The organism is Collinsella aerofaciens (assembly GCF_040926265.1).
Classification (GTDB): Bacteria; Actinomycetota; Coriobacteriia; order Coriobacteriales; family Coriobacteriaceae; genus Collinsella; species Collinsella aerofaciens_BB.
Window position 1 is genome coordinate 10,997 of sequence record NZ_JBCOIL010000018.1, and the last position, 41,618, is coordinate 52,614.

Sequence of the window (41,618 nt, forward strand, 5' to 3'; positions counted from 1 at the left end):
CTTGTGGTGTTGGGGCTGAAAGGGTTAGGCTCGGGGGTTATTTGGTTGTTAGGGTTAGTAGGTCGTTGGGGGTTTTGAGGTTGTAGGTGGCGTTTGGGATGTCTTGGTGTGATCCCCATGCCGCTCTGGCAAAACTGACCCCTGCCGAAGTTGCGCATTGTTCGTCGTAGACGGTGTCGCCAACGTAGACGACGTTGCCAGGATTCGCGCCCGTACGCCGGAGATATTCGAGCATGGGTGCGGGTGCGGGTTTATGTTCGGTTGTGTCTTCGACAAGGATGATGCGCTCAAAATATTTATCGAAACCAAGGGGTGCAATTTCTTTTGCGTATTCGTCGCGCGCACGTGAGGAGACGATGCCAAGTTTGCAGCCGCTATCGGCGAGTGTTGCGATGACTTCAAGCAAACCTGGAAACACGCTGATGGTGCTTTTAAAGCTGGCGGCAACTTGGCACCAGCGATCCAACGTTGCCTGCGAGTAGATTCCGAGTTTCTCAAGGGCATCCTTGCCGGGTATGCCGAGGGCAAATTCAAGCTCGTGTCGGGGGGGGCGTTTTGCCGGTCTCTTCTTGGACAATCTGGACAAGCGATGATAGAACGCTTTCTTCTGTATCTGCCAATGTCCCATCAACGTCAAATACGATATGGTCAAAGTGCTTCATATGATTGCTCCTCTCTGTTGTTTGCCTGCAAGTTTGATGCGGTGACAGAAGAAAGGCTAGCGGGATTTCTGCCTGGTGCTATCGAGATTCTGCCTCGCTGCTCGATAGCTCGAGGGAGTGCATCCCATTTGTTCTTTAAATACCTGGCCAAGATGGCTTGCTGTCGCAAAGCCGCATTGGCGCGCGACTGTCTGGACCGTTCGCGTGGTGTGTGCCAAAAGTTCGCAAGCACGGTTTACGCGGTATGCGCGCAGATATGCCGCCGGGGTCGTTCCTGCGCAAGCTTCGATAATGCGGTAACACTCTCTTTCGCTTACGCCGGCTGCAGATGCCATCTGGGGCACATCTATAGCGGCTGCATAGTTTGCGCGGATATAGTCCAGGATTGCCTTGAACTGTACGTCGCGGTTGGTCATCCAAGAGGCGTTGTCGGAGGAAAAGAGCGGTTCGGCCTTGGCGTAAATCTGAATCCAGAGCTCTGACAAACTATTTCGAAGCGCCATCTCGTTCTGCGGCCGTTGAAGGTCGTGGTTAAAGGAACTCTTTAGCAAATCGATAAAGGGCATATCGTCGGGGTTGGTGGGCGACCATTTGAGCACATCGACGCCTCGACATTGCAGCAAAGGATTGATATAGCGCTTTTGAAGGCGTCCCGCGGGATCGCCGAGCATCGACGGCTGAAAGATATGCAACATTTGAATGGCTGGTGCCGAATTGGGTGATTGCAGCGTGCTGTGCAAAACGCCGCCGTTGATAAAGCCGGCGGACCCTTCCTCAAAGCGTACGTGCTCATGAGCCGCGCGCGTTCGATAGTCAATCGCTCCCTGCTCCATGTAGAAAAGCTCAACTTCGGAATGCCAGTGCCAGGGGACGGAATTGCCCGGATAGCGAGCGAATTCTGCGCGTTCGGCAATATAGGGCCAGTCTTCGGCGGTCTCGGGAAACGCTTCCTCGCGTCCTCCGCGGTGCAATTCTATGTGATCCATGTTTCGCATGGCATCAGTATAAAGCGCGATGGGCTTAGATTGCTCTTGCCTGTTCGGGGAACGCCTTGTCTAGGGATGCTTGGAGCTTTTCGAAGGATGCTCGCAAGTTGTGGCTCTGGTCGGTTGACCGTTTGGCTTTTGTGGTGGGGGAGTCGAGGAGGCCGTTTCTCTGTGTCGGGGGGAAGGAGAAAAGGTTTGCATGATTTAGGGATGGCTGCTGTGCTGCGTCATTGGAAGAATGCATGCTTATGCGGCCTCCTCGATGTCCACCAAAAGGTTGCGCGCGGGGTGTGCTGCTAGGTCCCGTGCGTTGGCTACATTATGCCGCGGGTGCAGATAAGGAAGTGCTAAAGAAAGGCTTAATGAGGTTTGACGTTGCGATGAAACCGCAGGTAAAAGCTATCGAGTAACACTCTTGAAAGGTTTTGAGCTTAAGGGCTTTCTAAGGTTTGTGACGTGGATGTGGCGCGGACGTGCGGAGCGTGTGAATGCTCGCTGTTAGCGCTGCGGCTCTGCGGCGCGCACCTGCTCGATGACCTTTTCCATCGTGGTGTCGATGCGGTCTTTTTTGAGCTCGCATTCCCAGATGGTTATGGGCGTCCAGCCCATTTGAGTGAGTGCTGCCACGGCAGCGTGGTCGCGCTCGACGTTGCGACGGAACTTTGCCTCCCAAAACTCAACGTTGCGCTTGGGCTGGCTGGGGTTGCACTTGGGGCAGCGATGCCAAAAGCAGCCGTTGACGAAGATGGCGATCTTGCGCCCGGGAAAGGCGATATCGGGTTTGCCGGGAACCTTCCATTCCAAGCGATAGCCCGTAAGACCTGCTGCCCGCAGGCGCTGGCGTACGAGCAGCTCGGGCTTGGTGTTGGCGCGCTTGTTACCCTTCATGGACTTTTTTATAGCGGCGCGACGGCGCACGAGTTCACGTTCGTCGGCGGAAAGGTCCGAGGTGTCGATGCCGTCCAGCAGGCCAGGCTTGGGACGCTTTTTGCTGCGGCGCTTCGGTGCGCGCTTGGGTTTGGTGGCGGGCTCGTCGGTCGTGGTGGCCTCGGCGTCGTTGGCAGTGCCGTTGGCCTCAAGCCGATCTTCCTTCAGCTCAATCAGAGCATCGATGAGCCCCTTGTCTGCGGGCATCCATTCCACCGTGGCAAGCGAGGTGCGCGGAATCCAGCGGATATCAAGCTGGCGGTCGTGCTTCTGAGGCTTATCGGATTCATCGGCGAGCGAGCAGTAGTAGCACTCCATGGAGAGATGAAAATCGGGGTAGTCATACTCAACGGTGTAGAAATCGCGCAGGTTGGTGACTTTTACCTGCAGCTCCTCCATAAGCTCGCGGCGTACGGCGTCCTCGGGCGTCTCGCCGCGCATGAGCTTGCCGCCGGGGAATTCCCAAAGTCCCTGCATGTCGCCATAGCCGCGCTGCACGGCCAGTAGCTCGTCGGATCCTTCCTTGCGAATGATCCCAGCGGCAACATGAACAGTCTTCAACAGGAGTCCTCTCTCAACATCAACACGTGACAGGCTAGCTACCCGTACCTTACACAACGGTAAGGCAAGCGTAAGCCATATCGATGGTAGCCGACTCGTCTTCTTGCGACTATAGATGCCGTAGACTAATTGCAAGAAAGGACTCGGTATGCAAACCACGCACATGGCGACCCCGGTACTGGAGGTCGCGCATCTCGAAAAGGTATATGGAGCGCTGGGCAACGTGACCCGCGCGCTCAACGACGTCAGCTTTACCGTCAACCGCGCCGAATTCGTTGGCATCATGGGCGCCTCGGGCTCGGGCAAGTCGACGTTGCTCAACTGCGTCTCGACCATCGATAGCGCCACGAGCGGCACCATCCGCATCAACGGGCAGGACGTAACACGCATGAAGCAGGCTAAGCTTTCGCAGTTCCGCCGCGAGGAGCTCGGCTTTATCTTCCAGGATTCCAACCTGCTCGATACGCTCACGGCGCGCGAGAACATCGCCCTGCCGCTCACCATCGCCCGCACAAACTCGGCAGAGATTTCGACTCGCGTGCAGGATGTGGCCGCGCGCCTGTCCATCAGCCAGGTGCTCGACAAGTATCCCTACCAGATGTCCGGCGGTCAGCAGCAGCGCGTTGCCGCGGCTCGCGCGCTCGTCACCGACCCCACCATGATCATGGCCGACGAGCCCACCGGCGCCCTCGATTCCAAGAGCGCTCGCCTGCTGCTCGAGAGCCTGGAGGCCCTTAACCGCCGCCTGCGCGCCACAGTGCTCATGGTCACGCACGACAGCTTTGCCGCCAGCTACACGAGCCGTGTGCTGTTCATTCGCGACGGCAAGATCTTCACCGAGCTGCGCCGCGGCGACACCGACCGCCGAGAGTTCTTCGACCGCATTATGGAGGTCGTTGCCATGATGGGCGGTGAGGGCTCCGATGCTCTGTAAACTCGCTTGGGGCAACGTCCGCCGCGCCGGCCGCGACTACCTCGTCTACCTTTTGACGCTCACCCTGGGCGCCACGGTCTTCTATGCCTTTAACACCATCTCGATGCAGGTCGACATCGCCGGAATCGATGAAGAGGGCTTGGCGCAGGTTATGGGCAGCATACTCGGCGACCTGACGTACTTTTTGGCCGGTGTCATGGCCTTTTTGATGGTGTACGCCAATAACTTCATCATGAAACGTCGCAAGAAGGAGTTTGGCCTGTACCAGGTGCTCGGCATGGGGCGCGGGCGCGTCGCCACGATCATGGCGCTCGAGACCGTGATAGTATCGGTCGTGGCCTTTGTCGCCGGCATTGTGCTGGGTGTGGGACTCTCCCAGCTCATGACGTTCTTTACGGCCTCGCTCCTTAAGACACAGATCGCCAATTTCCACTTCTTTTTCTCGGTGCATGCGTTCAATCTGACCCTTGCCTGCATGCTCGTAATGTTTGTGCTCACGCTACTGTTGAACCTTCGCGCCGTGCGTCGTACCAAACTCATCGAGCTTATGGGTGCCGAGCGTCGCAACGAGAGCATCAAGACACGCAACCCCTGGATCGCGATTGCCATCTTTGCCGTGGGCGTGGTGCTTGTGGGCGTGGCCTATTACCGTCTGCTACGTGATGGGTTCCCGCTAACCGCGACGGACAGCAAGCTGCAAGAGGCCATGAACCAGTTTGGTATTACGACCGCTATGGTTACCGTGGGCACCTTTGCCCTGTTCTGGGGACTCTCGGGCATGCTCATCAAGCTGCTGCAGAGCCTGCGCAGCGTGTATTGGCGCGGCCTCAATATGTTTACCGTGCGTCAGCTTTCGGCCAAGGTCAATACGGTGTGCTTTTCGATGGGCGTCATCGCGATGATTCTGTTCCTCGCCATCACCTCGGTGACCTGCGGTATGTCGATCGCCAACGTGATGAATGAGAATCTGGAGCGCTATAACCCTGTTGACGTGTCTCAGACGTATGCCTATTACACGCCCGATACGCTCGACTACTACAAAGAGTACATCAATCCGTCTGAAGCCGATCGCATGGTGCTGGCCGATAGTACGGTCGATTTGTACCCCGCACGGCACGGTAAGGGCAAGTCGGCGGGCAACAACGACGAGACCGGCAAGAAGGTCAATATCGCCGATGTTGCCGGTGAGCATGTGCAGATCGATTCGTATCTGAGTTACCCAGTTGGCGGCTCGAATCCTTCGGTGACCCCAAGTGAGATGTGCAAGATCATGGGCGAAAAGCTTCCCAAGGCGTTCGGGGGTAGCAATGCCGATGCGATGGGTCTGTATGTGACGCCGGCGAGTCAGTACAACAAACTGCGTCAGATGATGGGCGAGGAGCCGGTGCACATCGGTCACGACCAGTATCTGCTCACGTGTGATATGGGCGGCGAGCTGGTCGACCTGTACACCAAGTATATGGCTGGCGGCCATGCCCTTACCTTGGGCGGGCATACGCTCAAGCCCGCAACCGATAAGTCGGACGAAGATACGGCGGCCATCGCCAACTCGGCGATGGGCAGTAATGGGGGTACCGTCGTCGTTGCCGACGAGCTGTTGTCCCAACTTAATCTGCAGCCGTATTCCAGTAGCCTGCTCGTTAACTACAAACAGGGGATGGATACGACCGAGGCAGACGAGAGCATTAAATACACTGTGCTCGACAATCTGCTCGTTGACGGCAAGGAGCCGGGGGCGTGGAGAACCTTCAACACGCGCTCCGAGATGTACACGCAAGCAGCGCAAATGAACGGCTTGATTAGCTACCTAGCCATCTACATCGGCTTTGTATTGGTCGTTGCATGCGCGGCGATTCTGTCGATTCAGCAACTCTCCAACGTGGCCGACGGCAGCCGCAGCTATCGTGTGCTGGCACAGATCGGCTGCGACGACCGCCAGATTCGCCATTCGGTGATGGCACAGCAAGCGGTATTCTTCCTGTTCCCGCTGGCAGTGGGCCTGGCGCACTCCTTTGTGGCACTTAAGGTGATCATCGAGTTGGTGAGCATTTTCGGAAATATGAGCATCGGTGGCACCGTGGGCCTCACCTGTGCAATCTTCCTGGCAGCATACGGTGGCTACTTCCTGGTGACCTACCTCATGAGCACCGGCATGGTGCGAGCCGCCATCGCCACCCGCTATAGCGAGTAACTCGTTCAGCTTGGAATTATCGTAGGTTGAGCATAGGTCAGCGAAAACGCCCCTAAGCGAGCAAGGTGACGTGAAAGAGGAGGGAAGCGTACTTCGGTACGCGACCGACGATTGAACGTCAGATTGCCGCTTAGGGGCGTTTGCAGCGTCGAGCCGTTACGCGGTTTGGTAAAACCGCGTAACCCTTCCTCCGCGGCGGTTTTTGCCAATCTGGTGCGTCTCAGATACAAGTGAGTAGACTTTTTTGAACCTGCCGAGCACATCGCGACAAATGATCTATAAAACTGCAGGTCAGAACTGTGGCGTTTTGGGGCGTGCTTGCCCTCCTGCAAAAAGCCTACTCACTTGGTTTTTCTGCTAGAAGACCGCCACGAGGGAAGGCAACTCCCCCGGGTAGTCGTTGGGGACGTTCTTAAACGGCTACCCAAGGAGTGTCCCAAACTGCCGGCAGAAAAGGAGTGTCCCTAACTGCCGCATCAAACGAAAGGGCGCTGACCTTCTGGTCGCGCCCTTGAAGTTGAACGTCAGATTGTCCAAATGCGGCCCGCGCAGCGTCGAGCCGTTACGGCGTTTGGTAAAACGCCGTAACCTACACCCGCTCCGCGATCTCGTGGATGAGGTAGTCGGTCTTTTCCCAGCCCAGGCACGGGTCGGTGATCGATTTACCAAAGACGCCGCCGTCGACCGGCTGGTTGCCGTCTTCCAGGTAGGACTCGATCATAAAGCCCTTGACCAGCTTAGAGATGGACTCGTTGCGGCGGCAGCTGTCGAGCACCTCCTTGCAAATGCGATACTGCTCCAGCGGACGCTTGCCCGAGTTGTCGTGGTTGCAGTCGATGACCGCTGCCGGATTGGCGTAGCCGGCATGCTCGGTATAGCGCTCGGCCAGGCGCTCCAGGTGCTCGTAGTGGTAATTGGGGTAGGTGCGCCCATCGAGACCGATGTAGCCACGCATAACGGCGTGCGCGAGCGGATTGCCGTCGCACTCGACCTCCCAGTTGCGGAAGATAAAGCTCTGGTGCGCCTGCGCGGCGTAAATGGAGTTGAGCATAACGGTGGTAGAGCCGGCAGTGGGATTCTTCATGCCGACGGGTACCGAAATGCCGCTCGACACCAGGCGATGCTCCTGGTTTTCGACCGAGCGCGCGCCGACGGCAACGTAACTCAGCAGGTCAACGAGGTATTGGTAGTTGGACGGATAGAGCATCTCGTCGGCGGTGAAGAAGCCCGTTTCCTCAATAACGCGCAGGTGCATATGGCGGATAGCCTTGACGCCCTCGAGCAGGTCGTCGGGGGCCTCGGGATCGGGGTTATGCAGCAGGCCCTTGTAACCGGTGCCCTTGGTACGCGGCTTGTTGGTGTAGACGCGCGGAATGATGATGAGCTTGTCCTTGACCTCTTCGGCGGTCTTGGCCAGGCGGTTCATGTATTCGAGGACCGAATCCTCGCGGTCGGCAGAGCACGGGCCGATGATGAGCACCTTGCGTGCGTCCTCGCCGGTAAAGACTTTGGCGACCTCGGCGTCAAATGCCTGCTTTTTGGCGGTAAGCTCGGCAGAAAGCGGCATTTCCTCGCGGATCTCCATGGGGATCGGCAGCCTGCGTTTGAATTCCATGGCCATAGGGGCCTCCTCAATCTATAGAAAGAGCAATAAGCGTATTGTCGAGTGCTCGGCATTATCCGCTGTCGCACGCTAAAGTGCAAGCCCTTGCCACCCCGAAACCTGCCAAAAAGGGACAGGTTTATTTTGGCAGGTTTTATCTGGGTAAACGTCGGCGGATGTCGGGAGGGAGTGGCGTCGCGCGGGACCCTAAGGCTATTGTCGGTTCCCCAGGAAACACCCTGCGGGCAAAAAATGCCAAATATGAGTAATGTTGCTAACCTAATAACATATCCGTCTAGCGAGATAATAGACAAAGTGATAAATATGTTCATTAACGTTGGCACGCAGAAGCCTGCTAACGGGCGTTTTGATTAATTTGAAGGCGTATAGAGCCCGCAAAGAGGTCGTTTGAGGCGGTTTTGGCTGTTACTAAAAAGGTAACAGTACTCATATTTGCCCTTTTTTGCCCACGGGGCCTCGAAGGGGCTGTCAATCAGGTCCCAGGGGAGGCGGCTCAAGGGCCGCAGAACAAAAACGGGGGCGCAGGTTGTCCTGCGCCCCCCGTTCTCGGGCGTTATTCGTTCCCTGCGGCAGAATTTACGCCGCCTCGTCGAACTGCGAGTTGTACAGGTCGGCGTAGAAGCCGCCCTGGGCGAGCAACTCGTCGTGCGTGCCCTTCTCGACGATGTCGCCGTCGCGAATTACCAAGATCACGTCGGCGTTGCGGATCGTGGACAGGCGGTGCGCGATAACAAAGCTGGTACGGCCCTGCATCAGCGCATCCATGGCACGCTGAATAAGCTCCTCGGTACGGGTATCGACGTTGGAGGTCGCCTCGTCCAGAATCAGCGCCGGGCGGTCGGCCAAAATGGCACGGGCGATGGTCACGAGCTGGCGCTGACCCTGCGACAGGTTAGTGCCCTCCTCGTTGATCATAAAGTCGTAGCCGCCGGCGAGCCTATGGATAAAGTGGTCGCAACGCGCGGCACGCGCAGCGGCCTCGACCTCGGCATCGCTCGCATCGGGGCGTCCGTAGCGGATGTTCTCGCGGATGGTGCCGTTAAACAGCCAGGTATCCTGCAGTACCATGGCAAACTCGCCGCGCAGTGCCGCACGGTCCCAGTCGCGCACGTCGATGCCCTCGACGCGCAGCGAACCGCCGTCCACGTCGTAAAAGCGCTGCAGCAGCTTAATGAGCGTGGTCTTGCCGGCGCCGGTGGGGCCGACGATGGCGATGGTCTGGCCGGGCTGCGCCTCGCAGCTAAAGTCGTGGATGATGGTCTTGTCGGGCGTGTAGCCAAACTTCACATGGTCAAACTCCACGTGGCCGGGGCGCTTCTCGGGAATCTGCGCGTCGGCCTTCTGCTCCTCCTCGGGCGCGGCCAGGAACTCAAACACACGCTCGGTGGCAGCTGCCATCGACTGCATCGTGTTGCTCACGTTGCCCAGCTGCTGCACGGGTTGCGTAAAGTTGCGCACGTACTGGATAAAGCTCTGGATGTCGCCGGGCGTGGCATTGCCGGTCAGCGCGAGCTGCGCGCCCACCACGACAACGCCCACGTAACCCATGTTGCCCACCAGGCTCATAAGCGGCATCATCAGGCCCGACAGGAACTGCGAACGCCAGCCACTAATAAACAGGCGGTCGTTTTGACGGTCGAACTCCTCGATTGAGGCCTCGGCGCGGTCGAACACCTGAATGACGTTTTGACCGGCAAAGTCCTCCTCGATAATGCCGTTGACGGCGCCCAGGACCTGCTGCTGCTCGCGGAAGTACGGCTGCGAGAAGTGAATCATCACCATCAAGATAATTGCGGCTGCCGGCAGCGTGAGCACGGTGACGCCGGTGAGCGGCAGGCTGATCGACAGCATCATGACGAGCACGCCGATAATCTGCGTGACGGACGTAATAAGCTGCGTCACGCTCTGGTTGAGCGACTGGCCGAGTGTATCGACGTCGTTGGTGATGCGGCTGAGCACATCGCCCTTGCTGTGGCCGTTGAAGTAGCTCATCGGCACGACGGCAATCTTGGCGGCAATCTCCTTGCGCATGCGGTAGCAGATCTTTTGCGTGACACCGGTCATGAGCCAGCCCTGGATCAGGCTGCAGGCAGAGCTCGCCAGATACAGGCAGAGCAAAAAGCCGAGCGTCTTGGCAATCCAGTCAAAGTCGACATCGCCGGTGCCGTTGACCTTGGCAACCAGGCCCTCGAACAGCTTGGTCGTAACCTGACCGAGCACCTTGGGTCCCACAATGTTAAAGATGACCGAGCACACGGCAAAGGCGACGGCGGCAAACACGGCAATCTTGTGCTGGCCGATATAGCCGAGCAGCTGCCTCATGGTGCCCTTAAAGTCCTTGGCCTTTTCGCCGCGACGCATGCCGCCCATGCGGCCCATGGGACCACGCTGGCGGGTGGGTTTGGGAATCTGAGTCTTGGTCTCGTCTGCCATTAGCGCTCGCCTCCTTCCATGACGGCTGCAATTTCTTCTTGGGTAAGCCCCAGCTCCTCGGCGGAAAGCTGCGACTGTGCGATCTCCAGGTACGCCGGGCAGCTGCGCAGCAGCTCCTCGTGCGTGCCGGTGCCCACTACGTGGCCGTCGTCGAGCACGATGATCTGGTCGGCGTGCATGATGGTCGCGATGCGCTGGGCCACGACCACGAGCGCGGCGTCGGTAACGTTTTTGGCCAGCTCCTCGCGTAGGCGCGCGTCGGTCTTGTAGTCGAGGGCACTAAACGAGTCATCGAACACCACGACCTCGGGCTTTTTGGCCAACGCGCGGGCGATGGCCAGACGCTGGCGCTGACCACCCGAAACATTGGAGCCGCCCTGGCTGATAGGGGAGTCGTACCCGTCCTCGCGCTCGGCGATAAAGTCCTCCGCCTGGGCGACGCGTGCTGCCTGGCGCATATCCTCGTCACTCACCATGTCGCCGGCAAACTTGAGGTTGCTCTCGACGGTACCCGAGAATAGACGACCCTGCTGCGGAATATAACCGATGCGGCGGCGCAGCTCGGAAAGTGTCATGTCGCGCACATCGATGCCGTCGAGCGAAATGCTGCCGCCCGTGACGTCGTACAGGCGCGGAATCAGCTGCACGAGCGTGGACTTGCCCGAGCCCGTGGAGCCAATAATGCCGAGCATCTGACCGGCATGCGTGGTGAAGTTCACGCCGCTGATGACGTCGGCGCGGGCATCGGGATACTGGAAGCTCACGTCGCGGAAGGTGAGCTCGCCGCGCGGCGCGCTGGCCGCGGGCAGTTTGGGCGAGACGGGGTCGTTGATGCTGGTGGGGCAAGTGATGACCTCTTCCACGCGCTCGGCTGCGACCTCGGCACGGGGCAGGATAACCGAAACCATGGTGAGGATCATAAACGCCATGACGATCTGCATGGTGTAGGAGATAAACGCCATCATGTTGCCGACCTGCATCACGCCGTCGGACACGCCCTGCGCGCCAAACCAGACGATAAGCACGGTGATGCAGTTCATGACGAGCATCATGAGCGGCATCATAAAGCTCATGGCGCGGTTGGTGTAGAGCTGCGTGGTCATCAGGTCGAGCGAAGCCTTGTCAAAACGCTCGAGCTCATGTTCCTCGCGGTTGAACGAGCGGATGGGCATAAGGCCGTCGAGCAGCTCGCGGGCGGTAAGGTTCACGCGGTCCACAAAGCTCTGCATCTTTTTGAACTTGGGCATGGTGAGGCCCATGAGCACGCCGACGACGGCCGAGACCGCGATGATGGCTACGGCGATGGTCCACTCCAGGCCGGTGTGGTTGGCCAGGACGCGCATGACAGCGACGATGCCCATGACGGGGGCCATCAGGCACATGCGGATAAACAGGGTTGCGGCCATCTGGATCTGCTGAATGTCGTTGGTGCAGCGGGTAATGAGCGAGGCCTGGCTAAACTTGCCCACCTCGGCCGGCGAGAAGTGCATAACCTTGTCGAAGGTCTCGCGGCGCAGGTCGCGGGCGATGGAGCAGGCGGTGCGCGACGCCACGGCACCGGTCAGAATGGTGGCGACGAGCGACACCAGGCACAGCCCAAACATCGTGGTCGCCATGTGGCTCAGGTAGGCGTTCTGCACGTCGGCGGGGTCGATGCCCTGTGCCTTGTACTCGTCCTGTACATAGCTCACGGCGCGCTGGGTGACGATGGAGCCAGACATGGAGCCCATTTTGTCCGCCATTTGGTTGGCGCCCTCGACGAGCTTGCTTTGGTCTACCAGACCGCCCTCGACACCCAGGCGCAGGCTCTTCATGGTGATCTTACCGCCGTCGGCGTCGATCTGCTTTTGCATGCTCTGCGCGGCTGCGGCCTTCTGCTGCATCTCGGCGAGCTGCTCGGGCGTCATCGCTGCCATCTGCTCGGGGGTGGGCATGGCCTGAGCGGCGCCGCCATCGCTTGCCTCGGTGGATGCGCCGGTCATGTCGCCCATGGAGTCGGCGTCAATGCCCTGGTCGAGCGAAAGGACGACAGTCTCGGGCAGGCTCATAATGTCGGCAATCTTGCCTCCATCGGCACGCTCTTCCTCGGTATCCTTATACGTTCGAATGCCATTTTTGTCAGCCTTGCTAAACACGGCCTCCACAGCTTTGGCGTCCTTGGTGCTCATAAAGAGTTCAAGGTCGTCGAGCGATTCGGCGCGGATGGTGTCGGGTACGGGCGAGGCGATGCCGCCTTGCTGCACACCCACGTCGACGATGTCGCTCATATAGGTAGGCAGCGCCAGATCGGCGTTGCAGCTGATTACGATAAGCACGATAGCTGCGAACAGTGCCAGGATATGCTTTTTAAAGAGCTTGAGAATCCTCACTCGGCATCTCTCCTTTCTTGATTGCGGTCGATAATTTCGTTGGCACGCCTAAGAAGGCGCACCATCTCTTGGGTATCTGTTTCGCCGAGCTGCTCGAGGAAAGCCGCGGTGCGGGCCTCGAATTCCCGACGTTTGATTTCGAGATCCTGGAATCCCTTGTCGGTCACTATGACGTGTACGCGACGACGGTCAGTCTTTGAGTGCTCGCGCTCGACCCAGCCCTTGGCTTCGAGGGCGCGCAGAATATTGGCGATGCGGGCGCTCGAGACCCAGGCGCGATCAGCGAGTTCGCTCGGCGTGAGCGAGCCGCCAGCGAGCATGAGGGCGCGCATGACAGCCATCTCGCCGCTGAGGGCTTTGTCCACAAAGCGCGAAACGCGCTGGTGAATGCCGCCAAACTCGGTAAGGAGCTGACGCCCAAGCTCATGGAAATCGGTATCTTCCACCGAAAACCCCTAACACTAGAAACTATTTTCGGTGAAAGATGATACCCTTGCACGCGTGCCCTATGCGGTAGATTTTGGGACATGTCTAGAAAACTACCTTTAGGCGACCTCCGTACACCGTCGGTGCCAGCAAAGTTAGGGGCAGATCGTTAGGCATGTCCTAAAGCCTACTCAGAGGCACTTTACCCTGCTAAAGCTGGCATAACAGCTAGAGCGAACGTCGTACAAAGGCAAGGAAAAATAACATACAAATCGGTGAACGGTAGTTGTTCGCGCTCGCATTTCCTGCGGGTTTGTAAAAAACGCCTTTATGATATAAAAAAAGAAACATATAACAGCCCAGATGGAGAGGGTCGCTATGTTATCCTTCTCAAACGGATGAAATCTTGGGTTTTGGGTTGTAGTTCCAAGGTGGACAAACGTTTTTCCTGCACCAACGTGTGGTGAAGAACGGAAGAAACCGGTAGTGCAAGCCGAAAATTCAAGAATTCAATAAGCAGCGGTGTGAGAGAGCGCCGCATTACACGTAACTAGGAGCGTGGTTACACAATGCAGGAGGCATGGGAAGGCTTCAAGGAAGGTATCTGGACGGGAGAGGTTGACGTCCGAGACTTCATCCAGAAGAACTACACCCCCTACGAGGGCGATGAGTCGTTCCTCGTAGGTCCGACCGAGCGTACCAAGGAGCTGTGGGGCGAGGTTCTCGACCTGCTGCTTAAGGAGCGCGAGCAGGGTGGTGTCCTCGATATGGACACCAAGACCGTCACGGGTATCGTGAGCCACCCCGCTGGCTACATCGATAATGCCCATCGCGACAAGGAGACCATTGTTGGCCTCCAGACCGACAAGCCGCTCAAGCGCGCGCTGCACGTCAACGGTGGTATCCGCATCGCTTGCCAGGCTGCCAGCCAGCACGGCTACAAGGTCGACGAGAACGTTGTCGAGCGCTACACCTTCGAGCGCAAGACCCACAACGCCGGCGTCTTCGATGTTTACACCCCCGAGATGCGTGCTTGCCGCTCGGCTCACATCATCACCGGTCTGCCCGATGGCTATGGCCGCGGCCGCATCATCGGCGACTACCGTCGTGTCGCCCTGTACGGTGTCGACTACCTGATCAAGGACAAGGAGGCCCAGAAGGCTTCCACCCCGACGGTCATGACCGCCGACAACATCCGCGACCGCGAGGAGCTGCAGGAGCAGATCCGCGCCCTCGGCGAGCTCAAAATGATGGCCGAGACCTATGGTTTCGATATTTCCAACCCTGCCACCAACACGCAGGAGGCCATCCAGTGGATGTACTTCGCCTATCTCGCTGCCGTCAAGGAGCAGAACGGCGCCGCTATGTCCATCGGCCGTACCTCTACGTTCATCGACATCTATGCTGAGCGCGACCTTGCCAACGGTACCTTCACCGAGGAGCAGATCCAGGAGTTCGTGGATCACTTCATCATGAAGCTCCGCATGGTCAAGTTTGCCCGTACCCCCGAGTACCAGGCCCTGTTCACCGGCGACCCGCAGTGGGTCACCGAGTCCATCGGCGGCATGGGTGTCGACGGCCGTACGCTCGTTACCAAGATGAGCTACCGCTACCTGCACACGCTCGAGAACATGGGCACCAGCCCCGAGCCCAACATGACCGTTCTGTGGTCGACCCGTCTGCCCGAGAACTTCAAGAAGTTCTGCGCCAAGACTTCCGTCGCCAGCTCCTCGATCCAGTACGAGAACGACGACCTCATGCGCGTCTATCACGGCGACGACTACGGCATTGCCTGCTGCGTGTCCTCCATGCGCATCGGCAAGGAGATGCAGTTCTTCGGCGCTCGCGCCAACCTGGCCAAGTGCCTGCTGTACGCACTCAACGGCGGTGTTGACGAGGTCTCCAAGAAGCAGGTCGGCCCCAAGTATCGCGCCGTCGAGGGCGATACGCTCGATTACGACGACGTTGTGGCCAAGTACAACGACATGATGAAGTGGCTTGCTGGCGTGTACGTCAACTCGCTGAACATCATTCACTACATGCACGACAAGTATTGCTACGAGCGCATCCAGATGGCTCTGCACGACAAGCACGTGCACCGCTGGTTCGCTACGGGCATCGCTGGCCTTTCCGTCGTGGCTGACTCCCTGTCCGCTATCAAGTACGCCAAGGTCCACCCCGTCCGTGACGAGAACGGCATCATCGTCGACTTTGAGACCGAGGGCGAGTTCCCCAAGTACGGTAACGACGACGACCGCGTCGACCAGATCGCTCACGACGTTGTGCACCAGTTCATGGAGTACATCCGCATGAACGACACCTACCGCAACTCCGTGCCCACGACCTCGGTTCTGACCATTACCTCCAACGTCGTGTACGGTAAGAAGACCGGCTCCACGCCCGACGGCCGCAAGGCTGGCCAGCCGTTCGCCCCGGGTGCTAACCCCATGCACAAGCGCGATAGCCATGGCGCCATCGCTTCGCTGTCTTCGGTTTCCAAGCTCCCGTTCCGCGATGCTCAGGACGGCATCTCCAACACCTTCTCCATCATCCCGAGTGCGCTCGGCAAGGAGGACCAGGTGTTCTTTGGCGATATCGACCTTGATCAGCTGGGCGAGTAACTATTGTTAGTGCTATACTAACAATAACGATTACTGATTAGTGCGCCGGTTTCGGCCGGCGCCTATCGATCGAAGGAGACACATTATGAAGGTTTCTGAAGTTTCCGAGACTCAGGCCGATAACCTGGTCCACATGCTCGACGCTTACGCCGAGAAGGGTGGCCACCACCTGAACATCAACGTCTTCAACCGTGAGACGTTGCTCGACGCTCAGGCTCACCCCGAGAAGTACCCGCAGCTGACCATCCGCGTTTCCGGCTATGCCGTGAACTTCCACACGCTCACCAAGGAGCAGCAGGACGAGGTCATTGCGCGTACCTTCCACAACAAGTTCTAAAGGGGTTTAACTCCCGCAGGATCGCCGGGGCTGTTTGGGCCACCTCCCAAAACGTCCTCGGACATGCAAAGGGCTCCGCTGCGCGCTTCGCGCGGCGGAGCCCTTTGCGTCCTGCGGAAATGTTTTGGAAAGTAACCCAAAGCGGCCCGGCGGGGGTCCTGTGTAGTCACCCTTTAGGCGGAACTCTCCTAATTAGTTGGATGAGTCGTTTACTTACTTGTGCTGTTACCGTCTTCCCGCTGTTGTTGGGGTATGCTTTGTTCGTATGTAAACGTATGACATGTTGATGGGGGAGGGTGCTATGGCTCGCGAGAGTGCTCGTTCTAAGGATACGGCTAAGCCTGGCATCAAGGAAGTTGCGGCGGTGGCGGGGGTTTCGCCTACTACGGTATCTCGCGTGCTTAATAATCGCGGCTATATTAGCCAAGAGACCCGCGATAAGGTCCATGCCGCGATGGAGCGCATCAACTATACGCCCAACGATATCGCCCGTGCCATGCTCAACGGTCGCCTGAATCTTATCGGTATGATCGTTCCCTTTGTGAGCAGCCCGTTCCATGCTCAGGTTGTGCAGGCGGTCGAGCGCACGTTAGCGGAAAACGGCTTTAAGATGTTGCTGTGCAACAGCGCCAATCGACCCGATCTTGAGCGTTCCTATATTGACATGCTCCGCCGCAATATGGTCGACGGTGTCATCGTCAACTCCCTCAATATCGGTGCCGAGGCATATGCCGAGATGGGCTTGAGCCTGGTTGGCATCGACTGCGATCTTGGCGAGGGCTCTGTCCAGATTGCAAGTGACAGCTATGGCATCGGCGAGCTCGCCACGCGCCGTCTGATTGATGACGGCTGCAGGCGTATCCTGTGCCTGCGCAGCAATAGCCGCATGCGCATGCCTGCCAATAAGCGTACCGATGCCTACCTCGATGTTGTTGAGCAGGCCGGTTTGTCCGCGCTTGTCCGTGAGGTTGAGTTCGTTAAGCCCGACGACGAAAAGGGCGCGGTCGTTGCGAAGATCCTCGATGAGAACCCCGATATTGACGGCATCTTTGCGGGAGACGATACGATGGCGGCCATCTGTCTCAACGTGATGAAGCAGCGCGGCTTGAGCGCTCCGGACGATATTAAGGTCGTGGGCGCGGATGGTGCCCGCCGAACTATGACGTTTATGCCTGACTTAACAACCGTACGTCAAGATATCGATCGCATCGGAGAGCTCGCGGCGCAATCCATCATCGCTCTTATTAACGGCGATAATCCCGAATCGAATATCAAGCTCCCCGTTGAACTCATTGAGGGCAAAACCGCGTAGTTCATCCCGTGCCAAAAGAAATCCTCAAACGCCTCTGATGACCGTTCACCGGCATATGTCAACCGTTTGCCGACGACTGGAACTGCGAAAAGACGTATTGGTGTGAAAACGTTTGACATATGAAAACGATTGACATATCTTGCCATTGTACCGAGTTAGTATGTCGTGGAAAGGAAGTCTCGGATGCACAAGGTGTATTACCAGCCTGAGGGAATTTGGGTAGGCGACATCATGCCGTACGGCGAGGACGGCACGTTCTATCTCTATCATCAGCGTGACACGCGTAACCCCGAACCTTTCGGAGAGCCGTTTGGCTGGGCACTCGCTACGACCAAGGATTTCGTCAACTACAAGGACTTTGGCGAGAGCCTTGAGCGTGGCGGCGACGAGGAAGTCGACCAGTACATTTATGCCGGCACGGTGTTTAAGGTGGGCGACAAGTACCATGCGCTCTACACTGGTTGCAATCGCGATAAGGTCCGCGCACGTTTGATGAAGCAGGTTCTTCTTCACGCAACGAGCGACGACGCCGTCAAGTGGGAGAAGAACATCGCCGAGACGCTGCTTCCGCCCCAGGAGGGTTACGATGACCGCAACTGGCGCGATCCCTTTGTGCTTTGGGATGAGGAGAACGAAGAGTACATGCTCATCCTCGGCACGCGTGTGGGCGAGGACAAGCGTCTGATGACCGGCCGCCTGGTCAAGTTCACCTCCAAGGATCTGACCAACTGGGAGTTCCAGGGCGACTGGTGGAATCCGGGCCTGTACACCATGTTTGAGATGCCTGATCTCTTTAAGATGGGCGACTGGTGGTACCTCGTCTTTTCCGAGTACAGCGACGGCAACAAGACCCGTTACCGCATGTCCAAGTCCATCAACGGTCCTTGGATTACCCCCGCTGACGACTCCTTCGACGGCCGCGCGTACTACGCCGCTCGCACCGCATTCGATGGCGAGCGTCGCGTTCTCTTTGGTTGGGTTCCTACGCGTGACGAGGGCGGCGACCCCAGCTCTTACCTATGGGGTGGCACCTTTATGCCCCTCGAGATCGTTCAGCGTGCCGACGGAACGCTCGGCACCAAGCTCCCCGACAGCATGCTTGGCGCCTTTGGCGAGGCTAAGGCAGTCGAGACCTTTGAGCTTTCCTGCGAGTCGGGCAAGGTCGAGCAGGTGCTCGCCGCAGATGCCGGCTCCACCTACTTGCTCGATGCCGACATTGAGCTCGGCGGTAACGCTGCCGGCTTCTCGGTCAAGTTCGCCGAGGACGCCGAGACCGGTCTTGCCTATGAGTTCCGCGCCAACCTGCGCGAGGGCAAGCTCGAGTTCGCGCCGGCTCCCCAGTACCCGTGGTTCCAGGTCAACAACATGGGCCTCGAGCGTCCGTTGTTCTTTAAGGGCGAGGGCACTCACCATGTGCGTCTGGTCGTCGACGACGACATCGCGACCATCTTTGTCGATGACGTTGCGCTCAACGCTCGCTTCTGCAACAAGCAGGGCCAGGGTGTGGCGCTTACCGTCACCGACGGTGCGCTCAAGTGCGCAAACGCAACGATCGCGTCTCTGTAGCGGCAACGAACCGTTTTATGATTTAGAAAAGGAATGGAGAGGAACATGGACTACAAGGCAGTGTCCCAGCAAGTCGTCGACAACGTCGGCGGACTGGAGAACATCGAGGGCGCCACGCATTGCGTGACCCGTCTGCGTCTGGTGCTCAAGGATACGAGCAAATACAACAAGGCCGAGCTCGAGAACATCGATGGCGTCAAGGGCGTGCTGTACAACAGCGGCCAGCTCATGATCATCTTCGGTACCGGTACCGTCAACAAGGTTTACGATGAGTTTATGGCTCTGACGGGCGTTAAGGAGATCAGCGCTTCCGAGGTCAAGGGCGCCGAGGCGGACAAGAAGGGCAAGTTCTTCTCGGTCCTCAAGGTATTCTCGGACATCTTTATCCCCATCATTTCCGCCTTCGTCGGCGCTGCAATCATCATCGGCCTTAAGTCGCTGATCGTTGCCAACGGCCTCTTTGGCATGGAAGGCAGCCTCGCCGATCACAGCGAGTTCCTCAAGAACCTCGCAAGCTTCTTTGCCATTATCGCCACCACGTTCGACTACCTGCCTGTCCTGGTTATGTACAGCGCGGTCAAGCGTTTTGGCGGTAACCCGATCCTGGGCATCCTCGTCGGTATCGTCATGGTTCACCCGAGCCTTATGAACCGCAATACGTTCGTTATGGACCCGACGGGTGCTGAGTACTGGAACTTCGGTCCGCTATCCATTCCCATGGTTGCTTTCCAGGGCGGTGTGTTCCCCGCAATCCTGACTGCCTGGTTTATGGCCAAGGTCGAGAAGATTGCCCAGAAGTACATCCCCGAGGTCGTTTCGTTCGTCTTTGTCCCGACCGTTACCCTGATTCTTGCTAACGTTGCCCTGTTCACCGTGTTCGGCCCGCTCGGCAACCTGATCGGTGACGTCCTCGCCGGCGTAATCGATATCCTGTACAACAGGATGGGTGTCTTTGGTGCCTTTGTCTTCGCCGCGTTCCTGCAGCCGCTCGTCGTTACCGGTACGCATCAGTTCATCCAGGGTATCGAGGCAAACCTTGTTGCCACGACTGGCTTCAACTACATCCAGGCCATCTGGTCGGTTTCCATCATCGCCCAGGGCGGCGGCGCCATCGGCATGTACCTCATTCATAAGAAGCATTCCAAAGAGCGCAACATCTGCATGTCGTCCTTTATCCCGACGCTGGTCGGTATCTCCGAGCCCGCTATCTTTGCTGCAAACATGCGCTACTCGATTATTCCGTTCATCTGCGCATGCATCGGTGCAGGCTGCGGCGGTGCCTTCGTGAAACTCTTTGAGGTGCGCGCTATCGGTCAGGGTCTGACCGGCGTTCTCGGCCTGCTCATCGTCACGCCCGAGACCCTCGTGTGGTATGTGGCTGGTAATCTTATCGCCTTTATCGTGCCGATCGTCTTGATCTTTGCCTACAACAAGGCAAAGGGCGTTCCGACCACCGATGAAGAGGGCGCTGGTGCTGGCTTCGATGTCAGCTTCTAGTTGAGCCGTTCAGCGTAATGTGCGGATAAGTCCATTTGAGGAAGGGCGCTCGGCTCGTGCGAGTCGAGCGTCCTTCCCTATAGACGAGAAAGTCAATGGCGATGTTTAATCAAAAAAATAAGGTGACACGCGCGGACTATGAGCAGTGGCGTGCCGGACAGGATGAGACGGCTGGTCGCATCGCGTCCGACCCCGATAGGCTCCTGTTCCATGTGGAGCCTGAGCTTGGCTGGCTCAACGACCCCAACGGTTTGGTTCAGATTGGTGATACGTATCACATCTATCATCAATACGATCCGTTCGATGCTGCGCATGGCGGTCCAGTGCTTTGGAACCATCTGACGACAAAGGATTTTGTGACGTACGAGAATCACGGCCCTGTGCTGTTCCCCGATTCCGATTTGGATTCGAACGGAGCGTATTCTGGTTCTGCCTTTGTACGCGATGGCAAGATTCACTACTTCTATACCGGCAACGTCAAGCATTTTGACCGCGATGATTACGACTACGTGTTGACGGGCCGTGAGCAAAACCAGATTCATATGGTTGCCGAGAATCCCGACGAATTGGGCGAGAAGTGCATAGCTGTTGGACCGGTCAATTACCCCGACGATATCGGTACGCACGTGCGCGACCCCAAGATCCTTGAGCACGATGGTATCTACTACATGGTTCTGGGCGCTCGTATGAAAGACGACCGTGGCTGCGTGCTTGTCTATACCTCGCGCAATCTTGAGGACTGGAGCTATGCGACGCGCATTGAGTTGGGCGAGAAGTTTGGCTTTATGTGGGAGTGCCCCGATCTGTTTGAGCTCGATGGCGAGCTTATTCTCGTTTGCTGTCCGCAGGGTGTGCCTGTCGATGGTTGGCGTTACCGCAATCCGCATCAGTGCGTGTGGTTCCCCATCGAGGCCGATTGGGAGGCGCCGAGCTTTAAAATCGTCGGGCAGGGCATGCCCCCGATGGTCGATGCCGGTTTTGATTTCTATGCTCCGCAGTCCTTTGAGGATGCTGCAGGCCGGCGTTTGATGATCGGATGGTCGGGTTGCCCCGATGCGACGGCAGAAAACCCGACGGTGGCGCGCGGGTGGCAGTGCGCGTTGACGGTGCCGCGAGAGCTGAGCATGCGCGATGGTAAGCTCTGCCAGCAGCCGGCGCACGAGATTGAGAGGATGCGCGGCGACTGCGTTCGCGCGACAGGCGGTGAAACCGTTGAGGAGCCGGGACGCCTGTTTGATCTTGTGGTTTCCTGTGAGGGCGCCAAGATGGTCGAGCTCGAAATCCGCAAGGGTGTCTTTGTACGTTATGCGGACGGGATGCTTACCCTCGACATGGGTGACGAAGGCTATGGGCGCGACCAAAGGTCGATCGAGCTCAGCGAGCTTCGCGACCTGCGCGTGCTTTCGGACACTACGATGGTCGAGATTTTTGCCAACAGCGGCGAGGCGGCACTTACGAGCCGTACCTATTCGCCGGCGGTTTCGGCGATGGGGTTGCATGCCGAGGGTGCGGCGTCGATGGATTTCTACCGCCTCGCGCATTAACCGTGCGTGGAGCACGATTGGACTTGCCGGGTGGAATGTGTCGCAGTTGCCGCAGCGAACTACCGTTTATCGTGTATAGCTACCGTTTGCGGAGTAAGTAACACTCATTTATAAACCGTGTAAAATCTCAGTTAAGCACGGAGTTTTCCAGGGAGACGCTGTCCTTTGCTATGTGCAAGGGACGGCGTCTCTTTGGCGCTTGGAGGCCGTTCTGCAGCAGGACGGCGGACGTGCGTCACATATTAAAAAGCCAATTTCGAGATGGGTCGTGATAAGAATGGGCAAGTACGTAATCGTGGTTGAATCTGGGTCGGATGTGACGCCGGAGCTCTGCGAGCGCTACGGCATCGTGCGCGTGCCCATGCATGTCACGATTGGTGACGAGACCGTCGAGGACGGTTCGATCGATCCGCTCGAGATTTATTCACGCTGCAACGAGTTTGGCGTAATGCCCAAGACCAGCGGCTGCGCGCCTGCGGATTTTGCTCACGTGTACGACCGTATCCACGCCGAGCAGCCCGATGCGACCATTCTGCATCTTGCGTATTCCGAGGCCACGACCTGCTCGCATCAATCATCGAAGATCGCCGCCAAGGGCCGCGACTACGTCTACTCCATGGACACGCGTTTTGTCTCGGTGGGCCAGTCGCTCGTTGTCGTCGAGACCGCCAAGTATATCGAAGCCCATCCAGATGCTACCGTCGACGAGATCTTTGCTTTTACGAATTCCGTCATGGACCGCGTGCTGCTGGGCTTTGTTCCTACCGACCTAGTCTTCCTTAAGGCGGGCGGTCGTCTGTCCAACGTGGCATTCCTTGGCGCCCACCTGCTCAAGATTAAGCCCTGCATTGAGGTGACGGGCGGTAAGTTTGTGGCGACCAAGAAGTTTCGCGGCTCTATGCTCAAGTGCGCCCGTGCCTTTATTGACCACATGGTTGCGAAAGGCGAGATCGACTACTCGCACATTGGCCTGGCGTATTCGGTGGGCCTTTCCCAGGAGCTGCGCGACGACATGGAAGTCTATGCGCACGACCTGGGCTTTAAGGACGTTGCCTGGACTCAGGTCGGCGGTGTCATCTCGAGCCATTGCGGCCCGACCGCCTTCGGTGCGGTGCTCACGCTTAAAGCGTAAGGCCTGGCGTCTATCGATTTCTATTGCCTCGGCGGCGGGCGGGTTGCGACAACCTTCCCGCCGCTCTTGCGTGGGGCCAAATAGAACAACCCAATTGACCGCTATACCGTTTCGCCATCATGCATATGGGCTAGAATGACTCTGGCATTTATGTAGCTAAAACCAATGAGAGGCAAGGTAGCGGGAATGGCTGAGATGACGCTCGAGGGTGTGGACGCTCGTCCCGAGGACTCTGCGTTTGCCCTGGGCCGCGTGCATTCGATTGAGACGATGGGAACGGTCGATGGACCCGGCATCCGCTTTGTGGTGTTTGTTCAGGGCTGCCCCATGCGCTGTGCGTATTGCCACAACCCCGATACCTGGTCGGTGAACGGCGGCACCATGGTGACCGTCGAGCACCTGATGGACGAGTTCCAGAGCAACCATGAGTTTTACCGCAGCGGTGGTATTACGGTATCCGGCGGCGAGCCGCTCCTGCAGCCCGCGTTTTTAGCCGACCTGTTCCGCGCCATGCACAACAACCCCGATGGTCGCGTGCACACCTGCTTGGATAGCTGCGGCTATGCGTTCGACCCCGCGCATCCCGAGAAGTTCGATGCCGTACTCAACGAGACCGATATGGTGCTGCTCGACATTAAACACGCCGATCCCGTCGAGCATAAAAAGCTGACCGGTTGCGATCCCGCACGCATTCTGGCGTTTGGTGATGAGCTCGCGCGTCGCAAGATTAAGGTCGTTATCCGCCACGTGGTGGTGCCGGGCATTACCGATACGGTTGAGGAGTGCGAGGCACTCGGTCGTCTAATCGCCCCGTGGCATAACGTGGTCGGTCTGGAAATGCTGCCGTATCACACGATGGGTGTCGTCAAGTACGAGCAGCTGGGGATTCCCTATAAGCTCGAGGGCGTTCCACAGATGGATACCGCGCGCATGCCCGAGCTGCGCAGCGCCGTCATGACGGGCATGAAAAAGCGCCGCGCGGAACTCAAAAACGCCATCGGCTAGCGAGTCATTTTCGCCCCCAAGGGCACTCATTGGGGACAGACTTAAATGAGTGCCCCCGGGCACCTAGTTGATTGCTAAAGAGCCCCGTCAAGTTGCGGTGGAATAGCTCTTGTTTTTCGGCTTATGCCGCCCAAACAGGAACTATTTCACCGTAAGTGCAATTTGGGTAGAGATGCGCAACAGAATCGTGCCATTTGGATAAATACGCTTGTGGTTTCTTTAAAGACACCTTAAACGCCGCTGAATATCTTTGGAAAGAAATGCCTGCTCGGTATTATGCTGCTCGTATATAAACGGTAGCAGTCAGGAGACCACGTGCGAAGCAACGCATCGCGGGACGAGTATGTGCCGCAGCATGGCAGCAGATATGAGACGAAGGGCACGCCTTCGCGTGGCCTCGCTGACGTTCGCATCCGCGTGATGAAGATTGCCGCCGTTGGGATGCTAACGTTGGCGGTTATTATCCTCGGAATTACCGCCAAAACCTACGCGTCGGAGCGAATGGCACACTCAGATGCGTCAACGGTACAGACGCAAAACAAAAAGGTCTCTGAATCTAAAGCCACCGCAAGTCAAACCCTGTCGACAGCGAGCCTTAAGACGAGGCTTTCGAAGGCGGACTTTAACGATATCCCCTCAGGCGATACCGTGCAGACCTTCTCACTGGTTGATGACCAGATCACCGCCCTGGAGGATGGGAGCCTCGCCGCGCTCCAAGATGTCCTTGATCAGGCCCAGGAATTGGGCGATGTGGGCGTGGTGTTTTACGATCTGTCGAGCGGCAAGGGCGTGACGTATAACGCCGATGTCGAGGTTTACGGCGCGAGTAGCTACAAGGCACTCTATGCGTTGTACATCTGCGAATCCCTGGTCGAGACGGGTCAGGTCTCACTCGATGATTCCCTTGGCACCTATGGTGGCTATAACATGGGCTGGCAGACGGTGCGCGACCTAATCGAGGCCGCGGTCGTTAATTCGGATAACGATTCGTTTATTGCGTTACGCGCGGCGTTTGACCATGCCGGTTACGAGGATTGGATTGTCAGTCTTGGCATCGATTACGATACCGCGCTCGATCCGATGAGTGATTTTCCCACTTATTGCCCGCGCACTTCTGCTAGGTTATGGCGTGAGATGAGCGAGTATCTGAGCACGGATACCGAGACTTCACAGTGGTTGTCGGGCCTTCTGGCATCAACATCGCGCTCGTTTATTCGCGATGGCATTGCGGACGATCAGGTCTCGGTGCGCAACAAGGCAGGCTGGATCAGCGAGGACGGTTGCTATTCGACATGTGATGCCGGACTGATCGACGTCGACGGCCATAGCTATGTCATGAGCATCATGACATCGATGCCGTGGAGCGACCGCTCGAGCGAGGTTACGGCTGCGATTGCAAAGGCTCTGTTTGATACGCGAGCTGCGCTGGCCTAGCGTGTTCGTTTGACGAGGTCAAACAAAATGCTGGTACCATACCGTGGTTGAGAATTTCGTATAGGTTTGGGGAATGGCATGGCTACCATCGCGATTATCGGTGCGCTCGAAAAAGAGATCATGCAGATTAAGGAAGAGTTGAGTAACGTTTGCATGGTACAGGAGGCGGGCTTGAACGTTGTGACCGGCGGGCTCGACGGTCTGTCGATTGTCGCCACGACGGCAGGTATGGGCACGGTAAACGCTGCTGCCGCAACACAGCACCTCATTAGCAAGTATGCTCCACAGGCAGTTGTGCTTTCGGGTATCGCGGGCGGTTTGAACCCTAAGCTCCATATCGACGACGTGGTCATCGGCAAATGCCTGCGCTATCTGGATACCGATACCGCGCTTATCGCCGAGTCTGCGCCGGGGCTCGAGGAGTTTGGCTCGACGCCTGCGCTGGTCGATATTGCTGCCGATGTGCTTGCTGAGCGTGGCTTTGTCAACGCTTCGACAAATGCAGCCGCCTCGAACGAGGGCACAAAGCAGTTCCTGGTCGGCACGATTGCCACGGGTAACCGCTTTGTGACGGGCGCCGCCATGCGCAACGACGCTATCGAGGCGACGCATGCCGATTGTGTCGGCATGGAGGGCGCGGCAATTGCCCATGTCGCAACCAAAAATGGTGTCGATTGCCTGGTGCTGCGCGCTATCAGCGATAATTGTGACGAGGCGTACGATGCGATTTGCGACCGCGAGTTCGATCTGTTCGAGTATGCTCGTACCGCGAGTGGCATTACGCTCGATATCGTTCGCCGTATCGCTGCTACCTATTAGCGCGCTCTTTTGTAAGAACCTACGACCAAGGAGTGTCCATGGCCGATTCAATTAACTACCAGCTTGCCAAGTTCGTTGCCAGCTATGGCAAGGTTTCGCAGATTCCCGAGTCCACCTGCCCCGAGGTGAGCTTCGTCGGCCGCTCCAACGTGGGCAAGTCGTCGATCATGAACAAGCTTTTTGGCCGCAAGAATCTCGTCAAGGTTTCGAGCACGCCGGGCAAGACGAGCAACATCAACTTCTTTGAGGCTGACGACGTGTACTTCGTCGACCTGCCGGGCTATGGTTTCGCCCGTCGTTCCAAGGCCGAGCGCGACCGTTGGGCAGAACTTATCGGCGACTTCTTCGACTCGGAGCGCAGCTTTAACCTGGTTGTATCGCTGGTGGACATTCGCCACGATCCCAGTAAGCTCGACCATGACATGATTGACTACCTGCAGGGCAACGAGTTCAACTTTATCGTCTGCCTCACCAAGGCCGACAAGCTCAGCCGCACCCAGCAGGCCCGCCAGGCAGCGGCCATCAAAAAGCAACTCAACGTTCCGGCCGAGAACGTGATCATCACAAGCTCCCAGACCGGCACCGGCATCGACGAACTCAAAAAGCGCATCGCCGAGGCTTGCCTCTAGTAAGGGCTCTTGGCAGGCAATAGTTTGCATCTATCTATATCACCCCAGTGATAGTTATTGGTACACTATCGCTGGGGTGATATTTTTGTTTGGAGGTCGATATGGAGCTTTGGCACGGGTCGGAGGTTGTTGTCGAGCATCCGTCGTTGGGTAAATGCAGACAATTCAATGACTATGGGTGTGGGTTTTATTGCACGCCACATGAGGAAATGGCAATGGAGTGGGCATGTCGGACCGAGTCCGATGGTATCGCGAATCGATATGAGCTCGATATGGATGGCCTTGCGGTCTTAGACTTGGAGTCCGGGGAGTTTTCAATTCTCAATTGGCTTGCGATTTTGGCTAACAATAGGGAGTTCAATGTTTCGACACCGCTGGCGCGCGAAGGACTTCGCTATCTGCTGGATAACTGCCTGATTGATATTTCTCCCTATGACGTAATTCGAGGTTATCGCGCCGACGATTCCTATTTCTCGTTTGCAAGACAGTTTGTCAACGGCATGATCTCGCTCAGGCAATTGCAGCGCATTATGTTTTTGGGGGATTTGGGCATTCAATACGCTCTTATGAGTGAGCGTGCGTTTTCAGCAATCAGATTCCGCGAATGGAGGCAGGCGTTGGGATCTGAGTATTATCCCAAGCGCTTTAAGCGAGAGCAGAACGCGCGGCGCAAGTACCTGGAAACTGTGAATGGATTCGACTCTAAGGGTGTCTACATTAGGGATTTAATGACAGGGAGGATTGATTTAAATGATCCAAGAGTTAACGGATTGTGGGCCGAGTAGGACATACCCCGTCTACTACCTCGAGGATGCAATGAACAACCTCGGCGACTGCTTCGACTATGCCGTGAACGACTATGGAGCGGAAGGGTCTGAGGTCGCTGAACTCTTTTGCCTGAGCGGCGTAGCCCGTGAGTTTGAGCGTGGCAACGCATGGGTCGTATCGGGAAAATCGGGCGTTGAGCTATTCGCGCTTATCGCCGAAAGGTCGGGCTATCAGAGCGGGTCTATACCGGATCGCACCTATCGTTTTGAGAAGACGCCAGAGTATTGGACAGGCTGGATACTGGCATATCTGCAGTGGCGTTTAGGGGAGTCTTTCGAAGACCTGCTGCATGTCGTTCCGTTTGACGCACTGCGCAGTCTGTACTATCCCTGGCACGAAGCCTCGGAGGAACGCGTGGCTCGCCTCGTCTGCGATATGGCGAAAAAAGCGTCCAGGCAAACCAAACTTGCGTTAGCAAGAAAGAAGCTTAAGAAAACCCAACAAGACCTAGCATACGAATCGGGTGTGTCACTCCGCTCAATCCAAATGTACGAGCAGCGCCAGAGAAACATCAATGAAGCTTCGGTAACAAGCGTAAGAGCCATAGCAAAAGCCCTCCACTGCAACATCGAAGATCTCCTAGAGCCAGTCTTCGAATACAAAGAAACAAACGCAGCGTAAACCAAGCACACAGCCGATGCCCGCCTCTAGGAAGTGCTCCAGCCTAGCAAGAGCCCCTACCAATAAAAAGCCAGATTATCAGCCCGGCGACTTTCCAGAGCGTAGGTCTCTGTAGCCGCCGCCAGCGAAGCTAACGTAGGGGAGGCCAGGGGCTTTGCCCCCAAATCTTTCCGCAGGACGGCAGGACCCCCGCCGCACGAAGTGCGCAGCGGGGGTCCTGCCATGTCCGAGGACGATTTGGGGGCAAAGCCCCTGGCCTCCCCGGCGAGTATACGGGACGGCGACTACAGGTATTCGATCTGGGCGCCTTCCGTGTCGCACGTCAGAATATGCGTGTCACACTTGGGGAACTGCTCACGCAGCTTGACCTGCAGGAACTTTGCCACGATGGTGTCGTCAGTCACGGCCATGAGGGTCGAGCCGGAGCCACTGATCCAGATGGTCTTGGCGCCTCCGTTAAGGCAGGTGTCGCGCACGGCGTTGTAGTCGGGGATGAGGCGGCGGCGATAGGGCTCCTGGATGCGGTCGTCATTGGCGGCGGCAATCAGGTCAAGGTCGCCGGTCTCCAGACCGCGCGTCATGCCGGCGATGCGGCCCATTTGCCATACGGCGGTGGAGAGTGGAATCTCCTGCGGCACAACCTTGCGCGCTTCGCTCGTATGCACCTCGTAGGGCGGAATCACGGTAATAAAACGCAAGCGATCGCTCACCTCGTAGCGCAGGCACTGGGGGAGCGAATCGGTCGGCGTAAAGGAGCAGACGGCGCCGCCCAGGATAGCAGGGGCGACGTTATCGGGATGGCCCTCGACCTCGGTGGCAATGCGGACAAGCTCAGCGCGGTCGACGGTGTGGCCTGTCAGTGCGGCGGCGGCCATAATGCCGGCGACGACGCAGGTGGAGCTGGAACCCAGGCCACGGGCGACGGGCACGTCGGTCTGAATGTCGATAGCAACGGGAAAAGCCGGCTCGCCCCACGCGGCCAGAGCATCGACAAAGCTCACATAGACCAGGTTATTCTCGTTTTGGAACTCCTCGGGGCAGCCCGTGATGGTGAGCTTGTCGGCGCGCTCGAAGGTGAAGTGCGAGTAGAGGCTGACGGCCATGCCGAGGGTGTCGTAGCCGATGCCCAAGTTGGCGCTTGTTGCTGGGACGGTGATCTTGATCATGTGAGTCCTCCTGGCGTGCCTGGCTGTTTAGTTCGCTGCTCGGGCAGTCCTGCGCAAGACGGAAAGCACATTAAGTGCTTTCCTTTGCGTGCGGAACTCGCGACGAACTAAACAGCCAGGCACGCTGTGCGCGTTCGTCATCATCCCGGGGATTATCTGATGAAAGAAGGTGCGCCGGCTTTCGCCGGCGCCTTATAAGGGGTTTTAGTTGGTAGCCATCTTTTTTGCTGCGGACTCGACGTAGCTTGCCATCTCATCGACGTCGCAGACGTCTTCGAAGCGGACGGGCTTGGATTCGAGTTCGGCGAGCTGGGTCGGGGCGACCGTGTTGGTGGCCTGCTCGAGTACGCGCATAGCCTCAAAATCATCCTCGGGAACGTCGAGGCCCAGGGCGTCGCAGCAGGCGCGCGGGAACTTGTAGGGGCTTGCGGTCGAAAGCAGCACGCGGGCCTTGGCACCCTCGGCGGGAGCGATTTTTTCAAAGACGTGATAGCCGCAAGCGGTGTGCGGGTCGATCACGTAGCCGTTCGCGTCCCAGCAGCTCTTGATGACAGCGCGGACCTCGTCCTCGCTGGCCCAACCGCAGCCAAAGACGCTCTGAATCTTTGCTAGCAGGTCGGCGGGAACCTCGTAGCGACCAGTCTGTGCCAGCTGCTCCATAAGGCTAGCAACGAGTTCGCAGTCGCCATCGGACAGGAAGTAGAGCATGCGCTCGAGGTTGGAGCTGATGAGGATGTCCATCGACGGCGAGATGGTCGTGAAGAACGGGCGGTTACGGTCGTAAACGCCGGTGGTCAGGAAGTCGGCAAGCACGTTGTTCTTGTCGCTCGCCACGACGAGCTTGGCGACGGGCAGACCCATGCGCTTGGCGTAGTAGCCGGCCAAGATATCGCCAAAGTTGCCGGTCGGTACGCAGAACTCCACGGCGTCGCCGGCCTCGATGGCGCCGACGCGCAGCAGCTGCGCATAGGCGGCAAAGTAGTAGACGACCTGCGGTACCAGGCGACCGACATTGATGGAGTTGGCGCTCGAAAGCACCGTGCCGGCGGCCTCCAGACGCTCGGCAAGCTCCTTATCGGCAAAGATGCGCTTGACGGCGCTCTGAGCGTCGTCAAAGTTGCCGCGGATGCCGCAGACGGCGACGTTGTCGCCCTCCTGCGTGGACATCTGCAGGTTCTGGACGCGGCTGACCTTGCCCTCGGGATAAAAGACGGTGATGCCCGTGCCCGGAGCGTCGGCAAAACCGGCGAGCGCGGCCTTGCCCGTGTCGCCCGACGTGGCGGTGACGATCATGATGCGCTCGGCGCCGCCGTCCCTGGCGGAAGTGCGGGCCATCAGACGGGGGAGCATCTGCAGGGCGACGTCCTTGAAGGCGCTTGTGGGGCCGCCAAAGAGCTCCATCACATAGGTCTGAGGGGCGTCAGCGCCCGGCGCAGCGTCGAGTTTGACGAGCGGCGTAACCTCTTCACTCGCGAACGTGCCGCGGTATGCCTCGTCGACACACGCCGAAATTTCTTCGGCCGTGTAATCATTCAGTAACATTCCCAACACATCTTGAGCGATTTCAAAGTACGATTTATCTGCAAGCGAGCTGATATCGACCTGCTGGGTGCCGAGCTCGTCCGAGACAAACAAACCCCCGTCGGGAGCGATGCCGGTGCGGATTGCCACCTTACTTGAGCACGATAAAGTGCGTCCTCGTGTACTATGATAAGTTCCCATATAACACTGCTCCTCGGATGCCTTGGTCCCAATCGGTGAAACCATGGTATCAGAGCGCGCAAAACAGGTTTGCAGAGGCTTTTAGAAAGGTAACCTCAAGCCCATGATTAAGATTGCCAAGTTTGGCGGCTCGTCGGTCGCCGACGCCGAACACTTCAAGAAGATCAAGGCCATCGTCGATGCCGACCCTGCCCGCCGTTTTGTGGTGGTTTCCGCCTGCGGCCGCCGCTTTAAGGGCGACACCAAGGTGACCGACCTGCTCTACCTGGTTAACGCGCACGTTAAGTATCACGTGTCGTGTGAGGAGCTGCTCGAGGACATTGGCCAGCGTTATTTTGATATCGCTGACGAGCTGGAGCTCACCTATCCCATCCGCGAGGAGTTCGCGGCCTTTGCCGAGCGCGCCCGCTCGGGCGGCTACTCTACCGAGGAGCTCGTGAGCCGTGGCGAGTACTTCACCGCTCGCCTGATGGCGGAGTACCTGGGCCTGCCGTTCCTGGACGCCGCGACGGTTGTGGCGTTCCATCATGACGGTACGCTCAGCATGAATCGCACCTCCGAGCTGGTGCAGGAGTACGGCCAGCAGGGCGGCTTTGTTATGCCCGGTTTCTACGGCGCGACGCGTGAGGGCCAGATCAAGCTGCTCGACCGTGGCGGCGGCGATATTTCCGGCTCGATCCTGGCCAAGTGCCTGGGCGCCGACTTGTACGAGAACTGGACCGACGTCTCGGGCTTCTATTCTGCCGATCCTCGCATTGTGCCCGAGGCTCAGCCCATTGCGCGCGTTACCTACGAGGAGCTGCGCGAACTTTCGTACATGGGTGCAAGCGTCCTGCACGAGGAGGCCGTGTTCCCCGTGCGCGAGGCGGGTATTCCGCTGGTCATCAAGAACACCAATGCGCCGCAGGACCCCGGCACCATCATTAGCGAGACGGCTGATGAGGGTGAGGCAGAGCCCATCATTACCGGCGTGACCGGCAAGCGCGGCTTTGTCGCCATCAACGTTGCCCGCGACCGCACCAAGCCCCGTGTTGGCTTTATGCGCCGCGCGCTTTCGGTCTTCGAGCGCTATGACGTTTCCGTCGAGCACATGCCCACCGGTGTCGACCGCTTTGGCGCCGTGGTGCAGGAGCAGGACGTGCACGACTCGCTGTACTCGCTCGTGGGCGACATTCAGCAGGAGGTCGAGCCGCTCGAGATCGAGGTTGTCGAGGGTCTGGCGCTCATCGCGACCGTCGGCCGTAACCTGCGTGGCCGCGCAGGTATCTCGGGCCATCTGTTTGGCATGCTTGGCCAGGCCGGCGTGAGCGTGCGCATGATTTCGCAGAGCTGCGACGAGATCAACATCATTATCGGTGTCGAGGAGAAGGACTTCGACCTGGCGATTCAGACCATCTACCGTGCCTTCTCCGATGAGAACGGCATTGTGAAGGTCTCCGACCTGGAGGTCCCCGCACCGGTCGATCCCGCCTTGGCCGCGCTCCGCAAGTAGTTGCCGTCCCGGTGCATTTTTGGGACAAGTGCCAAAAATCTACGGCGGGGCGTTTCGTTTCGGTTTCGTTTCGACGGGGCGGGTTTCGTGTCCGCCCCGTTCTTGTATACACTGGCAACAATAATCAGCCTGCTCGGCGTGCGGGCAAAAGCCAAAACCTTTAAAGGGGGAAGCATGAAACAGTACACGGTTGCTATTTTGGGCGCGACGGGAGCCGTGGGCACCCAGATGCTCGAGTGCCTCAACGAGCAGGAGTTCCCGGTCGGCAAGCTTAAGCTGCTGGCGAGCGCGCGTTCTGCGGGCAAGACCGTCGAGTTCCGCGGCGAGCAGATCGTGATTGAAGAGGCTTGCCCTGAGGCCTTTGAGGGCTGCGACATTGTGCTCGGAGCCGCTGGCGACGATATCGCGAAGGAACTGCTGCCCGAGGCCGTCAAGCGCGGCGCCGTCGTGGTCGACAACAGCCATGCCTTCCGTATGGATTCCGAGGTGCCGCTGGTCGTGCCCGAGATCAATGCCGACGATATCAAGTGGCATCACGGCCTTATCGCCAACCCCAACTGCGCGACCATCATCGGCTTGGTTCCCACCTGGCCGCTGCATCAGCTCGCCGGCGTGAAGCGTATGATCGTCTCGACGTATCAGGCGGCTTCGGGTGCCGGCGCTCCCGGCATGGCCGAGCTCGAGGCTCAGCTGGCCGCCCTGGGCCGTGGCGAGGAGATTCCCGAGCCGCGCGCATTTGCCGCCCAGCTCGCGAGCAACCTGATTCCGCAAATTGGCGGCGTCAAGGAAGAGGGCTTTACCTCCGAGGAGATGAAGCTGCAGAACGAGGGCCGCAAGATCATGCACCTGCCCGAGCTGCGCGTGAACTGCACCTGCGTGCGCGTGCCCGTGCTGCGTTCGCACTCCGAGAGCATTACGCTCGAGTTTGAGCGCGATATTACGGTCGAGGAGGCCCGTGCTGCGCTGGCTGCTGCTCCTGGCGTCAAGCTGGTTGACGATATGGCTGCCGAGGATGCGCACGACCGTTTCCCCATGCCGATGGATACGTCCGACCAGGACCTGATTTGGGTCGGCCGCGTGCGTCGCGACATCTCGAACCCCGAGGCTGCGCGCGGCATCACCTTCTGGTGCTGCGGCGACCAAATCCGTAAGGGCGCGGCAACCAACGCCGTCCAGATCGCTAAGCTGCTCTGCGAGTAGTGTGACCTGTCCGGCGGGGGCCGGGCCCAGTTTTCAGAACGTCCTCGACCATGTGTGGCGCCTTGTCCTGCTCCTTCGGAGCCGCGGACAAGGCGCCACACTGGTCTGCGGAGTGTTCTGAAAACTGGGCCCGGCCCCCGCCTGCGGTGACGCTGTTGCGAGCGGCCTGCGATGGGGCCGTTGCTGGTTGGGGCCGCTGGGCTGATGTTGGGGCGCGTGGCTGTTGCGGGCCCTAGTCCCGGCGGCGGCCACGGCGCTTCGCGCCTGCCGCCTTTGGGGACTGTGGGGCGCGGCCGGCAGCTGCGGCGCGTTGCGCCTGCTGCCTGTGGGGACTTTGGGGTCGTGCGGCAGCTGCGGCGCTGCGCGCCTGCTGCTTTGGGTGACTTTGGGGTCGATTGGGGTTGTCTGCACAGTTCGCGGTATTATGTTGCGGAGTTTTGAAAGGAGCCGCTGGTGGTCACGACGACGTTTGCTTCGCCTTTGGGCGAAATCTTGCTTGCCGCTGATGGCCGCGGCCTGACGGGGCTTTGGTTTGAGGAGCAGGAGCATTTTGGCTCCACGCTTCTCCGGGAAGACTCCGAACATGTTGAAGGCGCCGACGCGGTTTCCGGTACCGGTGGCATGTCGTCGGTAAGTCCCGCAAATGGTGCGGCCTCTTCGGTGCTTGAGCGTTCCTGGGCTTGGCTGAATGCTTATTTTGCGGGGCAGGAACCTCGGTTTACGCCGCCGTTGCATTTGATTGGCACGGCGTTTCAGCATGAAGTTTGGTACGAGCTGCTTTCTATTCCGCGTGGCGAGGTCGCCACGTATGGCGAGATCGCCCAGCGTGTTGCGGCTCGACATCGTGTGCCGGGAAATGAGGCACCCGTTGTGTCTCCCCGTGCCGTGGGGGCCGCGGTCGCGCGTAATCCCATTTCGATTATTGTGCCGTGCCATCGCGTGGTTGCCGCCGATGGTTCGCTCAACGGATATGCCGGCGGCCTCGACCGCAAGGAGTGGTTGCTTCGGCTTGAGGGCGCGTACGAGGACTAACGTTCAAGCACTTTGCATGGCCAAGACACCCTGAAAGAACGAGTCGCCGTCCTTTCGCGGCCGGCATGCGTCCAAGCGCTCGGCATATGTGCCTTAAGTTTGGCTAAGCCCTATCCAGCGTTTTTAGAAACGTGCAGGTTGAGCAGCTAAGGCTGCGCTAAGGCGGCTGGCGGTGCGCTATCATCGGCAATATCGAAATCTGTATAGCCGCGCGCCAAAGGAGCAACCATGAAACTGATGCTTGCCGAGGACGAACCCGGCCTCTCCCGCGCCCTTACCGCGATTCTTCAACATAGCGACTACGAGGTCGATACCGCGCTCGATGGTCTGACGGCGCTCGAGTATCTGCTCGCCAACGACTATGACGCCGCAATTCTGGACATCATGATGCCCGGCATGGACGGTATCGAGGTACTCAAGCGCACACGCGCCGCCGGTAAGCGACTGCCCATCATCATGCTCACGGCAAAAAGCGAGGTGTCCGATAAGGTCGAGGGCCTGGATGCCGGTGCCAACGACTACCTGACCAAGCCGTTCGCCGCCAAGGAGCTGCTCGCACGCATTCGCGCCATGACGCGTGCCGCGACGGCAATTGACGCCACGACGCTCAGCGTGGGCAACGTGCGCCTCGACACGGCATCGTGCACACTCGTGGGCCCTTTGGGCGAGGAGCACCTGGCCAATCGAGAGTTTCAGCTTATGGAGCTCTTTATGCGCAACGCCGGCACGCGCATGCCCACCGAGCGTTTGATGCTCGAAGTTTGGGGTGAGGACGCGCCCGAAGGCGCTAACGTGGTGTGGGTCTATATCTCGTACCTGCGCAAAAAGCTGACGGCGCTTGGTGCCAACGTGGCCATCCGTGCATCGCGCAACCAGGGCTATTCGCTCGAGGTTGTTGAGGAGGGCGAATAGGCGTGAGCGCGAGTGCGTGGTGGAAGCGCACGACGGCAAAGCTCGGCATGGGCGCGGACTCGGGTAATCCGGGGCGCGCCGATGCTGCCAGTGCAATGGGACGTCGCCTGCGTCGTAAGTTCATCCTGGTTGCCATGGGTGCCGTGACCGCCGTGCTTACGCTTATCATCGCCGGCATCAATATCGTCAACTACTCGCATGTCTGCAAGATGGCCGACGCTCGTCTGGACTATATCTTGGCGGGCAAGGACGGCATCGATTGGACGGATGAGCCCAAGACCGATCTCGGCGAGGATGTGGGCGCCGGTAAGACCGCTGCCGGTGACAGGGTGGTCATGCGCACCGGGCACTTCGAAGGTATGACGGCGGAGTCTCCCTTCGACACGCGCTACTTTACGGTGTCGATTGCCGGTGGGCAGGTGACCGATGTCAACACGGCCCGCATTGCCGCGGTGGGTGCCAAGCGTGCTGCACGCATCGCTGCAGGACTATATTCCAAGGGTTGGACCTCGGGCTTTTCTGGTAACTACCGCTATACGGTTACGGTTCAGGGCGACGAGACCACCTATGTGTTTGTGGACTGCTCGCGCGAGCTTGCAAGCTTTCATTCGTTTTTGAGCGCGAGCGTGGCGATTAGTTGCATTGGCTGGCTGGCGGTGTTGGCAATTGTGGCGGGTGCCTCGGGCGCGGTGATTCGGCCGATGGTCGAGAGCTACAGCAAGCAAAAGCGCTTTATTACCGATGCAAGCCACGAGATCAAGACGCCGCTGGCCGTGATTGATGCCGCCAATGAGGTGCAAGAGATCGAGAGCGGCGAGAGCGAGTGGACGCAGAGCATTCACGAACAGGTTGCACGGTTGACGGCGCTCACGGAGCGTCTGGTGTTTTTGTCTCGCATGGACGAGGGTTCGGCAGGCTTTACCATGATATCGATCGATCTTTCGGAGGCAGTGGACAAGGCGGCGTCGCCGTTTGAGTCGGTGGCGGTTTCGCGTGGCAAGCGTCTGTCGACGTCGATTGCGAGTGGCGTGCGGGCCCATGCCGATGCTGCAGCGGTGGCGCAGGTGGTTGAGCTGCTGCTGGATAACGCCACGCGCTATGCGAGTGAGGGCAGTGTAATTGAGTTGAGTCTGCGTGCCGTCTCACGCGGTGCAGGCAAAGGTTCGGCCGAGCTTGTCGTTTCGAACGCCGTGGACGAGCTGCCCGAAGGCGACCTAGATCGATTGTTCGACCGCTTCTATCGTGCGGACGTGTCGCGCAGCTCCAAGACGGGCGGCTCGGGCGTGGGCCTATCCGTGGTGCGTGCCATCGCCGAAGCCCATGGTGGGAGCGCTTCTGTCTGCGGCCACGGCAACCAGATCACCTTCACCGTCCGCCTCTAAAACCTGCCAAAATGAACCTGTCCCTTTTTGGTCGGTGCGAAATGGGTAATACTAAAGAGTTATCCGACCAGATGGGAATTAATCGATGGCTTATATCGAATTCAAAGACGTCATCAAGGCATACGGCGAGGGCGACGCCCGCATCCATGCGCTCGACGGTGCGAGCTTTTCTGTTGAGCGTGGCGAGCTTGCCATTATCCTGGGCGCTTCGGGCGCCGGTAAAACCACGGCGCTCAACATTCTGGGTGGCATGGATACGGCGACTTCCGGCACCGTGACGGTGGACGGGCGCGATGTGAGCTCCGCTAACGAGGCGCAGCTCGTGGAATACCGCCGCGCCGACGTTGGCTTTGTCTTCCAGTTCTACAATCTGGTCCCCAACCTGACGGCGCTCGAAAATGTTGAGCTTGCGGCGCAAATCTGCCCCGATTCGCTCGATGCCGAGCAAACGCTTCGTCAGGTTGGCCTGGGCGAGCGCCTGGGCAACTTTCCGGCGCAGCTTTCGGGCGGCGAGCAGCAGCGTGTGTCCATCGCCCGCGCACTGGCCAAGAACCCCAAGCTGCTTCTGTGCGACGAGCCCACGGGTGCGCTCGACTATAAAACCGGCAAGCAGATCTTGCAGCTGCTGCAGGATACCTGCCGCAAGCAGGGCATTACGGTCATCATCATCACGCACAACTCCGCGCTCGCGCCCATGGCCGATCGCCTGATTCGCTTTAAGAGCGGTCGCGTGGAGAGCGAGACGGTCCAGCAAAATCCCGTGCCTATCGAGACGATCGAGTGGTAGCGCCCATGGATCAGGACCGCCAAAACAGCCTACGCCGCGACGCGCAGAACACGGAGTGCGAGCAGGATTTTACGACCTACCGCACTGCCCAAAGCTCAAACGATATGGTGCCGACGGTTTTTCGCCGTGGCATCTACCGCACAATCCGAGGCAGTCTTAAGCGCTTCTTGTCAATCGTGGTCATCACCGCGCTTGGCGTGAGCGTGATGTGCGGCCTTAAGGCGGGTTGCGAGGACCTGTGCGATTCGGTTGACGCCTACTTCGACCAGCAAAATGTCTATGACATTAACGTGCAGTCGACCTATGGCCTGACTGACGATGATCTCGACGCCATCCAAGAGGTCGATGACGTCGAAACGGCCGAAGGCATCTACACCGAGACCGCCTACACCGCCGTGGGCACAACGCGCGAGCGCGTGGTCGTGCAAAGTCTCTCCAAGGAGAACATCGATCAGCCGGTGCTCGTGAACGGCGATTTGCCCGAGAGCGCCGATGAGGTCGCGGTGACTTCGAAGTTCCTGAAGGCTTCGGGTAAAAAGCTCGGCGATACGGTGAGTTTTGCCGCCAATGACGCGAGCTCGTCGAACCAAAGCGCCAAGGATCAGTTTGCCGCGGGCGATTACACCATTACGGCCGAGGTCCTCGATCCCACTGATGTGAGCTCCGACTCGACAGTCAACGCCTTTCGCGCTGCTTCGGCGGCGGACTATAAGTTCTATGTGAGCGAGGACGCCGCGACATCTTCTTTCTACTCCGCGGTCCACGTGATCGTCGAGGGAGCCAAGAGCCTCAACTCCTATTCGGATTCCTACGCGGCAAAGATCAATGAGGTCAAGAGCAATATCGAGAAGATCCGCGAGGAGCGTGAGAAAGCGCGCGCTCAGGAACTGACGGTCGACACGCCGGCAAGCTTGGATGCGGCCGAGCGCCAGGCGAATATGCTCTTTGGGATTGAGCAGGACAACATCAATCGCATGGCCGAGGGCAGCGACGAGCGTGCGCAGGCGCAAGCCGACCTGGACCAGCGCCGTGCCGCCGCCGACCAGCAGTTTGCCGATGCCCGCGCCGAGCTCTCTGACCTTGGTGAATGCACCTGGTACATCCAGGACCGCGGCAATATCGCAAGCTACTCGAGCGTGGAGAGCGATAGCTCGTCAATTGAGGCCATCGCCACGGTGTTCCCGTTCATCTTCTTTATCGTCGCCGTGCTCATCAGCCTTACCACCGCCACGCGTATGGTCGAGGAGGAGCGCACGCTCATCGGCCTGTATAAGGCACTCGGTTATTCGCGCGGACGCATCCTGTCCAAATACGTGGACTATGCGCTGTGGGCTTGTCTGATCGGCGGCGTGCTCGGCAACATCATCGGATTTGTGGGCCTGCCGCTGTTCCTGTTTACGGTGTTCGACGACATGTACTCGCTGCCCCAGATGCTACTTTCGTACGACATCGTGTCCTCGATCGTTTCGGTGGCGCTGTTTGCCGTGGGCGTGGTGGGCGCCACGATTATCGCCTGCCGCCACGAGATGGCCGAGACCCCTGCCTCGCTCATGCGCCCCAAGGCGCCGCGTGCCGGCTCACGCATTCTGCTCGAGCGTATCGGATTTATCTGGCGCCGCATGGGCTTTTTGAACAAGGTGGCAGCGCGTAACCTGTTCCGCTACAAAAAGCGCGCCTTTATGACCATCTTCGGCATCGCCGGCTGCACGGCGCTCGTGATCTGCGGCATGGGCATTCGTGATACGTCGGTCGCGCTTTCGCCCAAGCAGTACGGCCACATCACACGCTACGACCTGCTGGCGGTTGCCAATCCCGACGATTTTTCGCAGACGTGCGCGGCGCTCGACGAGCGAAGCGCGGTCAAGGATTCCGGTGTGACCGTAACTTCGACGCTGCCGATCATGACCGACAACGTCACCTTTACATTCGGCGGAAAGAGCGAGACCGTGCAGCTGATCGTGGTGCCCGATGACCGCACGAACGATCTGGACGACTATGTTCGCCTTGAGGATGAGTCCAAAGAGCCACTGTCTTTGCGTGACGGAGACGTGTATCTGGGTAAGAGTTCACAGCTGGTGCTGGGGATTCAACCGGGCGATACGGCGCACGTCCAGGATTCGTCACTCAACGTCGCCAAGGTCAAGGTCAGCGACATTTCGCTTAACTATCTGGGCAACACGCTTTACATGACGCAGAGCACCTATGAGCGCGCGTTTGGGCGCAGCGTTCGCCTCAATGGCATCTTTGCGCTGCTCAAGGGTTCGTCGGCCGACCAGATTGCGTTTAGCAAGAAGCTTAAGAGTGACGGCTGGCTTTCGATTTCGAGCACGGCCGAGCATTGGGAGAACTTTGAGGCGAACTTCACTATTATCAATTCCGTCGTGGTGCTCGTGACCTTTATGGCGGCGTGCCTGTCGTTTGTGGTGGTGTTTACGCTGTCCAACACGAATATCTCCGAGCGCGAGCGCGAGCTGGCGACCATCAAGGTGCTTGGTTTCCGCCGTGGCGAGGTGCACCATTACGTCAACAAGGAGACGTTGATCCTCACGGCAATTGGCGCCGCGCTGGGCGTGCCACTGGGCGGCTTGCTGGCCGAGAGTTTTACGTACATTTTGCAGATGCCGTCGCTGTACTTTGACGTCGAGGTCGAGCCGCTGAGCTACGTGCTATCCGTGCTGCTGGCCTTTGGCTTTACGTTTATCGTCAACCTCGCCACCAATCGTACCCTCAACAAGATCGACATGGTCGGCGCCCTCAAGAGCGCCGAGTAGCCTGCCAAAAAGGGATAGGTTTATTTTGACAGGTTTTATCTGGGCAAACGCCGGACAACCATTAGGTGGCCCGGCGTTTGCCCCGTTTTGCTGGGGATGTCTGTCGTTCAGTGCTCTTACTGGCCAATCCAGTGTTGCGCATAGCTCTTAATGTCTTCGGTAAAACCGTCAAGGTCGTCAAGGGTGATCACGCTGTCGATAAGCAAATTGGCTATCTCGTGGTGCATTGTACTGCGGCGAATGTCGTTTGCAATTACGCCTGAGGACAGCTTGTCTCTATTGAGGCGCTCTTCTAGTGCCCAAAATCTACTGGACGCTTCGCTGTCGCCGTTCAGCATCTCAACGTACTGGCCGATGAGCTTTTCCATATAACGTTCTTGCCATTGGGGAAGCATTTTCTTAAACAGCTTCCAGTCGCTTTCGGCTACGTCGCGCATATGTCCTCCGCTCGTCAAACGGGCTTTCCATTTGCCTTCCATTCTATTTGGTTTTCGCTCGCAGGCGTGGATGAGAGGCTCTCTTTAGCCTTCGAGATTGGGCTTGAATGGGTCGTATGCCACAAAACGGGCCTATCTACTACGTTTAATTGGATACCCTCAACCATGCCGGGAAAACGGAAAATAAAACCGACGCTCCTATAAGTTGTCAAGAGGCAGTTTGCGGGAGAGCTCCCTTCAATTCGCACAGGAGCTCGTA

The 41,618-nt window shown here is 58.3% G+C and carries 33 protein-coding genes; 22 read left to right on the forward strand and 11 right to left on the reverse strand.

The window, feature by feature from the left end; genetic code table 11:
- Nucleotides 1–37: 37 nt before the first annotated feature.
- The 4 genes from AB5767_RS06485 to vsr form a co-directional block, all read right to left on the reverse strand.
- Nucleotides 38–586: an HAD family hydrolase gene (locus AB5767_RS06485; protein WP_368132079.1), complete on the reverse strand. Its 549-nt coding sequence runs from the start codon at nucleotides 584–586 to the stop codon at nucleotides 38–40.
- Entirely contained in the window at nucleotides 531–662 is a 132-nt protein-coding gene (locus tag AB5767_RS06490) for an HAD hydrolase-like protein (protein ID WP_368132080.1), read from the reverse strand. Before AB5767_RS06490 ends, AB5767_RS06485 begins: the two co-directional genes overlap by 56 nt.
- Nucleotides 663–718: 56 nt before the next feature.
- Nucleotides 719–1,648, reverse strand: coding sequence for an AraC family transcriptional regulator (locus AB5767_RS06495; protein ID WP_158566328.1), 930 nt, complete (start codon nucleotides 1,646–1,648; stop codon nucleotides 719–721).
- A gap of 498 nt (nucleotides 1,649–2,146) precedes the next feature.
- Nucleotides 2,147–3,136 (reverse strand): DNA mismatch endonuclease Vsr, encoded by a 990-nt coding sequence (gene vsr / locus AB5767_RS06500; RefSeq protein WP_368132081.1) that lies wholly within the window; start codon nucleotides 3,134–3,136, stop codon nucleotides 2,147–2,149.
- A 148-nt stretch (nucleotides 3,137–3,284) separates the two neighbouring features.
- Between vsr and AB5767_RS06505 the strand changes: the two genes are divergently transcribed.
- Complete coding sequence (locus AB5767_RS06505; protein WP_138374606.1) at nucleotides 3,285–4,070, forward strand: ABC transporter ATP-binding protein; 786 nt, start codon at nucleotides 3,285–3,287, stop codon at nucleotides 4,068–4,070.
- Entirely contained in the window at nucleotides 4,060–6,261 is a 2,202-nt protein-coding gene (locus tag AB5767_RS06510; RefSeq protein ID WP_368132082.1) for an FtsX-like permease family protein, read from the forward strand. Before AB5767_RS06505 ends, AB5767_RS06510 begins: the two co-directional genes overlap by 11 nt.
- Before the next feature lie 589 nt (nucleotides 6,262–6,850).
- Here AB5767_RS06510 and AB5767_RS06515 read toward each other — a convergent pair.
- The 4 genes from AB5767_RS06515 to AB5767_RS06530 form a co-directional block, all read right to left on the reverse strand.
- Nucleotides 6,851–7,882 carry a 3-deoxy-7-phosphoheptulonate synthase gene (locus AB5767_RS06515; protein ID WP_117635771.1) on the reverse strand — a complete coding sequence of 344 codons (1,032 nt, stop codon included), beginning with the start codon at nucleotides 7,880–7,882 and terminating at the stop codon, nucleotides 6,851–6,853.
- A gap of 579 nt (nucleotides 7,883–8,461) precedes the next feature.
- Entirely contained in the window at nucleotides 8,462–10,318 is a 1,857-nt protein-coding gene (locus AB5767_RS06520) for an ABC transporter ATP-binding protein (RefSeq protein ID WP_368132083.1), read from the reverse strand.
- A complete protein-coding gene (locus AB5767_RS06525; RefSeq protein WP_368132084.1) occupies nucleotides 10,318–12,687 on the reverse strand; it encodes an ABC transporter ATP-binding protein in 2,370 nt (789 codons plus the stop codon). The genes AB5767_RS06520 and AB5767_RS06525 overlap by 1 nt, the downstream gene beginning before the upstream one ends.
- On the reverse strand, nucleotides 12,684–13,133 hold the full coding sequence (locus AB5767_RS06530) for a MarR family winged helix-turn-helix transcriptional regulator (RefSeq protein WP_368132865.1): 450 nt from the start codon (nucleotides 13,131–13,133) through the stop codon (nucleotides 12,684–12,686). The genes AB5767_RS06525 and AB5767_RS06530 overlap by 4 nt, the downstream gene beginning before the upstream one ends.
- Before the next feature lie 549 nt (nucleotides 13,134–13,682).
- Between AB5767_RS06530 and pflB the strand changes: the two genes are divergently transcribed.
- The 13 genes from pflB to AB5767_RS06595 all read left to right on the forward strand — a co-directional run bounded on the left by pflB (nucleotide 13,683) and on the right by AB5767_RS06595 (nucleotide 28,458).
- Nucleotides 13,683–15,734 carry a formate C-acetyltransferase gene (pflB, locus tag AB5767_RS06535; protein ID WP_195543963.1) on the forward strand — a complete coding sequence of 684 codons (2,052 nt, stop codon included), beginning with the start codon at nucleotides 13,683–13,685 and terminating at the stop codon, nucleotides 15,732–15,734.
- A gap of 85 nt (nucleotides 15,735–15,819) precedes the next feature.
- Nucleotides 15,820–16,071, forward strand: a complete 252-nt coding sequence (gene grcA3, locus AB5767_RS06540) for an autonomous glycyl radical cofactor GrcA3 (RefSeq protein WP_117746636.1) — start codon at nucleotides 15,820–15,822, stop codon at nucleotides 16,069–16,071.
- A 301-nt stretch (nucleotides 16,072–16,372) separates the two neighbouring features.
- Nucleotides 16,373–17,383 carry a LacI family DNA-binding transcriptional regulator gene (locus AB5767_RS06545; protein ID WP_229090598.1) on the forward strand — a complete coding sequence of 337 codons (1,011 nt, stop codon included), beginning with the start codon at nucleotides 16,373–16,375 and terminating at the stop codon, nucleotides 17,381–17,383.
- A 183-nt stretch (nucleotides 17,384–17,566) separates the two neighbouring features.
- Entirely contained in the window at nucleotides 17,567–18,949 is a 1,383-nt protein-coding gene (locus AB5767_RS06550) for a family 43 glycosylhydrolase (protein ID WP_368132085.1), read from the forward strand.
- Between the two features lie 45 nt (nucleotides 18,950–18,994).
- Nucleotides 18,995–20,446, forward strand: a complete 1,452-nt coding sequence (locus tag AB5767_RS06555) for a PTS transporter subunit EIIC (protein WP_368132086.1) — start codon at nucleotides 18,995–18,997, stop codon at nucleotides 20,444–20,446.
- A 101-nt stretch (nucleotides 20,447–20,547) separates the two neighbouring features.
- Nucleotides 20,548–21,990 (forward strand): glycoside hydrolase family 32 protein, encoded by a 1,443-nt coding sequence (locus AB5767_RS06560; RefSeq protein WP_368132087.1) that lies wholly within the window; start codon nucleotides 20,548–20,550, stop codon nucleotides 21,988–21,990.
- A 277-nt stretch (nucleotides 21,991–22,267) separates the two neighbouring features.
- Entirely contained in the window at nucleotides 22,268–23,122 is an 855-nt protein-coding gene (locus tag AB5767_RS06565) for a DegV family protein (RefSeq protein ID WP_368132088.1), read from the forward strand.
- 186 nt (nucleotides 23,123–23,308) lie between these two features.
- Entirely contained in the window at nucleotides 23,309–24,127 is an 819-nt protein-coding gene (gene pflA, locus AB5767_RS06570) for a pyruvate formate-lyase-activating protein (RefSeq protein ID WP_368132089.1), read from the forward strand.
- Between the two features lie 315 nt (nucleotides 24,128–24,442).
- Nucleotides 24,443–25,561 (forward strand): serine hydrolase, encoded by a 1,119-nt coding sequence (locus tag AB5767_RS06575; protein WP_368132090.1) that lies wholly within the window; start codon nucleotides 24,443–24,445, stop codon nucleotides 25,559–25,561.
- Between the two features lie 78 nt (nucleotides 25,562–25,639).
- The gene (gene mtnN / locus AB5767_RS06580; protein ID WP_368132091.1) at nucleotides 25,640–26,380 is read left to right on the forward strand and encodes a 5'-methylthioadenosine/S-adenosylhomocysteine nucleosidase; all 741 of its coding nucleotides are present in this window, start codon (nucleotides 25,640–25,642) and stop codon (nucleotides 26,378–26,380) included.
- A gap of 38 nt (nucleotides 26,381–26,418) precedes the next feature.
- A complete protein-coding gene (gene yihA, locus AB5767_RS06585; protein ID WP_368132092.1) occupies nucleotides 26,419–27,009 on the forward strand; it encodes a ribosome biogenesis GTP-binding protein YihA/YsxC in 591 nt (196 codons plus the stop codon).
- A 101-nt stretch (nucleotides 27,010–27,110) separates the two neighbouring features.
- Complete coding sequence (locus AB5767_RS06590) at nucleotides 27,111–27,794, forward strand: DUF3990 domain-containing protein (RefSeq protein ID WP_368132093.1); 684 nt, start codon at nucleotides 27,111–27,113, stop codon at nucleotides 27,792–27,794.
- A gap of 31 nt (nucleotides 27,795–27,825) precedes the next feature.
- Nucleotides 27,826–28,458, forward strand: coding sequence for a helix-turn-helix transcriptional regulator (locus AB5767_RS06595; protein ID WP_368132094.1), 633 nt, complete (start codon nucleotides 27,826–27,828; stop codon nucleotides 28,456–28,458).
- Nucleotides 28,459–28,742: 284 nt separating this feature from the next.
- Here the strand turns inward: AB5767_RS06595 and thrB are convergent, their stop codons facing one another.
- Together thrB and thrC are read right to left on the reverse strand one after the other, a co-directional pair.
- On the reverse strand, nucleotides 28,743–29,624 hold the full coding sequence (gene thrB, locus AB5767_RS06600; protein WP_006234874.1) for a homoserine kinase: 882 nt from the start codon (nucleotides 29,622–29,624) through the stop codon (nucleotides 28,743–28,745).
- A gap of 204 nt (nucleotides 29,625–29,828) precedes the next feature.
- On the reverse strand, nucleotides 29,829–31,346 hold the full coding sequence (thrC, locus tag AB5767_RS06605) for a threonine synthase (protein ID WP_368132493.1): 1,518 nt from the start codon (nucleotides 31,344–31,346) through the stop codon (nucleotides 29,829–29,831).
- 103 nt (nucleotides 31,347–31,449) lie between these two features.
- Between thrC and AB5767_RS06610 the strand changes: the two genes are divergently transcribed.
- The 7 genes from AB5767_RS06610 to AB5767_RS06640 all read left to right on the forward strand — a co-directional run bounded on the left by AB5767_RS06610 (nucleotide 31,450) and on the right by AB5767_RS06640 (nucleotide 40,922).
- Complete coding sequence (locus AB5767_RS06610) at nucleotides 31,450–32,838, forward strand: aspartate kinase (RefSeq protein WP_368132494.1); 1,389 nt, start codon at nucleotides 31,450–31,452, stop codon at nucleotides 32,836–32,838.
- Between the two features lie 174 nt (nucleotides 32,839–33,012).
- Complete coding sequence (locus tag AB5767_RS06615; protein WP_368132495.1) at nucleotides 33,013–34,038, forward strand: aspartate-semialdehyde dehydrogenase; 1,026 nt, start codon at nucleotides 33,013–33,015, stop codon at nucleotides 34,036–34,038.
- A gap of 453 nt (nucleotides 34,039–34,491) precedes the next feature.
- Complete coding sequence (locus tag AB5767_RS06620; protein WP_368132496.1) at nucleotides 34,492–35,070, forward strand: methylated-DNA--[protein]-cysteine S-methyltransferase; 579 nt, start codon at nucleotides 34,492–34,494, stop codon at nucleotides 35,068–35,070.
- A gap of 228 nt (nucleotides 35,071–35,298) precedes the next feature.
- A complete protein-coding gene (locus tag AB5767_RS06625) occupies nucleotides 35,299–35,982 on the forward strand; it encodes a response regulator transcription factor (protein WP_161115065.1) in 684 nt (227 codons plus the stop codon).
- Nucleotides 35,983–35,984: 2 nt separating this feature from the next.
- Nucleotides 35,985–37,364 (forward strand): sensor histidine kinase, encoded by a 1,380-nt coding sequence (locus tag AB5767_RS06630; protein WP_368132497.1) that lies wholly within the window; start codon nucleotides 35,985–35,987, stop codon nucleotides 37,362–37,364.
- 85 nt (nucleotides 37,365–37,449) lie between these two features.
- On the forward strand, nucleotides 37,450–38,151 hold the full coding sequence (locus AB5767_RS06635; protein WP_161159360.1) for an ABC transporter ATP-binding protein: 702 nt from the start codon (nucleotides 37,450–37,452) through the stop codon (nucleotides 38,149–38,151).
- A 5-nt stretch (nucleotides 38,152–38,156) separates the two neighbouring features.
- Nucleotides 38,157–40,922, forward strand: a complete 2,766-nt coding sequence (locus AB5767_RS06640) for an FtsX-like permease family protein (RefSeq protein ID WP_368132868.1) — start codon at nucleotides 38,157–38,159, stop codon at nucleotides 40,920–40,922.
- A gap of 116 nt (nucleotides 40,923–41,038) precedes the next feature.
- Here the strand turns inward: AB5767_RS06640 and AB5767_RS06645 are convergent, their stop codons facing one another.
- On the reverse strand, nucleotides 41,039–41,359 hold the full coding sequence (locus AB5767_RS06645) for a hypothetical protein (protein WP_368132641.1): 321 nt from the start codon (nucleotides 41,357–41,359) through the stop codon (nucleotides 41,039–41,041).
- Between the last annotated feature and the right edge of the window lie 259 nt (nucleotides 41,360–41,618).

Coding starts and splice junctions, on each gene's coding strand:
- mtnN (WP_368132091.1), top strand. CDS start 25,640: ATGGCTACCATCGCGATTATCGGTGCGCTCGAAAAAGAGATCATGCAG.
- AB5767_RS06590 (WP_368132093.1), top strand. CDS start 27,111: ATGGAGCTTTGGCACGGGTCGGAGGTTGTTGTCGAGCATCCGTCGTTG.
- AB5767_RS06565 (WP_368132088.1), top strand. CDS start 22,268: ATGGGCAAGTACGTAATCGTGGTTGAATCTGGGTCGGATGTGACGCCG.
- AB5767_RS06560 (WP_368132087.1), top strand. CDS start 20,548: ATGTTTAATCAAAAAAATAAGGTGACACGCGCGGACTATGAGCAGTGG.
- yihA (WP_368132092.1), top strand. CDS start 26,419: ATGGCCGATTCAATTAACTACCAGCTTGCCAAGTTCGTTGCCAGCTAT.
- AB5767_RS06515 (WP_117635771.1), bottom strand. CDS start 7,882: ATGGCCATGGAATTCAAACGCAGGCTGCCGATCCCCATGGAGATCCGC.
- AB5767_RS06640 (WP_368132868.1), top strand. CDS start 38,157: ATGGATCAGGACCGCCAAAACAGCCTACGCCGCGACGCGCAGAACACG.
- AB5767_RS06550 (WP_368132085.1), top strand. CDS start 17,567: ATGCACAAGGTGTATTACCAGCCTGAGGGAATTTGGGTAGGCGACATC.
- AB5767_RS06510 (WP_368132082.1), top strand. CDS start 4,060: ATGCTCTGTAAACTCGCTTGGGGCAACGTCCGCCGCGCCGGCCGCGAC.
- AB5767_RS06490 (WP_368132080.1), bottom strand. CDS start 662: ATGAAGCACTTTGACCATATCGTATTTGACGTTGATGGGACATTGGCA.
- grcA3 (WP_117746636.1), top strand. CDS start 15,820: ATGAAGGTTTCTGAAGTTTCCGAGACTCAGGCCGATAACCTGGTCCAC.
- AB5767_RS06625 (WP_161115065.1), top strand. CDS start 35,299: ATGAAACTGATGCTTGCCGAGGACGAACCCGGCCTCTCCCGCGCCCTT.
- thrC (WP_368132493.1), bottom strand. CDS start 31,346: ATGGGAACTTATCATAGTACACGAGGACGCACTTTATCGTGCTCAAGT.
- AB5767_RS06595 (WP_368132094.1), top strand. CDS start 27,826: ATGAACAACCTCGGCGACTGCTTCGACTATGCCGTGAACGACTATGGA.
- pflA (WP_368132089.1), top strand. CDS start 23,309: ATGGCTGAGATGACGCTCGAGGGTGTGGACGCTCGTCCCGAGGACTCT.
- thrB (WP_006234874.1), bottom strand. CDS start 29,624: ATGATCAAGATCACCGTCCCAGCAACAAGCGCCAACTTGGGCATCGGC.
- AB5767_RS06545 (WP_229090598.1), top strand. CDS start 16,373: ATGGCTCGCGAGAGTGCTCGTTCTAAGGATACGGCTAAGCCTGGCATC.
- AB5767_RS06610 (WP_368132494.1), top strand. CDS start 31,450: ATGATTAAGATTGCCAAGTTTGGCGGCTCGTCGGTCGCCGACGCCGAA.
- AB5767_RS06495 (WP_158566328.1), bottom strand. CDS start 1,648: ATGGATCACATAGAATTGCACCGCGGAGGACGCGAGGAAGCGTTTCCC.
- AB5767_RS06520 (WP_368132083.1), bottom strand. CDS start 10,318: ATGGCAGACGAGACCAAGACTCAGATTCCCAAACCCACCCGCCAGCGT.
- pflB (WP_195543963.1), top strand. CDS start 13,683: ATGCAGGAGGCATGGGAAGGCTTCAAGGAAGGTATCTGGACGGGAGAG.
- AB5767_RS06555 (WP_368132086.1), top strand. CDS start 18,995: ATGGACTACAAGGCAGTGTCCCAGCAAGTCGTCGACAACGTCGGCGGA.
- AB5767_RS06645 (WP_368132641.1), bottom strand. CDS start 41,359: ATGCGCGACGTAGCCGAAAGCGACTGGAAGCTGTTTAAGAAAATGCTT.
- AB5767_RS06615 (WP_368132495.1), top strand. CDS start 33,013: ATGAAACAGTACACGGTTGCTATTTTGGGCGCGACGGGAGCCGTGGGC.
- AB5767_RS06505 (WP_138374606.1), top strand. CDS start 3,285: ATGCAAACCACGCACATGGCGACCCCGGTACTGGAGGTCGCGCATCTC.
- AB5767_RS06635 (WP_161159360.1), top strand. CDS start 37,450: ATGGCTTATATCGAATTCAAAGACGTCATCAAGGCATACGGCGAGGGC.